This window comes from Pseudomonas sp. NUPR-002, from assembly GCF_056322725.1.
On record NZ_CM150476.1, the window covers coordinates 1,417,901 to 1,473,145 of the forward strand.

The window sequence follows — 55,245 nt, forward strand, 5'->3', positions numbered from 1 at the left end:
TTCCGACATCATGGCTGAAATGTTTGCCAACGGCGAACTGCAGACCCTGATCAAGGAAGCGGCTGCCAAGGCTGAAGCAGCCAAAGCCTGATAGTAGGAGCGGGCTTGCCCCGCGATTGCGATATCACTTATAGATCGCAATCGCGGGGCAAGCCCGCTCCTACATGCACACAAAAAAAGCACCCCTTGGGGTGCTTTTTTTGTGTAAGCGAAATTACTCGCCCATCTGCGACTGCAGGTAGTTTTCCAGACCGACTTTGTCGATCAGACTCAGCTGGGTTTCCAGCCAGTCGATGTGCTCTTCCTCGGACTCGAGGATGTCTTCCAGCAGCTCACGGCTACCGAAGTCGCCAACGGTTTCACAGTGGGCGATAGCAGCCTTGAGGTCGACCAGGCCTTTTTGCTCGATCTTCAGGTCGCATTCGAGCATTTCCTTGGTGTGCTCGCCGATCAGCAGCTTGCCCAGGTCCTGAACGTTAGGGATGCCTTCGAGAAACAGAATACGCTTGATCAGTTTGTCAGCGTGTTTCATCTCATCGATGGATTCCTTGTACTCGTGCTTGCCGAGCTTATCCAGGCCCCAGTCTTCGTACATGCGCGCATGCAGGAAGTATTGGTTGATTGCGACCAGCTCGTTTCCGAGGATCTTGTTGAGATGCTGGATGACGCTAACGTCGCCTTTCATGATGGGGTCCTGCCCTGTAAGTGTGCCTATACACCAGAGTTTGAGCCCGGTAACTTAGGCTGTCAAACCTAAGTTATTGAATAATAAGTAAAAATTAATCGGAATAAGAATGTTTGTGTTCCGCGTTTTAAGCCTAAGTTATTGAATTACCGGCATAAAAAAACCGGACACGAGGTCCGGTTCTTGGAATTGGCTGTTTTTACGCTGCAGTAAATTCTACAGGGTAGGGCAAGGCGGCCTGGCTTACCTGCAGTTCGGTCAGGGTTTCACGCACAACCTGTTTGGCCAGGCAGGCACATTTGCCACACTGGCTCGCCACATTGGTGGCGCTTCTGACTTCCTTGTAGCTGCAGCATCCTTCATAGATCGCATCGCGGATCTGTCCGTCGGTTACACCAACACAAAGACACACATACATAGGGCAGGCCATCGCTGGTAAAGGCTCAATGCGAAGAAGCTTAATGTTAATGAGAATGCTTGTCAAAGCACTTTCTCCCAAGCCTTGTGCCAGAGCGACCGGCGGCAGTTTTGCAAACATCCGACCCCTGAAATTCGGCGCGCAGCGTCAGGCGGTGTATCATGGCCGACCTTTGCACTGGCAGCTGGCTTATGCCAGCCTGCGCAGCGTGTTTCAAACCATCAGGAGATATCGAATGAGCGTACTCGTTGGCAAAACTGCCCCGGACTTCACCGTTCCAGCCGTACTGGGCAATGGCGAAATCGTCGACAGCTTCAACCTGGCCTCGGCCATCAAAGGCAAGTACGGCCTGGTGTTCTTCTACCCACTGGACTTCACCTTTGTCTGCCCGTCCGAGCTGATCGCTCTGGATCACCGCATGGCCGAATTCCGTGACCGCAACGTTGAAGTGATTGCTGTGTCGATCGACTCGCACTTCACCCACAACGCCTGGCGCAACACCCCGATCAATGCCGGTGGCATCGGTCAGGTGCAGTACATCATGGCTGCCGACATGAAGCACGAAATCGCCAAAGCCTACGACGTTGAGTCCGAAGGTGGCGTGGCTTTCCGTGGCGCGTTCCTGATCGACGACAAAGGTGTTGTACGTTCGCAGATCGTCAACGACCTGCCACTGGGCCGTAACATGGACGAGCTGCTGCGTCTGGTTGACGCCCTGCAATTCCACGAAGAGCACGGCGAAGTCTGCCCTGCCAACTGGAAAAAAGGCGACAAAGGCATGACCGCTTCGCCAGAAGGCGTTGCTGCATACCTGAGCGAGAACGCTGGCAAGCTGTAATAGCTGCAGGCATAAAAAAACCGGCCCATGTGGCCGGTTTTTTTATGCTCGCGGTGAAATGGCACCTGTAGGAGCGGGCTTGCCCCGCGATGCGATGTGGCAGATAAACCACTATCGCGGGGCAAGCCCGCTCCCACCGCAAGTCCCAGCTACAGTGCAGCTTCAGTCGTTGAAGTCTTGCCAGCCGCCCATCTCTTTCCAGCGGTTGACGATGCCGCAGAACAGCTCGGCGGTCTTCTCGGTGTCGTAGCGCGCGGAGTGCGCCTCGCGACCGTCGAAGTCGATGTCGGCGCTCTGGCAGGCACGCGCCAGGACGGTTTGCCCATAGGCAAGCCCGGCCAGGGTCGCAGTATCGAAGCTGGAGAACGGGTGGAACGGGTTACGCTTCATGTCGTGGCGCGCCACGGCGGCATTGAGGAAGCCCAGGTCGAAGCTGCTGTTGTGCCCGACCAGGATGGCTCGTTTGCAGCCATTGGCCTTCAACGCCTTGCGTACACCGCGGAAGATATCGGTCAGGGCCGACTCTTCACTGACCGCCATACGCAGCGGGTGATCCAGCTTGATCCCGGTGAACTCCAGTGCTGCCTGCTCGATGTTGGCGCCTTCGAACGGCTCGACGCGGAAGAAGTAAGTGTGTTCCGGGAACAGGAAGCCTTTTTCATCCATGCCGATGGTGACCGCTGCGATTTCCAGCAGGGCATCGGTGGCGCTGTTGAAGCCGCCGGTCTCGACATCGACTACAACCGGCAGGTAACCACGAAAACGCTCTGCCATCGGGTGGCGGGGGCCACCGCTTGGACCGTCCTGGTCGTCGTACAGATCTTCACTCACGCAGTTTCCTCCAGCAGGCGCCAGCGCAGTTGCTCACCGGCGCGCAGCGGGATAACGGTTTGCTCGCCGAACGGCAAGCTGCTTGGGGCGGTCCAGCTGTCGCGAACCAGGGTAATGGTGTCGGTGTTGCGCGCCAGGCCATAGAAGTCAGGGCCGTGTTTGCTGGCAAAGCCTTCAAGCTTGTCCAGGGCGTTGCGTTGTTCGAACGCTTCGGCGTACAGCTCGATCGCCGCGTAGGCGGTGTAGCACCCTGCACAGCCGCAGGCTGCTTCTTTGGCGTGACGGGCGTGCGGTGCCGAGTCGGTGCCGAGGAAGAACTTGCTGCTACCGCTGGTGGCGGCGTCAAGCAAGGCCACCTGGTGGGTGTTGCGCTTGAGGATCGGCAGGCAATAGAAATGCGGGCGGATACCGCCAACCAGCATGTGGTTGCGGTTGTACAGCAGGTGCTGGGCAGTGATGGTGGCGCCGACGTTGGCCGGAGCCTCATTGACGAACTGCACGGCATCGCTGGTGGTGATGTGTTCGAACACCACTTTCAGCGTTGGGAAGCGCTCGACGACACGGCGCAGATGCTCGTCGATAAACAGCTTCTCGCGGTCGAAGACGTCGATTTCGCTGCGGGTCACTTCACCGTGTACCAGCAGCGGCATGCCGACTTCGGCCATGGCTTCAAGTACTGGGAAAATGTTGTCGATGCTGGTCACGCCAGAGTCGGAGTTGGTGGTGGCGCCGGCTGGATAGAGCTTGGCGGCATGCACAAAACCGGTGGCCTTGGCCGCGTGGATTTCCTCGGGCTGAGTGCGGTCGGTGAGGTACAGCACCATCAGCGGTTCAAAGCGGCTGCCGGCCGGACGGGCGGCCAGGATGCGCTCCCGATAGGCGCCAGCTTCTTCGGCATTGCGCACGGGAGGTACCAGGTTAGGCATGATGATTGCGCGTGCAAAGGTGCGCGCAACGTCGCCAACGGTGTGGGGCAGCACAGCACCATCACGAAGGTGGATGTGCCAGTCATCGGGACGCAGGAGGGTCAGGCGGTCGGACATTGGGGATTCCAGGCGGGTCGAACTCAAGGTGAATGCTACCGGAAAAGCGGGTGCCGAGCACTCGCTATCAAGTTTTGCCGCGCCTGACCGATAGCCTGCGGGTATGCCGTAAAAATTTGTGGAGCCGCCCGTGCGCCAGCGTTATCTAGCCCTGCTCAGTGTGTTCGTTTGCCTGCCGGCGACAGCGCTCACCTTCCAGACCCGTCTGGAGAATGTTGAGTGGAAGGTCGAAGGCGATCAGTTCGAATGCCGCCTGGTCCAGCCGATTGCCGATTTTGGTACGGGTGAGTTCGTGCGTCGGGCCGGTGAGCAGGCCACCTTTCAATTGCGCTCGAGCACCAACGTGCTGGGCACCGGGGCAGCGGCGTTGCTGGCTGCGGCGGCGCCGTGGCAGCCTGGCCGTGCCGATATCAACCTGGGGTCGGTACGCATGGCGCGCAGCGGCGTACTGTTTACCAGTAGCCAAGGCCAGGCGAGTCGTCTGATCAATGGTCTGCTCGATGGCCGTAGCACCGTGGTGCGTAATTTCGCCGGTGAGGCCGGGCGTGCCATGGAAGTGCGCGTGTTGCCGGTGAAGTTCAGCCAAGCCTACGGTGACTATCAGCTGTGTGCCGCCAAGCTGCTGCCGATGAACTACGATCAGGTACGCCAGGCGCGGGTTGGCTTTCCGGGCGGTGGTATTGACCTGGACGCCAATGCCAAGGCACGCCTGGATGTGATCCTGGCGTTCCTCAAGGCCGACCCGACGGTCAACCACATCGAGGTCGATGGTCATTCCGATAACAGTGGCAATCGCCTGAGCAATCGTGACCTGTCTCGCCGGCGGGCGCTGGCGGTGATGGAGTACTTCAAAGCGCACGGTATCCCTGAAGAGCAGATCCAGGTGCGCTTCCACGGCGAGCGCTACCCACTGGCGGCCAACAACTCGGCGGCCAACCGCGCACGCAATCGTCGGGTGAACATTCAGCTCGACCGCGTGACGCCTGTGGAAACGGCGCAGGAGAAAGCACCGCAAACCCCGGCGGCGCCTGCGGCTCAGGCGGAGAATGGCAAGCCTTCAGTGAAGTCCTGACCTGCGACCGTCCGTCGCGCTATCGACAGTTCCTGTCGCTTTGTCGTCACAAGCTGTCGCCCCACTGTAATTTTTGCGGCAAGGCCGGTAGAATCGTCGGCTTTCCGTACAACCCCGTGGAGTGATGGCATGGCGGACGTAAAAAAGGTCGTACTGGCGTATTCCGGCGGCCTTGATACTTCGGTGATTCTCAAGTGGCTGCAGGATACCTACAACTGTGAAGTGGTGACGTTCACCGCTGATCTGGGGCAGGGTGAGGAAGTCGAACCGGCTCGCGCCAAGGCTCAGGCCATGGGCGTGAAAGAAATCTACATCGACGACCTGCGCGAAGAGTTCGTGCGCGACTTCGTATTCCCGATGTTCCGCGCCAACACCGTTTACGAAGGCGAGTACCTGCTGGGTACTTCCATCGCTCGTCCGCTGATCGCCAAGCGCCTGATCGAAATCGCCAATGAAACCGGCGCCGATGCCATTTCCCACGGTGCTACCGGCAAGGGCAATGACCAGGTACGTTTCGAGCTCGGCGCCTATGCGCTCAAGCCAGGCGTCAAGGTTATCGCGCCATGGCGTGAATGGGACCTGCTGTCCCGTGAAAAACTGATGGATTATGCCGAGAAGCACGGTATTCCGATCGAGCGTCACGGCAAGAAGAAGTCGCCTTATTCGATGGACGCCAACCTGCTGCACATCTCCTATGAAGGTGGCGTGCTGGAGGATACCTGGACCGAACACGAAGAAGACATGTGGAAGTGGACCAAGTCGCCAGAAGCCGCGCCAGACGTCCCGACCTACATCGAACTGACCTACCGCAATGGCGACATCGTCGCCATCGACGGCGTTGATATGACCCCGGCCACCGTGCTGGCTACCCTGAACCGCATTGGCGGTGAGAACGGTATCGGTCGTCTGGACATCGTTGAAAACCGCTATGTAGGCATGAAGTCCCGTGGCTGCTACGAAACCCCAGGCGGCACCATCATGCTGCGCGCCCACCGGGCGATCGAGTCGATCACCCTGGACCGTGAAGTCGCTCACCTGAAAGACGAGCTGATGGCCAAGTACGCCAGCCTGATCTACACCGGCTACTGGTGGAGCCCTGAGCGTCTGATGCTGCAACAGATGATCGACGCTTCCCAGGTCAACGTGAACGGTGTGGTTCGCCTGAAGCTGTACAAGGGCAACGTGATCGTCACTGGTCGCAAGTCTGACGATTCGTTGTTCGACGCCAACATCGCAACCTTCGAGGAAGATGGTGGTGCTTACAACCAGGCCGACGCGGCGGGCTTCATCAAGCTCAACGCCTTGCGTATGCGCATTGCTGCAAACAAGGGCCGTTCGCTGATCTGAACCGTGTCCTGAACAAAAAACCCCGGCTTGCCGGGGTTTTTTTTTACGGGTTTATCGACTCGGAGGCCAAGATGGTTCGCCTGCCTGTTTCCAGATTTTCAAGAATCAGTGTCTGACACAGAGGTTTGTCCTGATGCAATGCATGGATGGCAAAGTGTTCCAGTAGCTGGCTGGCGCTGTTTCCTTTAACCGAAATAATGACCGTTGCTTGTAAAGTTTGTAATGTTTTTGCACAAGATTGGTTAGGCAGTGTGTTGGGAATCACCGGTGTATTGATGACTTCTTTGTAAGTTTCTATTTGTTCGGGAAATTGAACTTCATTGTGTACAGTCTCTTCAGGCTCAATGGTGTGTGCCGGTGATGCAGGGTAGATGGCGGGGCCAGTGACGTCAGTAGCAGGCGGTGAATACAAAGATTTGTAATTAAAATTTAGCGTGAGAAAAAATAAGACTGTAAGAAAAAATGGAAAACCGACCAGGAACCACGTGTAGATATTTTGACTGTCTTCGCTTAGGAATGGTAACGAAGCCAAAGCGGAGGCTTCGATAATACCCGCGAAAATAGCAATGATGGTCAGCGGGCTTTTAGGCTCTGCATTGCTCATGGCTGTGTCCTCGCGTTTGCTGTCGCTTAGTACAGCGCAGTTAGCCAAGGAAGCAAGAACGCCTGACAGCGGGCGGGATTTCTGATTGGGGAATTTATTTCCCTGCATTACCACCCTTACGCCAGGACTGCAGGTAGATATTGAACGTAATTATAGGAAATTTCCTTCGCTCATTACCTCTTTACAAGCTGGGCATATAAAGCTGACTGGTGTTACTTTCGAATTAGAGGTTGGTTCTGGTTTGCTTGAGTTCGCCGCTAAAGTTTGGAACGGTGCGGGCTTGTGTTTTTTGTAGGAAATATCCTCTGTGTGTGTAGGTTTTATCTTTGTGTGCATTTGCTCGCGGGTACTGCAATACAATATGTCGTGTGACTAGGCTATTGTGCGGGCTCAATAAAAATCGAACAGCGAACAATTGGATCTGCCCATGAATAAAGTGCTGATCGTGGATGATCATCCGGTCATACGCCTGGCGGTACGGATGCTGATGGAGCGGCATGGCTATGAAGTCGTTGCGGAGACGGACAATGGCGTGGACGCATTACAACTGGCAAGAGAGCACATTCCGGACATTGTCATACTGGATATTGGCATTCCGAAGCTTGATGGCCTCGAGGTCATCGCCCGGCTCACGTCCACCTGTCCGGGCGCCAAGGTGCTGGTGCTGACCTCACAGGCGCCCGGGCATTTTTCGATGCGGTGCATGCAGGCAGGTGCTGCGGGGTACGTGTGTAAACAACAAGACCTTACGGAGCTGCTCAGTGCAATCAAGGCGGTGCTGTCCGGCTACAGCTACTTCCCCAACCAGGCACTGCATTCAGTGCGCACCCACATGGGCGGCGCCAGCGAGGCCGATATGGTCGAGCGCCTGTCGGGGCGAGAGATGATGGTCTTGCAGCAGCTGGCGCGAGGTAAGAGCAACAAGGAAATCGCCGACGGTATGTTTCTGAGCAACAAGACGGTCAGTACCTACAAAACCCGCCTTTTACTCAAGCTCAACGCACGCTCATTGGTTGATCTGATCGAGTTGGCGCAACGCAACGGCTTGGCCTGACCCATCAGAAACCACAAAGCCTCCGTAATGGAGGCTTTGGTCGTTGCCTTGTGCTGGCCTGTCAGAGGTCGAAGTCGTAATCGGCCAGTTGTTTTTGCAAGCGACGTTCTTCCAGCATGTTATCAATGGTGCGGCGTTTGCTCAGGTTGGTCTTCGCGGTTTCTACCGGCGGCTCCACGTCTTCTGAATCAACAGGAGAGAATTCTTCATCTACTTCCAGGTCTTCTTTAACGGTGCTCATATGTCACTCCCAGCCAAGAGGCCATTGGCGCACCTTATAGCGAGAATCCTTGAGCGGGTAAAAAAGATTTTTTCAATCGGCTGAGCCGAATATTTGCTATCGGCTCAATCGTCAGAGGTTTTCTGCTTGTATTCACACAGGTCTTCGATGCGGCAACTTCCACAACGGGGCTTGCGCGCCAGGCACACATAGCGCCCGTGCAGAATCAGCCAGTGGTGGGCATCGAGCAGGTAGGCCTTGGGCACGAACTTCATCAGTGCCTTTTCAACTTCAAGCACTGTCTTGCCAGGGGCAATCCCCGTGCGGTTGCTGACCCGGAAAATATGCGTGTCGACGGCCATTGCCAGTTGCCGGAATGCCGTGTTGAGGACAACGTTGGCGGTCTTGCGGCCCACGCCGGGCAAGGCTTCAAGTGCCTCGCGGGTTTCAGGTACCTGGCTGCCATGCTGTTCAATCAGCAAGCGGCAGGTTTCGATCACATTGCGTGCTTTGCTGTTGTACAGGCCAATGGTCTTGATGTAGTGCGACAAGCCTTCGACACCCAGGGCATAAATGGCTTCTGGGGTATTGGCAACCGGGTACAGCTTTGCTGTTGCCTTGTTGACGCTGACATCAGTGGCCTGAGCCGAGAGAATCACCGCAATCAGCAGTTCAAAAGGTGAGGAATAGGCCAGTTCAGTTTTTGGTTCGGGGTTGTCTTCGTGCAGCCTGCGAAAAATTTCCAGGCGTTTGGCAGCATTCATGGGGTCAGCGCTTTCCTTGACGACGTGAAGGGGCTCGCCGCAGGCAAACCCTGTTGTACAGGGCCAACAACAGGCCCAACAGAAAAAATGCTCCAGGCAGTAGCACCGCCAGGCGCAAGCCGGCCCATTCGCTCAGAAACTCGCGGCAAAAACCCAGGGCGATGCACAGCACGGCAAACCCGGACAGCAGACGCAGCGCCGCTGACCAGCGGCGTTGTTCGCCTTGAGCATGTTCGAATACCAGACATTGTACGGCGATCAATGCGGTATAGGGGGTTAATGCCTGATACAGCGGTAAAGCCCAGGCGCGCAGGCTCAGTTCCAGGCAGGTGGCTAGCGTCGCCGCCACCAGCACACTGGCCAGTGTTCTACCTCGCACGGTGAGCCTGGGGTACAGAGGGCCCATTGCCAGGTGATGCAGCGCAATCAATAACACGCTGAGAACGGCAATTGCGCCAGCGTTGAGTACGGTGTGGGTGGCGCCCAGCAGCGGGGCCAGGCTCAGCGCCGCTAGCCATTGCCTATTCATCGTTGGTTTCCCCGAGCAAGGCTTGGCGATGTTCATCGAAGTAGCGCAGCGCGTCGTGCACGGCGTGTATCACGGCGCGGGAAGTCACCGTGGCGTTAGCCAATTGATCAAACTGTCCGCCATCGCGCTTCAGGGCCCAGCCAGCGTCAGCGATGTTTGTGCGGCTCGTACCTGCGAAGCCCTGCAGCCAGGTGTTACCCGGCTCTACCAGCTTGCCGCCCAGGCCGGTTGTTTCCTGCTGGCGCAGGACTTTGCTGCCGATCATCCGACCTTGTGGGTCGATGGCAATCAGCAGCTCAAGTTGGCCCGCATAGCCTTGCGCCTGGCTGTGCAGCACTACTGCGCTGGGGCGGCCGCCAAGGGTGACGCGATAGCCCGCCAACAGTTGACTGTGGGCGAGGGCCGGATCGCTGAGTACCAGTGGGGACTGCAGTGGCTGATTGTCGTAGGCATTGGCGGGTAACACGCTGAGCCAGGTTTGTGCCTTGAGCGTTTGTTCCGCCAAGGCAATATTCCGGGCACTGAAGTGCTGCCAGGCGACGCTGCTGCCCACGCCCAGCAGGGCAACAAACAGCACGATAGCGCCGCTGCGCAGTGATACGCGATTCATGGGGTCACCGCCTGGCGCCGTTCGGCCCAGCGCTCCAAGGCAGGTACACAGAGATTCATCAGCAGCACCGCGAAAGCAGTGCCATCAGGGTAATTGCCCCAAGTGCGGATCAGGTAGATCAGCAGGCCTATGCCGATGCCGAACAGTAGGCGGGCCTGGGGCAACTTGGGGCCGGAAACCGGTTCGGTGGCGATGAAGAAGGCGGCCAGCATGGTCGAGCCGCTGAACAAATGCAGGAGTGGCGAGCCATTGGAGTCGGAGCCCGACCCGTTCCAGCACAGCAGGCTGATGACAAACAGGCTTGCCAATAAGCCAACGGGGGCATGCCAGCTGAACACTTTACGCTGCAACAGCAGCAAGCCGCCCAGCAGAAAAGCCAGGTTGACCCATTCGCTGCCTTTGCCACCAACATGACCAAAGGCCGGGTGGCTGCTGAACAGTTCTTCCACCGTCAGGCTGCGGTTGTTGCGCAGGGTGTCGAGGACGGTGGCCTGGGCCCAGGCATCAGGTTGCCCACCGCTGTTCAGGCCGAACACCTGCTGCAGGCTGGCGCCCAAATCCAGCAACTGCGCGCCGGGCCATTGCGTCATGTGCTGGGGGAAGCTCACCAACACGATGGCATAGCCGAGCATGGCCGGATTGAACGGGTTTTTGCCGACGCCACCGTACAGCTGTTTACCCAGTGCGATGGCGCTGACCGTGGCCGTTACCGCGACCCACCACGGGGCGTAGGCGGGCAGGGCTACCGCAAGTAGGGTGGCGCTGACCAAGGCGCTGCCATCGGTGAGCGAAGGCATGAGCGGACGTTGTTGTAGTTTGAGTAGCAGCGCTTCGCTTGCCAGTGCTGCGCTTGCGCAGAGCACCAGATTGAACAGCAGGCCCCAGCCATGCTGCCAGAGCAGCGTCAGTGCGCCTGGTAAACAGGCCAGCAGCACCAACATCATGGTGCTACGCAGGCGTTCGCTGGTCTCAATGGTTGGCATGTGCGGCAGCCGGTTGCAGGACCTGCAGGTGTGCTTGAGCCTGTTCGGCCTCTCGCTCCAGCTCGGCCAGCTGAGCGAGCTGCGCCTCGTTTGGCGTCTCTCCAAAGGCGCTTCTGGCTTTGTTCAACTGTGCTCGGCTCATGGCAGCAGCGATCTTGGCTTTTTTCAGGGCCGCGTCGGCAGCCGCAGCTTTCTGTGCCTTGACCCGCTCAATCGCAGCTTTGATGGGATCGTCACTGACCGCCGCCGGGTCCGCTGCGGTGTTGCTTAGGGTTGTACGCTGGTTGCGCGCCGCACGTTCAGCGTGTTTGCGTGCTTCTTCGCGCTGCAGGCGGCTGTTGCGTGCCTCAAAGCGTCGGCGGGCGTGATTGCGCTTGTTGCTGCGCGCTGCCAGCGCTGGGGCATCGGCAGCCATACCGCCGACGATCGGGATGATGTTGCTGGTCGCGTCCAGGGGTAACAGGTCGATACAGTCGACCGGGCAGGGGGCCACGCACAAGTCACAGCCTGTGCACTCGGCGCTGATCACCGTGTGCATCAGTTTTGCCGCACCGACAATGGCGTCCACCGGACAGGCCTGGATGCACTTGGTGCAGCCGATGCATTCAGCTTCACGGATAAACGCGACTTGCGCCGGTGCGCGGCCGCGCTCGGAGTCCAGAGCAATAACCGGTACGTTCAGCAGGCTCGCCAGCGCGGCGATGGTTTCGTTGCCCCCAGGTGGGCATTTGTTGATCGCTTCTCCCTTGGCCAGCCCCTCTGCATAGGGCTTGCAGCCAGGGTGGCCACACTTTCCGCATTGGGTCTGCGGTAGCAGGGCGTCGATGCGTTGAATCAGACTCATGATGTAAATAATCCGTTGAAGCCGAGAAACGCCAAAGCCATCACACCGGCGCCGATCAACGCGGCAGGCAGGCCGCGAAAGCTCTGGGGCATAGCCTCGTGGTCGCTACGTTGACGCAAGTCGGCGAACAGGCACAAGGCTAGCCAGAATCCCAATCCACCTCCCAGGCTCCAGGCCAGGCTCTGCAACACCCCATAGCCACCTTCAGACAGTTGTAGGCTCAAGCCTAGCAGCGCCACATTGCCCAGCAGCCAGGGCGTCAGCCCGGTGAAAGGCAGGCTAGGCACTGCGCGCGACAGCAGCCCAAGCAACGGCTCGGCCAGCAGGGCATACAGCGGTAAAAAGATGAACAGGCGCAGGTACGCAAGCTGCAGGGGTTGCAAGACGAAGAGGTACAGCCATTGTCCCAGCTGCGTGGCCACCACCAGCAGTGTTAGCGTGGCCAGCCCCAGTGCATGGAGTCGACGGCGGTCATGGTCCGCTGAGGCACGCAAGGCCGGGTCGATGGCCAGCCCTTGATGCAGGACCAGGTTGTTGACCAGCGCGGCGCTGATCAGGGCCAGGATGAATTCGCTCATGGGAGTGCACAATGCCAGGGCTGTTCGCCATTATCCGGCAATGACGCGAGGATGAGAACGCCCCGGACGCAATCGTCCGGGGCGTCGGGCCTTACTTGATGCGCTGACCTGGCTTGGCGCCGCTATCAGGGCTGAGCAGGTAGATTTCTTCACCGCCAGGGCCAGCAGCCATGACCATGCCTTCGGAGACACCGAAGCGCATTTTGCGAGGCTTGAGGTTGGCGATCATCATGGTCAAGCGACCTTCAAGCTTGGCCGGGTCCGGGTAGGCCGACTTGATGCCGGAGAACACATTGCGTTGCTCGTCACCGATGTCCAGGGTCAGGCGCAGCAGCTTATCGGCACCTTCCACGGCTTCGGCTTTGACAATCAGTGCGACGCGCAGGTCTACCGCGGCGAAGGTGTCGAACTCGATTTCAGGCGACAACGGATCTTTGCTCAGTTCGCCGTTGCCGGTCACTACCGAAGTCTGGCTGGCAGCCAGGTCTTCTTTGCTGGCGGCGGTCATGGCTTCGACTTTGGCCGGGTCGATACGGTTCATCAGGGCCTTGAACGGATTCAACTGGTGATTGCTCAGGCGGCTCTTGTGGTCGTCCCAGGTCAGCGGCGCGACGTTGAGGAACGCTTCGGCGTCGGCGGCCAGCAGCGGCAATACCGGCTTGAGGAAGATCACCAGTTGGCGGAACAGGTTGATGCCCTGGGCGCAGATGGCCTGGACTTCGTCCTGCTTGCCTTCCTGCTTGGCCAGAGACCACGGAGCTTTGTCGGCGATCCAGGCGTTGGCACGGTCAGCCAGGCCCATGGTTTCGCGCATGGCACGGGCGAAGTCGCGTGCTTCATAGGCTTCGGCAATGCTCGGGGCTGCGGCCAGGAAGGCTTCGGTCAGCTCAGGGGCTGCGTCGCCAGCGACCATGACGCCGTCGTTGCCTTTTTGAATGAAACCGGCGCAACGGCTGGCAATGTTGACCACCTTGCCGATCAGGTCGGAGTTGACCTTCTGCACGAAGTCTTCCAGGTTCAGGTCGAGGTCATCGACGCCGCGGCCGAGCTTGGAGGCGTAGTAGTAACGCAGGTATTCCGGTGCCAGGTGATCCAGGTAGGTGCGGGCCTTGATGAAGGTGCCGCGCGACTTGGACATTTTCGAACCGTTGACGGTCAGGTAGCCGTGCACGTTGATGCCGGTTGGCTTGCGATAGCCGGCGCCTTCGAGCATGGCAGGCCAGAACAGGGCGTGGAAGTTGACGATGTCCTTGCCGATGAAGTGGTACAGCTCGGCCTTGGAGTCCTTGTTCCAGTAGGCGTCGAAGTCCAGCTCCGGGCGACGGGCGCAGAGGTTCTTGAAGCTGGCCATGTAGCCGATCGGCGCGTCCAGCCAGACGTAGAAGTATTTGCCCGGCTCGTCGGGGATTTCGAAACCGAAGTACGGCGCATCACGGGAAATGTCCCATTCCTGCAGACCGGCATCGAGCCACTCGGCAATCTTGTTGGCCACGGCATCTTGCAGGGTACCGCTGCGGGTCCATTGCTGGAGCATGGCCTGGAAGTCTGGCAGCTTGAAGAAGAAGTGCTGGGAATCCTTGAGGACCGGAGTGGCACCGGAAATCGCCGACTTGGGGTTCTTCAGTTCGGTAGGCGCGTAGGTGGCGCCGCACTTTTCACAGTTGTCGCCGTACTGGTCTTCAGCGGCGCACTTGGGGCAGGTGCCCTTGATGAAACGGTCGGCCAGGAACATTTTTTTGTCCGGGTCGAAGTACTGAGTGATCGAACGGGTAGCAATGTGCCCGGCATCACGCAGCTTGAGGTAGATATGGTTCGACAGCTCGCGGTTTTCTTCGGCATGGGTCGAGTGGAAGTTGTCGAACTCCACCAGGAAGTCGGCGAAATCGCTGCAGTGCTCGGCCTGGACCCCGGCGATCAGTTGCTCAGGGGTAATGCCTTCCTTTTCTGCACGCAGCATGATGGCCGAACCATGGGCGTCGTCTGCGCAGACATAAACGCACTGGTTGCCGCGAAGTTTCTGGTAGCGCACCCACATGTCTGTCTGCACGTACTCAAGCATATGGCCAAGGTGGATCGAACCATTGGCATAGGGGAGGGCGCTGGTGACGAGAATCTGACGGGGCTCGGACATGAGGGGCTCGGCTACTTTTTTCGGCTACTAGAGATGAAACGGTGATCGGCCACTATAAAACGCCGGGAAATTTATTTCACCCCATGGACGTCTATGGATGTTTCGCGGGTTAGCATAGTGGTCTGTTTTACTCAGTCTTTATCACGGGAGTCTCCATGAGTGCCGTCACTCGCGCAGCCGTCGAAGCCGTTCTTCGCCAGTACACCGACCCTTACCTGAACCAGGACCCGGTCAGCGCAGGTTGTGTTCAGGCCATTGATATCCAGGGCGATCGAGTCAGTGTTCAGTTGCAGCTGGGATACGCTGCGGACCTGTTCAAAAAGGGGTGGGCCCAGGTACTGCAAACCGCCATTGAAGGCATCGACGGGGTGGCCGCGGCCAAGGTCGACATCCACTGCGTGATCGCCGCGCACAAGGCCCAGGCGCAAATTCCGGGTCTTGCCAACGTCAAGAACATCATCGCGGTGGCCTCGGGCAAAGGCGGCGTGGGCAAATCCACGACCGCCGCCAACCTGGCCCTGGCCCTGGCCCGCGAAGGTGCGCGGGTGGGTATTCTCGACGCTGATATCTACGGCCCAAGCCAGGGTGTGATGTTTGGCATCCCTGAACGCACCCGTCCGCAGATTCGCGATCAGAAGTGGTTCGTGCCGCTCAAGGCTCACGGTGTCGAGGTGATGTCGATGGCTTTCCTCACCGACGACAACACGCCGATGGTCTGGCGTGGTCCGATGGTTTCCGGGGCCTTGCTGCAATTGGTAACCCAGACGGCCTGGGATAACCTCGATTATCTGGTGATCGACATGCCGCCGGGCACCGGCGATATCCAGCTGACCTTGGCGCAGAAAGTCCCGGTGGCCGGTTCTGTGATCGTCACCACCCCACAAGACCTGGCGTTGATCGATGCCAAGAAAGGCGTGGAAATGTTCCGCAAGGTCAACATCCCGGTGCTGGGTGTGGTCGAGAACATGGCCGTGCATATCTGCTCGAATTGCGGACATGCCGAGCATCTGTTCGGTGAGGGCGGGGGCGAGAAGCTGGCCTCGCAGTATGGCGTTGAGCTGCTGGCGTCGCTGCCGTTGTCGATGCTGATTCGCGAACAGGCCGATACTGGCAAGCCGACCGCCATCGCTGAGCCTGAAAGTCAGATCGCCATGGTTTACCAGGAACTGGCCCGTCAGGTGGGCGCGCGGATCGTGTTGCAGGAAGCTGCGGCTCCGGCCATGCCGAACATCACCATCAGCGAAGACTGATACTCCACACCTGTAGGAGCGGGCTTGCCCCGCGATTGCGATCTATTAGTCACATCGTAATCGCGGGCCAAGCCCGCTCCCACAAGGCAAAAAAAAACCCGCCTGTTAAGGGCGGGTTTTTTTCAAGCTGTAAAGCGGAAGTTAGATAACTTCTACTTCTTCAGCCTGCATGCCTTTCTGACCGCGAGTAGCGATGAAAGAAACCTGTTGGCCTTCTTTCAGGCTCTTGAAGCCGTCAGCTTTGATAGCTTTGAAGTGTACGAACAGGTCGTCACCGGATTGTGGGGTGATGAAGCCGAAGCCTTTTTCATCGTTGAACCACTTAACGGTACCGGTTTGGCGATTGGACATGGTCTGTCTCCTTGGACAAAGTTAACTACGACTCAGGAAAAGCCCTGGCCGAGACTGAGTGCAAAGAGGCAGAAAATTCAGAGATGGGTTGATCGAAATCTTGCATCAGGTAGATATTCTCAGTGACACGTGCAGCACAGTGGCGTCACCATAACCGTTTTTCCAGAACGTGCCAATGGTCTTGTTCAGCTTTCGCGCAAATCATGACTGACGGTGCTACAAGGCACGCTGCGGGCCCCGGCGCACGGGGATTCGACGCCTGACGCTGCATGGAACTTTGAACCGGGCGCCGGGCCCGGTAAGATGCGCCTCAGAATTTCTTCACCTCGTTATTTCAGGACACCCGCCATGAGCATCAAATCGGACAAGTGGATTCGCCGCATGGCGCAGGAACACGGCATGATCGAGCCTTTCGTCGAGCGCCAGGTGCGCGGTGAGAGCGACAACCGTCTGATCTCCTTCGGCGTCTCCAGCTACGGCTACGATGTGCGCTGCGCCGATGAGTTCAAGGTGTTCACCAACATCAACTCGGCGACCGTCGATCCGAAAAACTTCGACGCTGGCAGCTTTGTCGACGTTAAAAGTGATGTCTGCATCATTCCGCCAAACTCTTTCGCCCTGGCCCGTACCGTCGAGTACTTCCGCATTCCGCGTAATGTGCTGACCATCTGCCTGGGTAAAAGCACCTACGCGCGCTGCGGCATCATCGTCAACGTCACTCCGCTGGAACCCGAGTGGGAAGGGCACGTGACCCTGGAGTTCTCCAACACCACCACGCTGCCGGCTAAAATCTACGCCAATGAAGGCGTGGCACAGATGCTCTTCCTTGAGTCTGACGAAGAGTGCGAAGTGTCTTACAAGGACCGTGGCGGCAAATACCAGGGCCAGCGCGGCGTCACCCTGCCACGCACCTGAGCCGACCAAGCGAGGGAATTCCTGGCGGTTTGTACACTCCAATGATGTGAACTTTCCCGCCAGGCACAGCGCCTGGCGGATGTCGTCAAGGAGCCGCTCATGAAACTCGACCCGAGCATCAGCGCCAAGCTGGCCGTGTTGCAGCCCAATCACGTTGGGGTGATGGCCTGGTCGCTGCTGGCTCATCCGCACCCCCACACCGCCCACGCGGGCGGTGTACCCGGTCAACCTGACCCAGACACTCCCGATCAGCCGCCACCCGGTGAAAGCCAGCCGATGGAGCCGGGAGAGCCTACCCTGCCCGACGAAGCCCCCCCTGCACCGGTCGCCTGAGCGCTATTGCGCCACGTGTGTGCTCAAGGCGAGAGCAGGTAACCGCTGCGATACGCCTGACGACCGGCGACATGGGCGATGACCATGCCGGCGGTAGCCATGCGTCGCAGCGAGCGTGCGTACAACAAGCCCGGCTGGGCGTTGCGTACCGGGGTGACGCGGTCAGTGAGTGGATCGATCACTTCGGCAATCAACTGGTCAGCTTCCAGGTACTGACCAGGTTTGGCGTGGAACACCAATAGTCCACCCAATGGCGTTGCCACAGGCTCTACCCCGGCAAGCGGGGTAGCCGGGTAGCTCAAGGGCGGCAGGGCACGGACTTCGCCCTCGATTGCACCGTGATGCGTGAGGTACGCCAGAATCGCTGCGCAATCCTGTTCTGCCAGGGGATGGCTGACATCGCCTTGCCCGCGCAACTCGACGGTGACCGAAAAGCTGCCTTGGGGAATCGGGAACTGTTTGCCAAAGCGCTGTTGCAACTGCCACCACACCAGGGTGAAACACTCATCGAAGGACTGCCCGCCGGAGTCGGTGGCCAGCAGGCTGGCCTGGGCGCCAAGGTAGCGCGACAACGGTTCAACCTGTGGCCAGGCCTCGGGGGTGGTGTAAAGGTGGGCGACGGCGTCGAAGTCGCAGTGCAGGTCCAACACCATTTCGGCGTCACAGGCCAGGCGTTGCAAGGTCAGGCGCTGCGACTGCAATGGCGTGTGTGCGGGGTGAGCGTCCAGGGCGCGGCGCAGGCAATCACGAATCAGAGCAACGTTGTGTACAGGGTCCTGGTTGAGCTGCGCTTCGATCTGGTCACCGATCGAATCGCTCAGGTCGACGAAATTGCGGTTGAAGTTCTCGCCGCTTTGCAGTTCAAAACGACCCAGCGGCACATCCAGCAGCACTTGTTCCAGGCCGACCGGGTTGGCAATCGGCACCAGGACGATTTCGCGGCGCAGCAGGCCTTGGGCTTCCAGTGCGCCCAGGCGTTGCTTGAGATGCCAGGCCACCAGCATTCCCGGCAGTTCATCGGCGTGCAGTGACGCCTGGATGTAGATTTTGCCGGCATCACGGGGGCCGAAGTGAAAGCTGTGGATCTGGCGGGCAATGCCTGGAACCGGTGCCAGAATGTCGTGGGTCAAGTGATGCATATCAGTCCTAGTGGGGCGATCCTGGAAGGAAGATATAAGCATAAACTGACTTGTTACGCAGGCCTGATCGCGTTTGTTGTAGGAGCGGGCTGGCCCCGCGATTGCAATGGGTCTGCTCCATCGCATCGCGGGGCAAGCCCGCTCCTACCATCGGTCAATAACGGGCATCCACCGGCCTGCCGCCGTTGGGCCAGTCTTTGACCTTGTCCGGGAAGTCCGGACGCGGCTGTTGCGAGAACCAAGCGGCAACATCCACCGCTTCCTGGTCACTCAGGCCACCCTGGCCCAGCGGGAAGCGTTCGTGAAAGCCGATTGGCATGTTGCGTTTGACGAACGCCGCAGCGGTGTAGGTGCGTGCCATGCCCGCGCCAATGTTGAAAGATTGCTCGCCCCACAGTGGTGGGAAGACCAAGCTACCATCCTCGCGGGCCAAACCTTCACCGTCGCTGCCGTGGCATACCGCGCATTGTTTGACGTAGATCTGCTGACCATTGGCAAGGTCGGGCTTGATCGAAGGATCGATCTTGCCAATCCCGCGGCCGGCCACTTTATCGCCGGGCTGAGTGTTGTTCTTCATCCACTCGAAGTAGGCAACCATGGCCTGCATATCGGCGGATTGCGGCGCCAGCGGCAGGCCGTTCATCGAGCGTCGGAAGCAGCCGTTGATGCGCTCTTCCAGGCTAATGATCTTGCCAGCGCGCGGTGCGTAGCCTGGGAAAAACGCAGATACACCGACAAACGGCGAGCCGTCGGCCACGGTGCCGGCGTTGAGGTGGCAACTGGTGCAGTTCAACGCATTGCCGACGTTGTTCGGCAACAACGCTTTGGTTTGCAGGTGAAGACGCATGCCACGGATGACCTGATCGGCATTCGGGGCGGCCAGCAGGTCAGCCAGGCGTGGGGTTTCAAAAGCAGTGGAATCGGTGGTCTGTGGGTTGAGCTGGGCACGCAGCTTCTTCACCTGGTCGGCGCTGACTGGCGAGCTGTCATTACCCCAGCGGCCGCGCACGAAGCTGAGGATTTCAGCGATTTCCTGATCAGAAAGGCGGGCGAAACCGGGCATGGTATAGACCCGCGAGTGCGTGGCGGTCTGCGCGGTTTCCCAGCCGGTCAGGGTGATGTGCATCAATGAGGTCGGGTCGCGGGAGGCAATGCTCGGGTTACCCGCCAACGGTGGGAACATCCCCGGCACGCCACCACCATCGGTCCGGTGGCAGTCACTGCAGAATTGGGTATAGCCCAGCCCGCCGCGGCTGCTGAACAAGTCGGCAGGTGGCGCGGCTGGGCTGACGGCAACGTTCGGCATCGGCAGGTCGTTTTCGCCCGGTGGCAAGGATTTGAGGTAACTGGCGATGGCGGTCAGGTCGGCGTCGCTGAAGTGCTGGGTACTGTGGTGAATCACTTCGGCCATGTTGCCGGACACCGTGGCAAATCGGTTCTGCCCGGTTTTCAGCAGTTCCACGGTGTCGGGGACGGTCCACAGGTTACGCAGGCTCAGGGCGCGCCAGTGTTCCACGGTTTCGCCAGCAAGGAAGTGTTTGCCCTCGCTGCCATCGTCGCTCATGGCCTTTTCCTGAAAGGCTATGCCCCGTGGCGTATGGCACGCGCCACAGTGGCCCAGGCCCTGCACCAGGTAGGCGCCACGGTTGATCAGCGGGTCGCGGTTCGGGTCGGGTTTGAACGGTTGGTCGTCGACAAAGGCCCAGTTCCACAGCGCCAGCCCCCAGCGCATGTTGAACGGCCAGCTCATATCGGCGGCCTGGTTGGACTGGCTGATCGGCGCGACCCCTTGCATCAGGTAGGCGTACAGCGCGCGCATGTCGTCCTCGTTCATTTTCGCGTAGGACGGGTAGGGCATGGCCGGGTAAAGGTGGGTGCCGTCGGCACTTACCCCTTCGCGCATGGCCTTGTCGAATTGCTCGAAGCTGTAGTTGCCAATGCCAGTTTGCGGGTCAGGGGTGATGTTGCTGGAGTAGATCGTGCCCATCGGCGTTTGCAGTTCCAACCCACCGGCCATCAGCGCGCCTTGCGGGGCGGTGTGGCAGGCAATGCAGTCACCCAGTTGGGCGACGTAGCGACCTCGTTCGATCAGGGTTTGCTCGGCAGGTTCGCTCGCTGGCGTTTCAGGCTCGCTGGCGTGAACGGCGGGTATCAGCAAAAACGCCGTGGCACACAGGGCCAGGCGGGAAAAAACAGAAGCCATTGCATATTCCTTTAGTCACCTGGCCTGGGTGGTCCCTTGGGCCCAGGTGTGCAATCGTTTTTTATGGTTTATCAGGCAGCACTGAGGACGAAACTCGCCTCAGTTTCGTTGTAGAGCAATTGTTGGCGGGGGCTGTTGATTTGGATCAGCGCAGCCGGCATTGCACCGGCTGCGCGCAGAGGCAGGGGGTTATTTGCCTGGGGTCAGGGTCAGGCGTTTGTTGCCGTAGCCACGATCAAAGTTCTGTGGCTGCAGCGGCAAGCTCATGTAACGACCTTTGAACCAGGCATCCAGGCCATCGGCAAAGTGAGGGCTGGCGGGGTTGCCGGACTGACCGCTGCTGCTCTGCAGTTGCAGCGGTTCGGTCTGGCCGAAGTCCACGACCATGCGCAGTGACGGTGCCAGTTGCGCGTTGAAGTCTTTACCCCAGGCGTAAGGCGTCAGGTTGAGCGTGCTGTGGTCACCGCCGCTGGCTTGTGGGCTGCGGTTGATGCTGTCGCCCAGGCCATGGAAAGTCGGCGCTGGCCAGCGCAACTGATGCAGTTTGCCCCACTGCCAGGCACGTCGGTCGCTGCCCAGTTGTGCTTCGCCGGCACTGATGGCGGCGGCCAGGCTGCGGGCGAGAATCGCAGGTTTGTCTTCTTTCTGTGCGCTGCGCTGGTCATCCCAGAACGGGCTGTCTTCACGGCCGAGCAAATGGTCGGCTTGTGCCGAATACGACAGCCGCGCGTTGTTGACGAACGCTTGCCAGGTCGCTGATGACTCCGGGCCCAGTTCATCGAGGAAGGTCTGCTTGGCACTTTCCTGCAGGAACAGCTCGTACAGGGCGGCGTCTGCTGACGTAGTGCTCAGGCGGCCATCGAAGGCCATCAGGCGCGTGTAGGCTTCGCGGGCCTTGCTGCGCTGATCGGCGGGCAGGGCGTCGATTGCCTGCTTCAGCGGTTGGGCCATGCCAGGGGCTTCGAACATCTGCTTGAGCTTGGCGGCAAACAGTGTGGTCTGGTCGTTCTGCATGGTGATCAGGCTGCGGCTGTCGTGCTTGCCATTGGCGGCCAGTTGCCCGAGACGTTCCGCGCGCTCGGGGTAATACCAGCTATTGGACAGCTGCATGCCGTAACCTTTGGGCACGCTGCGCTGGTTGGCATTGCCCAGCCAGCCCTGCGGCGGGTCCTGGTCGTAAGGGTGGAGCATCGGGTCGGCATAACCGTCCCAGTCGTAGCGCCCGTCCCAGCCTGGCGAGGGCAGCAAACCCTGGCCTTCACGGCGGTTGGGGAAGCGCCCACTGACCTGCCAGCCGATATTGCTGGCATCGGCAAACACGAAATTCAGCGCCGCTGCGCCAATTTCACGGGTGTTGTCGAAGGCGCGCTCGACATTCTGTGCCCGGGACAGGTTGAAGAAGGCATCCAGGCTTTGGTCGCCCTTGAGCTGCGGCACTTGCAAAGCCAGGCCCAGGCTGGCGTTCTGTACCTGTCCGAGCAGGGTACCGTGGCGGGTGTCGTAGAGGGTTTCGCGCTGTGGACGCTGGCCTTTGATGAAAAAGGTCTCGTTGCGTGCCAGGGCCGGTAACCATTTGCCGTCAGCCTGATACATCAAGCGACCGCCTTCACGTTTGAGCCGTTCCACAAACAGATCCTGGTTGTCAGCCATGACCGCACTGGCACTCCAGGCCAACTTGCCGTTGTAGCCCGACAGCAACAACGGCAGGCCGGCAATCGAGACGCCAGCGGCATGGTATTTCGGCGCGCGGATCTGCACCGGGCTCATGGCCCAGGCCCCCAGGGTGTCGCTGGCCAGCAGGCTCTTGCCGCTGCGGCTGCGTTGCGGGGCAATCGCCCAGTTGCTGGAACCGGCAGTGCCCAGCAGGTTGAGCGCGGCCAGTTGCTCGCTGGCGGCGCTCAGTGGCGCCAGCCCGGCCAGCGCACTGCCCAGATTCAGGCCCTTGAGTTTGTCGGCTTCGGCCAGTGGCAGGGGTTCGTCGGGGTAGCTGGGCAGCAGCCAGGGCAGTTTGTCGCTGCCGACTTTCTGCGCCAGGGTCAGCGCGGCGAGTTCTTCCTGCAGGTTCACCGACTGGCTGAAGTTGTACAGGCTGAAGATCAGCGCCGAATCTTCAGGCTTCCAGTATTCCGGGCGATAGCCGGTTTGTGCCAGTGGTGCCGGCAAGCGGTCGCGATAACGGAACAGGTAGGCGTTGACGCCACGGGCATAGACTTCGAAGAAGCGCTTGAGTCGTGGCGAAGCGTCGGCATAGAGCTGGTTGGAGGTTTTTTTCAGGTTGGCGCCGCGCATCAGGCGGTCGACTTCCAGCACCTCGGGCCCGGCTATTTCGGCCAGACGGCCTTGAGCCAACAAGCGCATGGCAACCATCTGCCCGATGCGGTCGCCGGCATGCACGTAACCCAGCGCGAACAGGGCGTCATGGAAGTTGTTGCTTTCGATCAACGGCATGCCCATGGCATTGCGTCGTACCGAAACGTTCTGCGCCAGGCCTTTGAGCGGCTGCACACCGCTGGTCGGTGGCACGCTGTCGCGATAGCCGCCCATCTGGCAGCCCGTCAACGACAATAAGCCCAACATCGCTGCGGCTACGCCGAACCGGGGGAGAAAGGGGGGGAGGGCTGGCGCGGCCATGATCGGGCTCCTGCAGGGCGTGGCGTCTAAAAGGCGCTACGTTAGTGAGCCCGACCACGCCATGCAAGCGGGGCACAGCCTTTATTTTCAGGGCTGTTCAAAGGCCACTATCAGGCCCCGTGGCACTTCTTGAACTTCTTGCTGCTGCCGCACGGGCACGGATCGTTGCGGCCGACATCTTTCAGGGCATTACGCACCGGCTCCTGGTGGCCGTGGTTGCAGTGCGGGCCATGCACATGGCCGTGATCGTGGTCGTGGTGATCGTGACCGTGGTTGCAGTCAGGGCCGTGAACATGAGGTTGTTGGGTCATTGCGGGTTACTCCGGTAAAAGATCGCCGGGAATTATCTCACCACTGCGCGACAAGTGCAGGTCGCGGGCGAAGATTAATCCGCTGTTGAGTTCGCCGTCGAGGCGATAGCGCAACGGACCCTCGGTGTTTTTCAGCATTTTTGCCAAGGGTTTGACCTGTTGCCAGAGGTTGGTGCGGATCGGAATCTTGAAGGTGCGCTGGGCGTGCCCGCCAACGCTGCGCCACAAGCTGGTCTCGCCCTTGGCCAGCAGCAGGTCGTTCAGGTGCACGGCGTAGCTGAGGTAGCGGATGAATAAACGGCTGTCGTTGGGGTTGTCGACGCGTACATGCAGGACGAATTCCTGTTCGAGCAGGCGCATCTTCACCGCCTCGACCTTGACCAGGCGCACCTCCGGGTCGCGGTAGTCACTGTCAAACCAACTTGCGCAACCCGTCAGTTGCATTATCAGGAAGCTGAACAGCAACAGGCGGGTCATAGAGGTCAGCTCCCTAGGTAACTGGCGCAGCACTTCTTGAATTTTTGTCCACTGGCACAGGGACAGGCGTCGTTGCGTCCTGCTTTGAGGCCTACGGTCGGGTCGATGAAATACCAGCGACCGGCATTCTGCACAAAGGCCGAGCGCTCACGGTGGCTGTGCTCACCGTCAAGGTCGTGCCAGCGTGCAGTAAAAGTGACGAATGCGTGTTCCGGCTGGCCGCCGAACACTTCGGCGCTTTCCACTTCCAGGCCCAGCCAGGTGCTTTGCGAGCTCCAGGCGGCAATAGCAGCGCGGTCAAGGCCGGCCTGTTGCGCGGGCAGGGTGGTGTCCACCAGGTAGTCGATCAGCCCCAGCACGTAAGCGCTGTAACGCGAACGCATCAGGGTTTGTGCGTCGGGGGCCGGATGCCCGGCGTGATAATGCCCGCAACAGGCCGGGAGCAGGTTGCCGCTGCCGCAGGGACAAACCGAAACACTCATTGTTTCACCACCAGTACTTGCCAAAATTTTGCGGATTGGCCCAGAACTTGGCGTTCAGCCAGTCCGGGACCTGCTTGTATTCCCGTAGATCATAGGTGAACAGGCTCAACACCTGGTCGTCACGCTGAAACTTTTCGTTAGCCTGCAGGGCCAGGGCGAAAAAGTCGGTGTCTTGCCAGCCGCAGGCACTCAGGTCAGCCAACACTGCAACGCGGCTGGCATTGAGGTTGCGAATACCACCGAGTAACTCCAGGCCTTTGCGCTTGGGCAAATGCTCCAGGCAGTCAACCAGCAAGGCCAGGTCAAAGCGCTGAGCCGCCAATGGTTCGGGCAACGCGCCAGGTTCGGCCTGGGCAATTTCAACCTGCGGATGTGCCTGGGCAAAGGCTTCCAGCGCAGGAAAACGTGTACCTACTAATAGCAGACGTTGCGGTGCATGGCGCTCCAGCAGGGCCGCGAGGGCCTGTTGGGGCGTTCGTGGGGAAAATCCGTCAATCATCGGGAATCCTCGGTCAGATACGTCAAGACTAACGGTCTCGGGCCGTCAGGCATAGTGGCTGACAGCCGCATCATGGCTTATTGCTGGCGGAGTCGGTTTGCGCGGTCTTTACTCCCAGAGCATCGGTTTAGAACCGATTCCCCCTAGGAGATGCAACAAAATGAGCATAGTACGCACAGCAATACCTTTGGTTCTGCTAACCAGTGTGTTGACTGGTTGCGCAGGTTTGCAAAAAACCGACTGGCCGATGTGTGCTGCCGTCGGGGGTGTAGGCGGCGCAGCGTTGGGCGCGATTGAAAGTTCGAGTTGGGCCGGGTGGGGCGCGTTGCTGGGCGGTGGCCTGGCAGCAGGCTATTGCTGGGCCCATGGCGATGGCGACGAAGATGGTGACGGCGTACCGGACAGCCGTGACAAGTGCCCGGGTACCCCGCGTGGCGTTCAGGTAGATGCCAACGGCTGCCCACCGGAACCTGTGGTCGAAGAAGTGGTGGTGGTCAAGGAAGAGGTCATCGTCATCCGCGATGTGCACTTCGAATTTGACTCCGCCAGGCTGACGCCTGCCGACAAGGAGCGCCTGAACACCATCGCGACGCGCCTGAAAAATGAAGCACCTACCGCCAGGCTGAGTGTGACCGGGCATACCGACAGTGTCGGTCGCGATGCCTATAACCAGAAACTCTCGGAGCAACGTGCCCAGTCCGTTACCGATTACCTGGTTGAGAGTGGGGTACCGAGAGCCAGTTTCGTTTCGGTAGAGGGCGCCGGTGAGTCGCGGCCGGAGGCCGACAACGCGACGGCCGAAGGTCGGGCAATGAACCGTCGTGTGGAGATTCGTATCCAGCGTTGATGCGCTGCCGGCCTGCCGCTTGAGAAGTGCTGCAGGCCGGTCTTTACTCCTGTGTGACCGGTGGTTATGCCGGTGACACAGGAGCAATGCCCATGAGTGTTTTCTCCAAGGCCGCAGTGCCAGTGCTGGTGACTGCAAGCCTGCTCTCCGGTTGCGCCACCCACAGTGATGGCAGCGCACCACTCAATCAAAGGACCTGGCCAATTTGCAGCCTGCTCGGCGGTTTGGTCGGCGGCGGTTTGGGGGCGATTGAAAGTTCTGCCTGGGCTGCCGGTGCCGGTGCCGCCGGCGCCATTGCTGGCGGTTTGATCTGTTACGCCCAGGATGGTGACGAGGACGAAGATGGCGTTTTCGATCGCCGCGATCGTTGCCCGGACACCCCCGCCAACACACCGGTCACCGAGAAGGCCGCAGTTGAGCCAGAAGTCATTACGCTTAATGATCAGGGCTCGGTGATGTTCGCTTTTGACTCGGCCGAGCTGACCAGCAGCGCCCACAGCCAACTGCAAGCGTTGATGAGCAAGCTCAATGCGCCCAGTGTGGCCAGCGTCAAAGTGATCGGCTTTACCGACAGCCAGGGCACCGATGCCTATAACCAGACGCTTTCCGAGCGGCGCGCCAGTAGTGTTGCCGAGTACCTGATCAGCCAGGGCCTGGCGCCGTCGAAGGTGACCAGTCAGGGCCGTGGCGAGCGTGATCCGATTGCCGACAATGACACCGAGAGTGGGCGTGCACAGAACCGCAGGGTAGAGCTGCACCTCAATTGATCAGGGTGCTGGTGTACGATCGTGCCAACCGTTACTGTTGACGGCGATGCCGGCGTGATTGGGCATCGCCTACAACAATAACAGCAGGGGGGCGTATGAAGGGCTTACTGGGGCTGGGCAAAGCCTTGACCGTAGTGTTCTGGTGGGTGGTGCTGGTGAATCTGCTGATTCCCCAGGAATTTCCCTTCAATCGATTGATCAGCATTGCTGGCGCCACACTGCTGGGCTTGCACCTGCTTGAAGTGCTGTTTTTCAATGGCTGTTTGCGCGAGCGTAGCCATCGTTGGTTTGACCGCTTGCAAATCCTGCTGGTCGGTATCTTTCATGTGCTTTCGATTCCGGCGCCACGTCAGGAGGCTCGTCATGCGTAAGTTGGTCTTGTTGGCTGCATTGTTCAGCCCTTTGGCACTGGCTGAGTCGATCAGTGTTGCCCCTCACTCGGTGTTGCGCTTGCCGAACAAATCCAGCGTCGTGCACTTGCAGCGCCTGCAGGTTGCCGATGCCGCCACCTTGTTGTTGCCGGCCAGTCTGGTCGAGTTGAAGGTCGACGAGTTGCAGCTTGGTCAGGAAGCACGGATTGCCATCGCTCCGGCAGACGGCACGCTGCGTATCGAAGTAACGCGGGCGCAACTGGCTGAAGGTAGCCAGATCGCAGCGCGTGGTGCACCGGGGACCTATGAGCGCGCGGCTAAAGCCGGGCGCAACCTTGATGTGCAGGTGCATGCCCTGCAGGCGCCGCTGCTGGCCATCGATGCCCGGGGCGGAGCGGGGGCACCGGGGTACGTCGGGCTTGATGGTGGCAACGGCAAGGCCGGTGGTTGCACCTGGGGTCAGGCGAGTCGCGGCGCCAATGGTGACAATGGCGGTGACGGGCATGATGGTGCTGCGGGTGGGCGGGTGCGTCTGGCGCTGCCGGCCGGCTTCCCGGTTGAGCGGATCAAGGTCCAGCTTGATGGTGGCGCGCCAGGTGTTGCTGGTGCTGCTGGCAAGGCGGGTGCGGGCGGGGCGAGCAAAGGCTGCCTGGTCTACCGCACTGCTGCGGGGGCGCCCGGAAAGCCTGGGGTAGACGGGCAGCCAGGCTTGGCCGGGGCCACAGGCGAACTGATCCTGCAACGCCTCTAAACGCAGGTGACCTGTGGGAGCGGGCTTGCCCCGCGATTGCGGTGTATCTGTCACATCGCTTCGCGGGGCAAGCCCGCTCCTACCCGCGTCAGGTCAGCAGGCGGGTAGTTGCTACCAGCACCACGGCAATACCCAGCAGCAGGTTAATGCCCACCAGACGGCGAATCTTGCCCAGCACCGCAGCGCCTGTCGGCCAGTCTTGTGCTTCTACCGCCTTGCGCAATTCCGGCAGCAGCAATGACCGCACACGAATAAACAGCGCGATCATGGCAATACCACCGCCGATCATCACTTGCACATAGCGTGGCGCTGCGTCGAGGCCGCCAAAACGCAGGTGCAGCATGCCCACGCCGCTGATCGCCAGGACGGCGATGGCCACCCAGACCCACACAAAAAAACGCTGAAACACTTCTACCCACAGACGCAGGCGTTCAGGTCCGGCAAGCGCTGCAACCGCCGCAGGCCGCAGGATCAGCCAGGCGAAGAACATCCCGCCGACCCACACCAGGGCGGCCAGAACGTGCAGGCTATAAGGAAGGGCAAAGGCGGTCATCGGGATCTCCATTCGGCGCAAAGGGCAATAGCGGGGTATGATAGCGGCCCGATCGAAACACTGAAAATTTATCCAGCCCTCCGGGCGCCCCGACACCATGATCAGCAACGAACTCAAAACCACCATTCAGGGCGCCTATTCGCGTTTTCTCGAAGCCAAGAGCCTCAAGCCTCGCTATGGCCAGCGCCTGATGATCGCCGAAGTCGCCAAAGTACTCGGCGATATCGCCTGCGACGATGAAGGCCGCCGTGCCGGTGACCCTGCGGTGGTAGCGGTCGAGGCCGGTACCGGTACGGGTAAAACCGTTGCCTACAGCCTGGCCTCGATTCCAGCCGCCAAGGCTGCGGGCAAGCGCCTGGTGATCGCCACCGCCACGGTGGCCCTGCAGGAACAGATCGTCTTCAAAGACCTGCCCGACCTGATGCGCAACAGTGGCCTGAACTTCAGCTTCGCCCTGGCCAAGGGCCGTGGCCGTTATTTGTGCCTCTCCAAGCTCGACCTGCTGCTGCAGGAGGGCCATGCACAATCGGCCACTGCCCAGCTGTTCGAAGAAGAAGGCTTCAAGATCGAAGTCGATGAGGCCAGCCAGAAGCTTTACACCAGCATGATCGAAAAGCTCGCCGGTAACCGTTGGGACGGTGACCGCGACAGCTGGCCCCAAGCCCTGGAAGACCAGGACTGGGCGCGCCTGACCACCGATCATAGCCAGTGCACCGGCCGTCATTGCCCCAATTTTGGCCAGTGCACGTTCTATAAGGCCCGTGAGGGCATGGGCAAGGTCGATGTGATTGTCACCAACCACGACATGGTCCTGGCTGACCTGGCCCTGGGCGGTGGAGCGGTGCTGCCGGACCCTCGCGACACGATTTACGTGTTCGACGAAGGCCACCACCTGCCCGACAAGGCCATCGGCCATTTTGCGCATTACACCCGCCTGCGCTCCACCGCCGACTGGCTTGAGCAAACCGCCAAGAACCTGACCAAATTGCTGGCCCAGCACCCCTTGCCGGGTGACTTGGGCAAGCTGATCGAGCAGGTGCCGGAACTGGCGCGCGAAATCAAGGCGCAGCAGCAATTCATGTTCAGTGCCTGCGAACAGGTGGCAGATTTTCGCCCCGGCGAAGACATGGAAGGCCGCGAACGGCCGCGCCATCGCTTCGAGGGCGGCGTGGTACCTGAGCACATGCGCGAGATGGGCATCGAGCTGAAAAAAGGTTTCTCACGCCTGACCGACTTGTTCACTCGCCTGACTGACCTGCTCAAGGAAGGTATGGATGCCGAGGTGAACATCGGTATTGCCAGCCATCAGGCCGAAGAGTGGTACCCGCTGTTCGGTAGCCTGTTGATGCGTGCCCAGGGCAACTGGGAGCTGTGGACTGCGTTCACCACCGAAGACCCTGAAGACAGCCCGCCCATGGCCCGCTGGCTGACCCTGGCTGAAAGCGGTGCGCTGTTCGACATCGAGGTTAATGCCAGCCCGATCCTTGCGGCCGAAATGCTACGGCGCAACTTGTGGAATGTGGCCCACGGTGCGCTGGTCACCTCGGCAACCTTGACTGCCCTGGGTAAGTTCGATCGTTTCCGCATGCGTGCCGGCTTGCCCAAAGATGCTGTCACCGCTGTCGTGCCCAGCCCTTTCCATCATGTCGATGCCGGAGTGTTGCGGGTGCCGGATTTGCGTGCCGATCCCCGCGATGCGGTCGCGCACACGGCGGCCATCATTCGCGACCTGCCCGAGCTGGTGGAAGGTTCGCGTGGCTCGCTGGTGCTGTTCTCTTCGCGCAAGCAGATGCAGGACGTGTTCGACGGCCTGGATCGCGACTGGCGCAAGCAGGTGTTCATCCAGGGCAACCTGTCCAAGCAGGAAACCCTCAACAAGCACAAGGCCCGCGTCGATGGTGGCGATTCCAGCGTCTTGTTCGGCCTGGCCAGCTTTGCCGAAGGAGTCGACTTGCCAGGGGCCTACTGTGAGCATGTGGTGATCGCCAAGATCCCCTTCGCCGTCCCCGATGACCCGGTCGAAGCGGCACTGGCCGAGTGGATCGAAGCCCGCGGCGGTAACCCGTTCATGGAAATCGCCGTGCCAGACGCCTCGTTACGCCTGATCCAGGCCTGCGGTCGCCTGCTGCGCACTGAAGAAGACCGCGGCACCATCACCTTGCTGGATCGACGTGTGGTCACCCAGCGCTATGGCAAAGCTATTCTCAATGCGCTGCCGCCGTTTCGCCGGGAAATTTCCTGAGCCCCGGGGATCTATGCGCCGGGGCGTTGTCTATGTCTGAGTTCAAGGCCCGCAAGGGCCCTCAAGGAGAGTTCCAGCCCTATGATTCGCCGTACCTTGCCTGCTGTCTTCGCACTGTTGTTCAGCACACCGCTGCTGGCCGGACAACAGACGCTGTTCAGCTTCGTGCGCCCGGCCGCCGTGGTCAACGTGGTAACCGAAGACGCCAGCCTGCCGCAATACAATGCAGAGCAGACGGCCGAGGGCGAAGTGTTGCGGCGTGTGGTGTTCAATCCGGTGCAGCGCCCCAGCCTGCGTTTGAGCCCACAAAGTGGTGCGTGGGACTGGTCGACAGCAACGGCCATGACGCTGCGTTTGCAAAGTGCGATGGATTGGCCGCTAACCGTGGACGTCACGGTAGTGAGCAGCGACGGCAAAACCCTCACCAGCCGTATCGACCTGCCCGCCGGGCCTGCGCAAACGGTGCTGGTGCCGCTGACCGCCAACTCGCCGCTGAGCCAGGGCATGCGTGCCGGCCCGCCGATGCCCTGGGTGCATGAGGGGCAGCGCTGGCTGCTGACCAGCAGCAGTGGTGCGGTGGATTTGAAGCAAGTGGTGTCGGTGACCTTGTCGATGAACAAGCCCAATGTCGCCCAGAGCCTGTTGATTGAACGTGTCGGCATCCAGGATGACGACCAGGTGCAAAAGGCCGTGTATACCGGCTTGATCGATGCCTATGGCCAATCCACGCGAGGCCGCTGGCCGGAGAAAATTGTCAGCGATGACCAGCTCAAGGCCGCCGCAAGCCGTGAGCAGCAGCAACTCAAGGGCTGGCTGGCCGAGCGCAGCCAATTGCCTCGCGATCGCTTTGGTGGTGTCACCAGCGGGCCGAGTTTCGAGGCCAAGGGCTTCTTCCGTACCGAGAAGCGCGACGGGCGCTGGTACCTGGTTACCCCTGAAGGCCATCCGTTCTACTCGTTGGGCGTCAACACGGTGGCTGTTGATGGTGGGCGCACCTACGTTGCCGGGCGTGAAGCCATGTTCACGGCGTTGCCGCAAGCAGGCGAGCCGTTGGCGCAGTTCTATGGCGAGGGTAACAACAACGACGGTAACGGCTCGTCCAGCGGGCGCAATTTCAATCAAGGCCGCTGGTTTGACTTCTACGCGGCCAACCTTGAGCGCAGCTATGGCAAACCCTGCACGCCGACTGCTGCAACCGGCACTGCGGCGGCAGTGGAATGCCCAGCCCCGGCGCTAGACCTGCAGCGTTGGCAAGGGCACACCCTCGATCGCCTGCAGGCCTGGGGTTTCAATACCCTGGGCAATTGGAGCGAACCTGCACTGGGGCAGGCTGACCGCATGCCTTACACCTTGCCACTGTCGATTGTTGGCGATTACACCAGCATCAGTACCGGGATGGACTGGTGGGGGCGGATGCCCGATCCGTTCGACCCGCGTTTTGCCATGGCCACCGAGCGGGCTGTGGCTATCGCAGCCCGTGACCACCGAGACGACCCGTGGCTGATTGGCTACTTCGCTGACAATGAGCTGGCCTGGGCCGCCCCGGGCGATGATCCCAAGGCGCGTTACGCCCTGGCCTACGGCACCCTGCGCCTGACCACCGACGTACCGGCTAAACGGGCCTTTCTCAAGCAATTGCGCGACAAATACCGTAACCAGGCAGGCCTGTCCAAGGCCTGGGGTATCGAGCTGAGCGCCTGGGAGCTGATGGAAGACCCAGGCTTTGAGCCGCCACTGCCGAGCGCGGAATACCCTGAAATCGAGGCCGACTTCAAGCACTTCCAGAAAGTCTTCGCCGACACTTATTTCAAAACCATTGCCGATTCGCTCAAGTGGCATGCACCCAATCACTTGCTGCTGGGTGGCCGTTACGCGGTCAGCACACCGGAAGCAGTGGCGGCCTGTGCCGAGTTCTGTGATGTCCTGAGTTTCAACTTCTACACCCCCAAACCCCAGGACGGCTACGACTTCGCTCAGCTCAATGCCTTGGACAAGCCAGTGCTGGTATCGGAATTCCAGTTCGGGTCGCGCGACCGCGGGCCGTTCTGGCCCGGGCCGATGGAAGTGGCCAAGGAAGAAGGGCGCGGTCCGGCCTATGCCGCTTTCGTCAAGGCGGCGCTGGCTGAACCGTCGATTGTCGGCGTGCACTGGTTCCAGTACCTCGACCAGCCTGCCAGCGGGCGTTTGCTCGATGGCGAGAACGGTCACTTCGGCTTGGTAGGCATCACTGATGTGCCGTTCCAGGGCTTTGTCGGCAGTGTGCGTAAAAGCAACCTGCAAGCGCAGGAGCAGATTGGCAAGGCCCCGGCCGCTGATCAGGTTGGCAAAGCCCGCTAACAATGGCCTGGCAGCCCGCGGTGCAGTAAGCGCGGCGGGCCGCTGAACCAGCCCCTGACTGATGTCTGTTCCCAAAAGCCTCGCAGGCTGAAACAATGCACGCCATTTTCGACAGCAGTGTGCGTGAGGAGCGGCCGGGTGCAGATTCAGGGTCATTACGAGCTTAAGTTCGAAGCCGTGCGTGAAGCCTTTGCAGCGTTGTTCGACGACCATCAGGAACGTGGTGCGGCGCTGTGCATTCAGGTGGGTGGCGAGACCGTCGTTGACCTCTGGTCCGGTACCGCCGACAAAGACGGCGCCGAAGCCTGGCACAGCGATACCATCGCCAACCTGTTCTCCTGCACCAAGATGTTCACCGCCGTGACGGCTTTGCAACTGGTAGGCGAGGGCAAGCTCGACCTCGATGTTCCGGTAGCGCGTTACTGGCCGGAGTTCGCCCAGGCGGATAAACAAGCCATTACCCTGCGCCAGTTGCTCAGTCATCGGGCGGGTGTACCTGCGCTGCGTGAGCAACTGCCACCGGCAGCCTTGTACGACTGGCAAACCATGGTGCAGGCCCTGGCCGCCGAGGCACCTTGGTGGACACCGGGCACCGCCCATGGCTATGCGGCGATCACCTACGGCTGGCTGATTGGCGAGCTGATCCGGCGTGCCGACGGCCGCAGCCCGGGCGAATCGATCGTTGCCCGTACAGCACGCCCGCTGGGCCTGGACTTCCACATCGGCCTGGCCGACGAGGACTTCCCGCGGGTTGCCCATGTCGCCCGTGGCAAGGGCAATATGGGTGATGCCGCCGCTCAGCGGCTGGTGCAGGTTACGATGCACGAACCGCAGGCGTTGTCTTCGCGCGCGTTCACCAACCCCCCAGGTATGCTCACCAGCACCAACAAACCTGAATGGCGGCGGATGCAGCAGCCCGCGGCCAACGGTCATGGCAATGCCCGTAGCCTGGCCGGGTTTTATGCCGGTCTGCTCGACGGCAGCCTGCTGGAGTCCGAACTGCTCGATGAGCTGACACGCGAGCACAGCCTGGGCGAAGACAAAACCCTATTGACCCAAACCCGCTTTGGCCTGGGCTGCATGCTGGATCAACCGAGCGTGGCCAATGCCACCTTTGGTCTGGGCGGCAAAGCCTTTGGTCACCCCGGCGCCGGAGGGTCTGTTGGTTTCGCCGATCCGGAGTACGATGTCGCCTTTGGTTTTGTCACCAATACCCTGGGCCCTTATGTGTTGATGGACCCGCGTGCGCAGAAACTGGTGAGGGTCTTGGCAAGTTGCCTTTGATCGGTTAACCGCCGTATAGCCTGAACCCTTTGGCTATCCTGAATTCCAAGCCTTGCGCTATTGGGCCGTTTTTCTTTCATTTTCATGGTGTATCTCAGATGTCTTCACACAAAACCTTAGCTATCGCCCTGTGCCTGGCCATGACCGGTTGCGCCCAGCACTCTCAGAAAGGCACGGCTGACAGCGGGATTGACTGGTGGCCTTTTGGTTCGGACCAAGTTGCCAGCCAGGAAGTGAAAGAGGTCGTTGTCGATAAAGTCGCCAAGGCCGATGCCAAATCCGAGAGCAACAGCCGCTGGTGGTGGCCGTTCGGTGACAGCGACAAGGCAAAGGTTGCCGCTGTACCGAAAATCGATCACAAAGCCACCCAGGCCTGGCTGGACAGCTACGAGCCGCGCTTGCGCGAAGCGATCAAAGACAGCAAGTTCGAGCTTGAGCGCCGTGAAGACGTGCTGGTCGTGACCGTGCCAGTCGACAGTTCCTACAACCCGGACCGTCCGGCCATGCTGCTGCCGGTCACTTTGGGGCCGATCACCCGTGTGGCCAAAGCTATTGAAACCGACAAGCAAACCGCTGTGCTGGTGCTGGGCCATGCCGACACCAGCGGCGCTGCTGCCGGTAACCAGAAGCTCAGCCAGGAGCGTGCCCAGTCGATCGCAGCGATCTTCCGCCTCAGCGGCCTGGAGCGTGATCGCCTGATGCTGCGTGGCATGGGCTCGGAAATGCCACGTGCAGCCAACGACAGCCTGCAGGGCCGTTCGCTCAATCGTCGGGTAGAGATGGTGCTGACCCCACAAAACACCATGGTCGCCTTGCTGGCCAAGTACAAGCAGCCTACGCCAAGCCCGGCCGAGCTGGTTGCGGTGCAAGATGCCAAGGCTCCGGTCAAGGCAGCGGTAGCTCCTGCAGCCAAGGCCCCGGCTAAAAAGGCCAGCGCCAGCAAAAAAGCCACCCCGGCCAAGGCCACCACCGCCAAAAAGAAAGCCCCTGCAGCCAAGCCCGCCGCTAAAAAGCCGGCGCCCGCTGCCAAGAAAGTGGCTGCCAACACTAGCCCTGCGAAGACCAACTAATCGTCAAGGAACGCAGCAATGACCCAAACCCTGGCCGATATGCGCCGCGACTACACCCGTGATGGCCTGGCCGAAGCCCAGGCCCCGGCGGAGCCTTTCGCGTTGTTTCGCCAATGGTTCGCTGACGCCGTGAAAACCGAGCAGCCGCCCGTCGAAGCCAATGCCATGACCGTGGCAACGGTAGATGCTGACGGCCGCCCACACTGCCGGATCCTGTTGCTCAAGGGGCTGGATGAACAAGGTTTTACCTTCTTCACCAACTACGACAGTGCCAAGGGCCAGCAACTGCAGGCCAACCCGTTCGCGGCGATGACGTTCTTCTGGCCTGCGCTGGAGCGTCAGGTGCGCATTGAGGGGCGTGTGGTCAAAGTGACGCCAGAGGAGTCGGATGAGTATTACCAGGTGCGGCCATTGGGCAGCCGCCTGGGCGCCTGGGCCTCGCCGCAGAGCCAGGTGATTGCTGATCGCGCCGAGCTCGAAGGTCTGGTCAAGGCGACCGAGCAACGCTTCAGCGACAGCCAGCCGCATTGCCCGGAACACTGGGGCGGCTACCGTTTGCTGCCAGAGCGTATCGAGTTCTGGCAAGGGCGTGCCAGCCGCTTGCACGACCGCCTCAACTACCGTCTGCAACAAGGCGCCTGGTTGCGCGAACGTCTGGCGCCTTAACCCGCCCGGTAACCGGCGGCCTCGCGTTCCAGCCAGGCCGCCAGCTCGGCACGTTTGACCTTTTGCGCCCTGGCGTTGTCCAGACATTTAAGCATGTAAGCCTTCTTGCCTTCGTCCGCACCGGCCATTGAAAGCGCCAGGTCGCGGTCCATCCAGCGGCGGATGCGTACGTACAACCACCAGTGAAAATACAAACCCGCCACAGTCGTAATGACGACGATGAAGTAATCCATGTCTATCCTTGCGCTAAACGTTTTCAGGCTGCATCGATGACACAGGCTGTATGGAAGCTGAATGGAATCAATTTTACTCCGCCTCAGCCGTGACAGGCGTCAATGTGCGGAGTCTAATAAACACCTGACTTTTGGAGATCATCCTATGCGTAAATCTGTTTTGCTGGTTGCCTGCTTTACCACCCTGTCGCTGCTGCTCACCGGCTGTGCGTCCAGCCTGACGGGTGACTCCTACTCGCGTGACGAAGCTCGCCGTGTACAAACCGTGCGCATGGGTACCATCGAAGCGCTGCGTCCGGTGAAAATCGAAGGTACCAAGACCCCTATCGGTGGTGGCGCTGGTGCTGTTGTCGGTGGTGTAGCCGGTAGTGCCATCGGTGGTGGTCGTGGCAGCATCGTTGCTGCGGTCATTGGTGCCGTGGCCGGTGGCCTGGCGGGTTCTGCCGCTGAAGAAGGTCTGACCCGTACCCAAGGCGTTGAAATCACCGTGCGTGAAGATGACGGCAGCATGCGTGCCTATGTTCAGGCAGTCCAGGAAAACGAGATTTTCCGTGTGGGCGAGCGTGTTCGTATCATGACCGTTGACGGTACCAGCCGCGTTTCTCACTGATACCTAAGTAACAATAAAAACCCCGACTCGGCAGTGCCGGTCGGGGTTTTTTTGTGTGGGAGCGGGCTTGCCCCGCGATTGCAGTGTCAGTACCGCCGCTATCGCGGGGCAAGCCCGCTCCTACAGGCGTCAGGCAACCGGGGCCTTGCGGCTGGCCAGTGCGGTCACGCTGTAACCGATCAGCGCAGCAAGAATGGAACCGGTGAGAATGCCCATGCGGTCCATGCCGGCGTACTCACTGCTGCCCGGAACAAAGGCCAGCGAACCGACGAACAGGCTCATGGTGAAGCCGATACCGCAGAGGATCGCCACACCCAATACCTGACCCCAGTTGGCGCCACTTGGCAGGGCCGCCATGCCAAGTTTGACCGCCAACCAGGTCAAGCCGAATACCCCCACGGTCTTGCCCAGCAGCAGGCCAACGGCAATGCCCATCGGCACGTAGTGGGTGAAGCTTTCCAGGGTTACGCCTGCCAGCGATACCCCGGCATTGGCAAACGCGAACAAGGGCAGAATGCCGTAGGCCACCCAGGGATGCAGGGCATGCTCAAGCGTGAGCAGTGGCGACGGCTCGGCATTGCGGGTGCGCAAGGGGATGCACAGGGCCAGGGTGACCCCGGCGAGGGTCGCGTGGACGCCGCTCTTGAGTACGCAAACCCAGAGGATCAGGCCAACCACCATGTAGGGGCCGAGTTTGACCACGCCGAGGCGGTTCATGGCGATCAGGGCCAACAGGCAGGCAGCAGCCAGCATCAGCGACAGGCTCGACAGTTCACCCGAGTAAAACAGCGCGATGACAATGATTGCGCCCAGGTCATCGATAATCGCCAGGGTCATCAAAAACAGTTTGAGCGACACCGGTACACGCTTGCCCAGCAGTGCCAGCACGCCCAGGGCAAAGGCGATGTCGGTGGCCATGGGAATGGCCCAGCCGGCAATCGCGGCAGGGTTGTCCTTGTTCAGGAACCAGTAGATCAGCGCCGGAACCACCATACCGCCAATCGCTGCAGCGCCTGGGAGGACGATCTGCGACGGCTTGGACAAATGGCCATCGATGATTTCGCGCTTGACCTCAAGGCCGATCAACAGAAAGAACAGGGCCATCAGGCCGTCGTTGATCCACAGCAGCAAGGGCTTGGCGATTTTCAGGGCGCCGATCTGGGCGACCACAGGCACATCCAGCAAGCCGTTGTACAAGTACGACAACGGCGAGTTGTTGATGATCAGGGCCAGGGCGGCTGCAGCAATCAGCAATAGACCGCTGGCAGCTTCCAACTGAAAGAAACGAGTGAAAGTGCTACGCAGCAAGGGCGCTCTCCATCCTGAGGGTTCTGATAGGGGCACACCCTACCCTGTGAGGATATGCTTTCAAACAAAAACTATATTCTTTTTTGTTATAAGCTGTGACTAACCCGTCGAGGGCAGCCTAGCAGTTGGCCGGAAACATTTTGCCTGGCTGTACCTGTTGATGATGTAGGGACTTTCTTAACATGATCACTTGTACATCGATCTTTTTCGGGACTGGACCATGAACGATCACCGTCAGTGGGCACGTGAAGCTATTCGCATCATCGAGGCCGACTTCCAACGCAGTGCCGATACGCACCTGATTCCGCTACCGTTGCCGGGCTTTCCTGAGGTCGAGCTGTATTTCAAGGATGAATCCAGCCACCCCACCGGAAGCTTGAAGCACCGCCTGGCCCGCTCGCTGTTCCTGTATGCCTTGTGTAATGGCTGGCTGCAGCCCGGCGCGCCAGTGATCGAGGCGTCCAGTGGCTCGACGGCAATCTCTGAAGCTTACTTCGCACGCTTGCTTGGCCTGCCGTTCATTGCTGTGGTGCCTGCCAGCACCTCACAGGAAAAGATCGCGCAGATTGCGTTCTATGGCGGCCAGAGTCACCTGGTGGACGATCCGACCCAGCTGTATGCGGAATCCGAGCGCCTGGCGCGTGAAACCGGCGGTCATTTCATGGACCAGTTCACCTACGCCGAGCGCGCAACCGACTGGCGAGCCAATAACAACATTGCCGAATCGATCTTTACCCAGATGCGTTTTGAGCGGCACCCGGAACCGGCCTGGTTGATTTCCAGCCCGGGTACAGGGGGGACCACTGCGACCCTCGGACGCTATGTGCGCTATCGCCAGCATGTAACGCGGGTGCTGTGTGCAGATGCCGAGCGCTCGGTGTTTTTCGACAGCTACACCAGTGGTGACCGCTCGTTGTCGCTGGACTGCGGGTCTGGAATCGAAGGCATTGGTCGACCGCGTGTTGAAGCGTCATTTCTGCCGCAGGTCATCGACGCCATGGTCAAAGTGCCCGATGCACTGTCGCTGGCGGCAATGCATTACCTGGCTGAGCGATTAGGACGGCGGGTGGGCGGTTCGAGTGGTACCAACCTGATTGGTGCGCTGATGGCTGCGCAACAGATGAAGGCAGCAGGAGAGGCCGGGTCGATTGTGGCCATTCTCTGCGATGGCGGCGATCGCTATGCGACCACGTATTACGATCAGGATTGGCTGGCGGGGCAGGGGTATGAGTTGGCAGCGTTGATTTCGGCGGTACGCGCCTGTGTGGAGCAGGGACAGGCGTTGCCAGAAGCGGTTTTGCGGGCGGGGATTTGAAGGCCATCGCGGGGCAAGCCCGCTCCCACCGGAAAGGTCTGGTGGGAGCGGGCTTGCCCCGCGAAAGCGATCAGGCTTAGATACCCAACATGCTGCGCGCCACTGCTTCGGCAATCCGAATGCCGTCAACGCCAGCCGAGAGGATACCACCGGCATAACCGGCACCTTCGCCCGCCGGGAACAGACCCTTGAGGTTCAGACTCTGCATGCTGGCATCACGGGTGATACGCAGCGGTGAGGATGTACGCGTCTCGATCCCGGTCAACACGGCGTCATGCAGGTTGTAGCCCTTGATCTGACGATCGAAGGCCGGCAAGGCCTCGCGAATCGCCTCGATGGCAAAGTCAGGCAGGCTCGGAGCCAGGTCGCCAAGGTTGACGCCCGGCTTGTACGACGGCTCGACACTGCCCAGCGCGGTGGACGGCCGACCGGCGACAAAGTCGCCCACCAACTGGGCTGGCGCCTGGTAGTTGCTGCCGCCCAGTACATAGGCGTGGGCTTCCAGTTGCTCCTGCAACTCGATACCGGCCAGCGGGCCGCCCGGGTAATCCTGCTCCGGAGTAATACCCACAACGATACCGGAGTTGGCATTACGCTCGTTCCGCGAATACTGGCTCATGCCGTTGGTGACGACCCGGCCTGGCTCGCTGGTGGCCGCAACGACAGTACCGCCTGGGCACATGCAGAAGCTGTACACCGAACGGCCGTTCTTGGCGTGGTGCACCAGTTTGTAGTCGGCCGCGCCCAGTTTAGGGTGGCCGGCGTATTTGCCCAGGCGGGCCTGGTCGATAAGCGACTGCGGGTGCTCGATCCGGAAACCGATCGAGAAGGGTTTGGCTTCCATGAACACGCCACGGGCGTGCAGCATGCGGAAGGTGTCACGGGCGCTGTGACCCAGTGCCAGTACCACATGGCGGGAAAGCAGCTGTTCGCCGCTGGCCAGTACCACGCCATTGAGTTGACCGTCTTCCATCAACAGGTCAGTCACTTTCTCTTCGAAGCGTACTTCGCCACCCAGCGCGTGGATCTCGTGGCGCATGTTTTCGACCATGCCGGTCAGGCGGAAGGTACCGATGTGCGGCTTGCTGACATACAGAATTTCTTCTGGCGCGCCTGCTTTGACGAACTCGTGCAGTACTTTGCGGCCATGATGGTGCGGGTCTTTGATCTGGCTGTAGAGTTTGCCGTCGGAGAAGGTCCCGGCACCGCCTTCACCGAACTGCACGTTCGACTCTGGGTTGAGCACGCTTTTGCGCCACAGGCCCCAGGTATCCTTGGTGCGTTGGCGTACTTCCTTGCCTCGCTCGAGGATGATTGGCTTGAAGCCCATTTGCGCCAGCAGCAGGCCGGCGAAAATCCCGCAGGGGCCGAAACCAACGACAATCGGACGCTCCTGCAGGTCGGCAGGCGCCTGGCCAACCACTTTGTAGCTGACATCCGGGGCGACGTTGACGTTGTGGTCGTCGGCGAACCTGCGCAACAGCTCGGCTTCGTTGCTGGCGTTCAGGTCGATGGTGTAGATGAACAGCATTTCGCTGTTCTTCTTGCGGGCATCATAGCTGCGCTTGAACAGGGTGAAGTCCAGCAACTGCTCGTCGCTGATCCCCAGGCGTTGCACGATGGCCTCGCGCAGGGCTTCATCAGGATGATCCAGCGGCAGCTTCAGTTCGGTGATTCGTAACATGGCAGGGTCCAGTATCCCGGCCATGAACGGCCGGCGGCTTTACACAAACCGCCAAGTATAAGCTGTTCACCGCCTTTGCAGGCAGGATAAACGCAGGCGCCGATGATCAGTCGCTGCGCGAGCCACCGTAATAGGCGCAACCGCGCATGGTTTTGCCATCAACGCGCAATTCGGCACTCAAGTGGCTGACCGCACCGCTCATGCTGTCGACACAGCGTTGTGGGGCAACCCAGAGGTCTACGCGCTGGCCATTGGCTTCAGTGCTGAGGTTGTAACGCCCGTCTGGCAATTGCTCTTCCAGGAACGGCACAGCCAGCTCTGGCACGCCCGGGCGGGTCAGGACCATGCCCTTGCCACTGGCTTTGAGGTCCCAGTCCGGCTCATTGCCGTGCGCGCGCAGGGTCAGGCGCTTGAAGTTGGGGTCGCTGCAGGCACTGTTGGAGTGCTCTACCCGATACAACCGCTGCACATTCAGCTGTCCATCGTTGCCGGCGTTCTGGCTGGTGGAAAGGTTGCCGCTGACATCGGCAAACAAGGTGCCGGGTTCACTGGCCAGTGCCGAGGCTTCCTGCAGCAGGCCGGTGTTGCCGCTATCGGCAATGGCAAAGTGGCGGCTTTCGCTGCAGGGTTTGAACAGCAGCTGGCCACCCTTGGCGCTCAGCTCACCTTGCATGCGGGTCATGCCGGCCGTGGGCGACTGCGGTTTTTCGGCCAGCATCTGGCAGCCGGCAAACAGCGGCAGCAGGGCGACAAGCAATAACGAAGGGGCGGCACGCATCGAGCAAACTCCAGGGTCTCTACCGAAAGGTGCCGCCACGTTACTCAGGCTGGGCGCCGATCACAAGGCCTCAGCCGACATGATAGGTTTGCCCGGTCTGCAGGCCCTCGACACTCTTGGCATAGGCCAGTGCCACCTCGGCCGCCGGTACCGGTTTGAAACCGCGAAAGTACGGGGCGTAGGCTGGCATTGCTTCGACCAGTACGTTCGGGCTGATCGAATTGACCCGCAGGCCGCGCGGCAGCTCGATGGCCGCCGCTTTGACGAAGGCGTCGATGGCACCGTTGACCAGGCTGGCCGAAGCACCGCTGCGAATAGGGTCATGGCTGGTGACACCGGTGGTGAAGGTGAACGAGCCACCGTCGTTAATGAACTCACGACCGATCAGCAGTAGGTTGACCTGGCCCATGAGTTTATCGTTCAGGCCCAAGGCAAAATGCGCTTCGGTCATCTCGTCCAATGGGGCAAAGGTGACATTCCCCGCTGCGCAAACCAGCGCATCGAAACGCCCGGTTTGCTCGAACAAGCGGCGAATCGAGGCGCTGTCGCTGATATCGACCTGATAATCGCCGCTGCTGCGACCAATGCGCAGCACTTCATGACGCTGCTCAAGTTCTTTGGCTACCGCCGAGCCGATAGTGCCGTTGGCGCCGATCAAGAGGATTTTCATTGAACCGTTCCTTGTAGGAGGTGAGGACAAGGCTCAAGTCTAGGGTGGATTTTTCTGCGGATAAGCGTGCTAATGGGCAACCTTTGGTTTTCATTTGGAAACAGTCCATGAGCGAGCTGGATGATCTGGCAGCCTTTGCCGTGTTGATGGATGCCGGTAGTTTCACCGTGGCTGCACAGCAACTGGGTTGGAGCAAGGGCCAGTTGTCCAAGCGTATTACTGCATTGGAAACCAGCCACTCGGTCAAACTGTTGCATCGCACCACCCGGCGCCTGAGCTTGACTGCGGCCGGCGCGATGTTGTTGCCCCAGGCCCAGGCCTTGGTGCGGCAAATGAATGGCGCCCGCCAAACCCTGGCCATGCTCAAGGATGAATTGGCCGGCCCAGTGCGTATGACCGTGCCGGTGTCTTTAGGGGAGACGTTTTTCGAAGGCTTGCTTCTGGAATTTACCCAGCGCTACCCCGACCTGCGGCTGGAGCTGGAGCTGAACAACGGGTACCGGGATTTGCTCGCTGATGGCTTTGACCTGGCGATCCGTACCGAGGTTGAGGACGATGCCCGACTGGTCGCTCGCCCGGTATTGGCCATGCAGGAACTGACCTGTGCCAGCCCGGCTTACCTTGAACGTCATGGGACGCCGGATACACCGATGCAGTTGAGTGGCCATCGATGCTTGCTCAACAGCCACTACAGCGGGCGCGAAGAATGGCTGTATCACCAGCAACATGAGCTGTTGCGGGTGCAGGTCAGTGGCAGCTTTGCCAGTAACCACTACAGCTTGCTGAAGAAAGCGGCATTGCTGGGAGCCGGGATTGCCCGCTTACCGTCCTACATGTTGCATGCGGAGTTGGCGGATGGGCGCTTGCAATGGTTGTTGCGTGATTATCAAACCCGCAGCGTGCCTTTATTTCTGGTTCACCCTTATCAGGGCAGGATGCCCAAGCGGGTGCAAGTGCTCGTCGACTACTTGATGCATTGGTTCAAGGGAAGCGGTCAGGTACTGCTGACCTTGTAGGAGCGGGCTTGCCCCGCGATTGCGGTGAGTCAGCAACATCGTATCGCGGGGCAAGCCCGCTCCTACCGGAGGTTGGGTTTAGTGGCAGCTAAAAATGAAAAAAGGCCCGAAGGCCTTTTTTCACGGGTTGCTGCAATCAGCCGCCCAGGTAGGCATCGCGAACCTTCGGATCGGTCAGCAGTGCTTCACCGGTGCCTTGCATCACCACCCGGCCGTTTTCCAGCACGTAGGCGCGGTCGGCGACTTTCAGCGCCTGGTTGGCGTTCTGCTCGACCAGGAACACCGTTACACCATCACGACGCAGCTGTTCGATGATGTCGAAGATCTGCTGGATGATGATCGGTGCCAGACCCAACGACGGCTCGTCGAGCAGCAACAGCTTGGGTTTGCTCATCAAGGCCCGGCCAATGGCGAGCATTTGCTGTTCGCCACCGGACATGGTGCCGCCACGCTGGTTGAAGCGCTCTTTCAGACGAGGGAACAGTTGCAGGACTTTATCCATCTGCTCCTGGTAGTCGCCCTTGTCGGTAAAGAAGCCGCCCATGGCCAGGTTTTCTTCCACGGTCAGACGAGCGAACACCCGACGACCTTCCGGCACCACGGCAATGCTTTTGCGCATGATGTGCGAGGAAGACTGGCCGACCAATTCTTCACCCAGGTACTTGATGCTACCGCTATGGGCCTGGGGCGATCCGCAGAGGGTCATCAGCAGGGTCGACTTGCCAGCACCGTTGGCACCGATCAGGGTCACGATCTCACCCTGATTGATCTCGACGTTGACGCTGTGCAGGGCCTGGATCTTGCCGTAGAACGTGGAAACGTTTTCAAACTGCAGCATTTACGCTTCCCCCAGGTAGGCTTTGATCACATCAGGGTTGTCGCGGATCTGCTCCGGCGTGCCATCGGCCAGCGGCGTACCCTGGTTGATAACGACGATATGGTCGGAGATGCTCATGACCAACTTCATGTCGTGCTCGATCAGTAGCACGGTGACGTTGTGCTCCTGGCGCAGGTAGGAGATCAGCGCCTTGAGGTCTTCGGTTTCCTTCGGGTTCAGACCTGCAGCGGGTTCGTCGAGCATGATGATCCGCGGACGGGTCATCATGCAGCGGGCGATTTCCAGGCGGCGTTGCTGACCGTAAGCCAAGGTCCCGGCGGGACGGTTGGCAAACTCCACCAGGTTGACCTTCTCCAGCCAGTACTGCGCGTACTCCTTCGCTTCGTGCTCGCTGCGACGAAAGCTCGGGGTTTTCAGTAGGCCGGCCAGGAAGTTGGTGTTCAGGTGGCGGTGCTGGGCGATCAGCAGGTTTTCCAGGGCGGTCATCTCTTTGAACAGACGCACGTTCTGGAACGTCCGCACCACGCCTTTGCGGGCAATCTCGTGACCGGCCAGGCCTTGAATCGGCTGGCCGTCGAGCAGGATGGTGCCGGCGCTGGGTTTGTAGAAACCGGTCAGGCAGTTGAACACTGTGGTTTTACCGGCACCGTTAGGGCCGATCAACGCCACCACCTGTTTTTCCTTGACGGTCAGGGCCACGCCGTTGACCGCCAACAAGCCGCCGAAGCGCATGCTCAGGCCGCTGACTTGCAGAATTTCGCGGCTCATCGACGCAGCTCCATATGAGGACGTTGCATAGGCAGCAGGCCTTGCGGACGCCAGATCATCATCAACACCATCAGCGCACCGAACATCAACATGCGGTATTCGCTGAATTCACGCATCAGTTCAGGCAGCAGGATCATCACGATGGCCGCAAGAATCACGCCCAGTTGCGAACCCATACCGCCCAATACCACGATGGCAAGGATGATGGCCGACTCGATGAAGGTGAACGACTCCGGTGTCACCAGGCCCTGACGGGCGGCGAAGAAGCTACCGGCGAAACCTGCAAAGCAAGCGCCCAGGGTGAACGCCGACAGCTTGATCACCGTTGGGTTCAGGCCCAGGGCACGGCAGGCGATCTCGTCTTCACGCAGCGCTTCCCAGGCGCGGCCGATCGGCATGCGCAGCAAGCGGTTGATCACGAACAGTGCCAGCAGGGCCAGCAGCAGGGCGACCAGATAGAGGAAGATCACTTTGTTGATCGAGTTGTACTGCAGGCCAAAGAACTCATGGAAGGTCTGCATGCCTTCGGCGGCCTTGCGTTCAAAGGTCAGGCCGAAGAAGGTGGGTTTCTCGATGTTACTGATCCCGTTTGGACCGCCGGTCAGCCCGGTGAGGTTACGCAGGAACAGGCGGATGATCTCACCAAAGCCCAGGGTCACGATCGCCAGGTAGTCACCACGCAAGCGCAATACCGGGAAGCCGAGCAGGAAGCCAAAGGTCGCCGCCATCAGGCCAGCGATCGGCAGGCAGATCCAGAAGCTCAGACCGTAGTAGTGCGAGAGCAGGGCGTAGCTGTAGGCGCCGACGGCGTAGAAACCGACATAACCCAGGTCGAGCAGGCCCGCCAGGCCGACCACGATGTTCAGGCCAAGCCCGAGCAGTACGTAGATCAGGATCAGGGTGGCAATGTCGACCGCGCCGCGTGAGCCGAAGAACGGCCACACCAGGGCTACCACGATCAAGCCCATGATCACCCAGCGCTGGGTTTTGGGCAGGGTCAGGAAGTTGCTCATGGCCGGCGAAATCAGCTTGCGGTCCGAACGGCTGCGCGTCACTGCGCTCCATTGCTTGTCGAACAGCACGCGCAGGAACATCAGCACCGAGCACACGGCGATGACCGTGATAGTGAAGGGGCCCTGGCTATGAACGATCAGGTTGATGCCGTCGATGCTGAGCTTCAGGCCCAGCACTGGGAAGGCCACGGCCCAGACCAGCAAGGCGCTGAAGAACGCTTGTTTGAGATTTCTGTTCATACTTTTTCAACCTCCGGACGGCCGAGAATGCCGGTCGGACGGAACAACAGCACCAGAACCAAAAGACCAAAGGCCACCACGTCCTTGTACTGGTCGCCGAAGATGTCGGCGCCAAAGGCTTCAGCCACCCCCAGTACCAGCCCGCCGAGCATCGCGCCCGGGATACTGCCGATACCGCCCAGCACCGCCGCGGTAAAGGCTTTCAAGCCCACCAGGAAGCCGGCGTTGGGGTTGATCACGCCGTACTGCATGCTCAGCAGTACCGCCGCCACGGCTGCCAGGGCAGCACCGATGACGAAGGTCAGGGCGATGATGTTGTTGGTGTTGATGCCCAACAGGTTGGCCATCTTGATGTCTTCGGCACAGGCGCGGCAGGCGCGGCCCAGGCGAGAGCGGGAGATGAACAGGGTCAGGCCGGTCATCGCCACCAGGGTGACAACGAATACCAGGATCTGCATGTAGGAGATCAGCACTTCCTCTGCGCCGCCCGGGCCGAAGGAGATACTCCCAGGGATCAGGTTGGGGATGGACTTGTCCTTGGAGTCCTGGGATAGCAATACGGTGTTTTGCAGGAAAATCGACATACCGATGGCAGAGATCAGCGGGATCAACCGGTTGCTGTTACGCAAGGGGCGGTAGGCGACCCGTTCGATACTGTAGCCATAGGCACTGGTTACACAGATCGTGGCGACGAAGGCGACGGTCATCAATATCGGCAGTGAGTGAATCCCCATCATGGCCAGCCCGGCAAGGGCAATGAAGGCCACGTAGGAGCCAATCATGTAAACCTCGCCATGGGCGAAGTTGATCATTCCAATGATGCCGTAAACCATTGTGTAGCCAATGGCTATCAAGGCATAGGTGCTGCCAATGGTCAGACCATTAACCAGCTGTTGGAAGAAGTGATAGATCTCAGGCATTACAGCGCTCCTAAAAACCCGATACGCATTTCACTGGTGGGGCAACCCGGCCCGGTCTTGTGGTCTTCAGCCACTTCGACCCAGGCACTGCCAGAGAACCGCTGGTGACGGTTTTAAGATTTTCAGGTGAACCTGCCCCCGGATCGCGGGAATCAGGCCCATGAACCTCGTAAAACAAAGCCCACTGCTCGCACAGTGGGCTTCTAGTCATTTAGTCAAACGGGATTACTGTGGGGAAACTTCGGTTTTAGGTTTGCCGAAATGCCATTCGTAGACCACGAATTTGAAGTCTTTCAGGTCGCCCTTGGCGTCGTACGACAGGTCGCCAGTCGGAGTCTTGAAGGTACCGGCGTGGATGGCTGCAGCCACTTTGTCGGTGTCTTCGGACTTGGCCGCCTTGATGCCCTGGGCGATCAGCTCGACTGCAGAGTAGGCCGGGAACACGAACGGACCGCTTGGGTCTTTGCCGTCAGCCTTGATTGCATCGGCGATGGCTTTGTTCGCAGGATCGGCGTCAAACGACTTCGGCAGGGTAACCAGCAAGCCTTCGGAAGCGCCTTGAGCGATCTGCGAGATGGAGTCGTTGCCGACACCTTCTGGGCCCATGAACTTGGCTTTCAGGCCTTTTTCCTGTGCTTGACGCAGGATCAGGCCCAGCTCTGGGTGGTAGCCGCCGTAGTAGACGAAGTCGACGTTGGCTTGCTTGAGCTTCTGGATGATCGAGGAGAAGTCTTTGTCGCCGGCGTTCAGGCCTTCGAACACGGCAACCTTGGTGCCTTTGCCTTCCAGGGTTTGTTTGACCGCGGTGGCGATACCTTCACCGTATTGCTGCTTGTCGTGCAGTACGGCAACCACTTTCGGTTTGACGTGGTCGGCGATGTAGTTACCTGCAGCCGGGCCTTGGGCGCTGTCCAGGCCGATAGTACGGAAGACCAGCTTGTAACCACGGGCGGTGATTTCCGGGCTGGTGGCCGCCGGGGTGATCATGATCACGCCTTCGTCTTCGTAGATATCCGAAGCAGGCTGGGTGGAGCTGGAGCACAGGTGGCCGATCACGTATTTGACGCCATCGTTGACCACTTTGTTGGCAACCGCTACGGCCTGTTTAGGGTCGCACGCGTCGTCGTATTCCTTGGCTTCAAGCATCTTGCCGTCAACGCCGCCTGCAGCGTTGATGTCTTTGATGGCTTGTTTTGCACCGATGAACTGCATATCGCCGTACTGCGTTACCGGGCCGGTTTTCGGGCCAGCAATGCCGATCATGATGGTATCGGCGGCAAACGAATGGCTGGCAACCCCGGCCAGAACCATTGCGGCAAACAGCTTGGAAATCTGCTTAGTAGCCTTACTCATAGTGCTCCACTCATTCTGTTGTAATTTTTATAGTCCTGCGGCCAGAGCGTGAGGACCGGATTGCACCGAATTCGCCCTGGCAACTGTACCGGTACAGTGTAGAGCGCTGCTTTGTCGCTTGAAAAGCAGCCCAGCTGAGGCAAATTCGGCGCGTGTCGCTTAATTGACAGAAACTTACAAGAAAGCGGCTTGGTCTTGCCCTGATTCCCGGGGCCATCCTTTGCTTTCAAGTCCTTTTCGATCAATTACTTATTTGAAACCGGGTTTTTCTGCAAAAATACCGACTTCTTACAGTAGTCGAATTATTTCTGGCAGGAACCCATGACTGATCAACCAAGCACCCTCTATGCCAAACTGCTCGGCGAGACCGCAGTAATCGAGTGGAAAGCCCTGGAACGTTTTTGGGCCAAGGGTGACCTGATTTGGGTCGACGCGAGTCTGGACCTGATCGAAGTTGCGCAGGCAATGGCCGAGAACCGCAGTGAAACCTTCGCTGCATGGCGCAATGCTGGCACTGTAGGCCAGGTGACTGCCGAGCAGGCGCTAGACCTCCAGAGCCGCGATCCAGAGATCTGGGCGGTGGTGGTTTCGCCGTTCATTGTGATTCAGGAAAAGAAAAGCGCCTGACCGCGCCCCAGATTGGTGCGCGAAAACAAGCAGCAGGGAGATTTTGGTGCGCAGGACTGTTCAGCGAAGGTGGCTGTTGGTAACAGTTGAGTGTGCTTAACGTTAACGGTAACAGGTCGCGGGGCAAGCCCGCTCCTACACGTCATGTGTAGGAGCGGGCTTGCCCCGCGATGCTTCTAACTCAGTAATCCACCTTACCTGTGTGACTATTCAGCGAAATCACGCGGGTCTTGCCAATGCGGTGACGGAAGATTTCACGCAGGTATTTCACCGCTTTCTTCACGCATTCGCGCGACAGACGAATGTCATTGATCGACACGAACTTGCTCTTGTCGTTGATCAGCTCGCGGTACTTCTTCTCGTACATCGGCTTGATCGCATACCAGTTGGTATCGAGGATCTTCGCCGGGTTCTCGAATTCGTTGAGCAGATCATCGATGCGGTCTTCATCGAAGCTGTCGCTGGTGATGAACTCCAGGATCGCATTGTCCAGGGTGTCATCGAAGCGATACGGGTTACGCGCAAAGCAGCGCTTGATGAAGGCCACGATCAAGGTCAGGAAGTCGTCTGACAGGCACGGGCTCTTGGCGATCAGGGTGGTCAACGACAGGTTGGCCGACGCACCGATCACCAGGGCATAGCGTTTTAGGGTGGTGTTGGGGAACAGGCTGTTGAGGTGAGTCTTGAGCCGGTTCAGGTCCATGTACGAGAGTTTGTAGTCCTTGGGCAGCGAGACGATCGACACCACCGACGAGCAGTTTTTGAAAAAGTGCAGGTCGTGCAGGGCGGCTGCGTCATAGCCGGAGGCTTTGTACTGCTCCAGCGCCGCGCGATAACGTTTGGACTCGATCGGCAGCAGACTGATGCCCTCGATTGCCTGGGTCACCTTGTTGAAGTGCGGCAGGTCGATGGAGCGGAAGAACAGGTCGTCGATGTTCAGGCGCGGCTGATCTTTCTCGAACACTTTGAACTTGTCCGAGTTTGGTGACGGCTGTTCCGGTACCACGGACTCTGCATAGGCAATGGCCACAGGGCCGGCCAGGCTCATGAACAGGTCGTTGGCGTCCAGGCGGATGGTTTCGCCGATGTCGATGCCGGCACGGCGGAAGTAGTTCTGGTCGTAGTCGGTGGTGACCGCCTGGGCAGTGAGAATGTTGAAGATCTGCTGGGAGATGTACTGGTTGGCGTGCTTCTCCATGGCATTGACGTCAATGTTCTGGATGTTGCCGTCATCATTCTCTTCGGCGTAGCGCATGATGTCGTTGGAAATCAGCATCATCGCGTTCCATGGGCGAATGCGCCCCATGACGCTGGCTTCGCTGCTGTCTTCATTATCGAAGTTATAGGAGAAGTCCCATTCTTCAGACAGGTATTTGCACAGCAAACGTCCGGCGTTGATGTGCAGGGCTTCAGACATTTCGCTGCGGTGGTCGGAAATGTTCGGCAGCACACAGATGCCGCTGGTGAAGATCGGCTCGAAGACAAACGAGTGCCCGCTCTTGCCGTCGTTCTCGTCGGCAGGCTTGGTGTCGAAGGTCTTGTTCATGTACGAGTACTGCTGGGCCAGGCCGAACTCCGAAGCCATGCCTGAACCGGTACCGCCACCGGCGCTGAAGATGTAGAAGTACAGGCGTGACTGGTTGGCCTTGATCCCGCAGGAGTCGATCAGGTACGAGTGAATCAGCTTCCAGTCAGCGCTGGAAAACCGATGGGTTTCTTTGTTGAGGATGATCTTGGCCAGGTACTGGCCAAGGATCGGGGCGTTACCGGCACCGCCAGCATGGACTTCCGAGAGGTCCATGATCTTCATTTTGCTGTAGTCGCGGATGAAGCCGCTTTTTTCGCCCTTGCGCGAGAAACGGATGCGCCCGGCAATGTCTTTGTCCAGGTCGCCGAGCATGACCAGGGGTTCAACCAGAAAGACGGGCTTGCTGTGCTTGTTCTGCACCAGGCGCAGGTTGTTACGAATCCAGCGTGCCGGGCTGTAGTTCGGCTCGTTGCCGGCACGGTCTTCGTTGTTGAATTCGTTGAGGTAGAAGGTGCGGGCGTTGTATACAAGCTCGGCGACATCCAAGGCGATGTTCGAGCCGCAACGCCCCAGGCCGATCAGGCAGACCGACGGAAACTGTTGATCCAGACGGAGCTGGCTATCGTCCTCGACGTGGATGCTGGGCGGGAACACCAGGTCACGCAAGCCGTCGAGGTTGTCGAGGATGCGCTGGATATCGGTCTCGGTGAAGTACAGGTACTGCTGCGGGTTAAGCGCTCGCGGGCTGTAGAATTCTTTCGAGCCCGAAGCGCTGTACGCGGGAGTGGGTAAGGTCAGCTCGGAAACCGCGTTGGCAGAAGTAGTCTTGGAGGTCATTTTGCGCCATTTGCCTGGGGGTGGGTGGCTGTTCTGGTAAATGTCATAAAGCCATCACTGGATAAGTTTCGCGACTGTATCAGTGCGCATTTGGCGTGAGCGATAGGGGTTTACCCTAACCGTGTAGGAGTTTTCCTTGTCACGCCTGCAAACTGAATCGTCCAATCGTTCAACTTCTTTAATCTGCCTGGAGCTGTACATGAGCACTGCACGTCCTTCACTGGGGTTTGCCGGAATTGGTCTGATGGGGTTGCCGATGTGTCGGCGCTTGCTGGCAGCGGGGTACCCGTTGACGGTCTGGAACCGTTCGCCGGACAAATGCGCGGCGTTGGCCGACGCCGGTGCCCAGGTGGTGTCGACGCCTGCCGAGCTTTGCCAGGCGGCCGATGTGGTGCTTTTGTGTCTGGCCGATACGGCGGTGGTGCGAGAGGTGGTGTTCGGTGCCGAAGGCATTGCCAAGGGCGCCAGGGCCGGGCAGTTGCTGGTGGATTTCTCCAGCCTGGAGCCCACCGCTACCCGCGAAATGGCGGCGGAGCTGGCGGCACTCAGTGGTATGAGCTGGCTCGATGCACCGGTTTCCGGTGGTACGCCTGGCGCAGAGGCTGGCACGCTGGCGATCATGGTCGGTGGCGCTGCGGCAGACCTTGAGCGCGTGCGCCCGGTGCTGTTGACCCTGGGCCAACGGGTCACGCATATGGGCGCGGTGGGAGCAGGGCAGGTGACCAAGGCCTGTAATCAGATGATTGTGGCCTGTAACGCCCTGGTGATTGCCGAGGTGGTGGCACTTGCCGAGCAATCCGGGGTGGACGCCAGCCTGATCGCCGAAGCGCTGGCCGGTGGTTTTGCCGACTCCAAGCCACTGCAGATTCTCGCCCCGCAAATGGCCGAAAGTCGTTTCGAGCCGGTCAAGTGGCACGTGCGCACGTTGCTCAAAGACCTCGATACCGCGGTGAAATTCTCACGCGAGCAGGGCTCGGCGACGCCTCTCAGCGGCCTGGCCGCACAGTTGATGCGCTTACATGGTAGTCAGGGGTATCTGCAAAAAGATCCGGCGACATTGATTGATTTGTACCGAGGTAAGGACTGAAACGGGCGAGTGAAGGCGCGCTGCGTTGATCGAGCTGATCAAGAATTGAACGCAGATCGCCCAGGGGCACGGGGCGGCTGAGCAGGTAGCCTTGCACGAAATCGCACCCCTGTTGGGCGAGAAATTGATACTGCTCGATGAACTCCACACCTTCGGCGATCACCTGCAGGTGCAGGGTGTGGGCCATGACGATGATGGCCTGCACGATTTCCATGTCTTGTGGGCAATGCGGTACATCCTGAATGAACGAGCGATCGATCTTCAGGGTGTCCAGGGGCAGGCGCTTGAGGTAGGCCAGCGACGAGTAGCCGGTGCCAAAGTCATCGATCGACAGTGAAACACCAAGGGCGCGAATCTCCTTGAGCATGGCAATGGTGTTGTGAATATTGCCCATCAATGCATTTTCGGTCACTTCCAGTTCCAGCTTGCAGGCTGAAAGCCCGGCGTTTTGCAAGGCGCTGGCGACCTCGTGGGGCAGGGCTTCGTGGCCCAGGGTCAATGCCGAGCAATTGACGGTGACTTTCAGGCCGCTGTAGCCATGACGGTCGAGTTGCGCCAGGTCTTGGCAGGCGCGGCGCATTACCCACAGGTCAAGGTCGGTGATCAGGCCATTGGCTTCGGCGATGCCGATGAAACGATCCGGGCTGAGCAAGCCATGTTGTGGATGCTGCCAGCGCACCAAGGCTTCAAGCTTGGCGACTTGCCCGGTATGCAGGTCGAAAATCGGCTGGTAGTGAATGCGCAAGCCGTGTTCTTCGAACAACGCACTGCGCAGTTCTTCTTCCAGTTGCAGCTCAAGGGTGGCGCGTGTCTTCAGGCTGCTGTTGAAGAAGTTCAGGCTGTTGCGTCCGCAACCCTTGGACTGATAAAGGGCAAGGTCGGCATTTTTCAGCAACTCCTCAGCGCTTACGCCGTCGTCGGGGAAAATGCTGATGCCAATACTGGTGGTCATGACCATGCGCCGCCCGGCCAGGTCGATCGGTTCTTTCATTTTCTGCATGATGCGCTGGGCAAGATTGCGTGCTTCTTCGCGGTTGCTCAGCGAAGTGAGAATGCAGAACTCATCCCCGCCGAAGCGTGCAACCACGTCCTGGCTGCGGGTGGCGGCCTTGATGTAGCCGGCAATGACCTTGAGCAGCTCATCGCCAGCATCGTGGCCGAGGCTGTCGTTGATGCGCTTGAAATGGTCGATGTCGAGGAACATCACCGCCAGCATGCCTTCGTTGGTGGCCTGCTCGATCAGCCGTTCGGCAAACACCTGGTTGAAGCCACGACGATTGATCAGGTTGGTCAGGGCATCGTAATGAGCCGCTTGCTGCAGCGAGACCCGTGCCTGATCCAGCTGGCTGAGCAGGACATTGACGCGGCGCAGGTCATGCTCCTTGCTTTGCAGCTTCTGGTCGGACAGCGCGGCACTGATACTGCTGGCGCTGATCAGCAAGGTGATGAAGGCGATGGTCAGGCTCAGTTGCAGGTTATTGTCAGCGCTTGGCAACACCACGGTGGCATCGGCAGGAATGACCAGGGTCATGCCCCACATGCCCGTGAAGTGAGTGGCGAAAATGCCGGCGGCCATCAACATACTGGCCGCGTACTTGAGCAGTTGATAGAGCGTGCCACTGCCATAGCGGAAATAACGGGCCAGAAAGACCGCCAACAGGCTGGTGCCGATGGCAATGGCAATCGAGGCGACAAACATGTCGGCGCGGTAAAACTGTTCGGCGTTCGAGCGCATCGCGCTCATGCCGATGTAATGCATCGCGGCGATGCCTACGCCGGTGTAGCTGGCGGCCTGAAAGTAATGGCGGCTGTGAAGATCGCGACGGCTGAGGGTGTTCATGGCCAGCCAGCCGGCGAGCAGCATGACCATCAAGGAAAGGCCGGTGAGCGAAAAGTCGTACTGCACCTCAATGGGTGCCTGGAATGCCAGCATGCTGATGAAGTGCAGTGCCCAGACCCCACCGGCCAGGCAGCAGGCACCGAGCAATCGCCATTGGCGCTGGGCTGCAGGTTGCTCTACGTGGCTCAGGCGTTCAGCCATGCTCAGGGTGGCAAAGCTGCCAGCACCGGCAACCAGCAACGCCAAGGCAACCAGGTAAGGGTTGTATTTGCAGTCCAGAATGATCTGTCCGGTAGCCGGAAGATCGGCGAGCATTTGTAGTCCCACCCACTCCATAGCCTGCCTCTTTGTCGAGTTTTCACTCGTCCCCCAAAGACCGTCTGGAGACTGTTGGACAGGAGTATAGAAACAGAGCATTAACCCATCCGGATTAATGGCACTTTGATTGCTACGATTTGGACATTGGCTTAATAGCGGTGGGTTCTAAAGCATCGCGGGGCAAGTCGGGTCGCCGCACCGCCGCTCCCACAGATTACCTGTAGGAGCGGCG

55 protein-coding genes and 1 pseudogene (1 of these 56 running past the window's edge) are annotated in these 55,245 nt (G+C 59.7%); 22 read left to right on the forward strand and 34 right to left on the reverse strand.

Annotation, left to right across the window (positions count from 1 at the left end; all coding sequences use genetic code 11):
* Positions 1–91, forward strand: the 3' portion of a protein-coding gene (grxD, locus tag ACVWSC_RS06575; protein WP_028943477.1) for a Grx4 family monothiol glutaredoxin. The gene continues 245 nt to the left of window position 1, outside the view; 91 of the gene's 336 nt are visible here — the last part of the coding sequence; the start codon falls outside the window, past its left edge; the stop codon is at positions 89–91.
* Positions 92–214: 123 nt separating this feature from the next.
* Here the strand turns inward: grxD and bfr are convergent, their stop codons facing one another.
* Positions 215–685 carry a bacterioferritin gene (gene bfr, locus ACVWSC_RS06580; RefSeq protein WP_400171961.1) on the reverse strand — a complete coding sequence of 157 codons (471 nt, stop codon included), beginning with the start codon at positions 683–685 and terminating at the stop codon, positions 215–217.
* Between the two features lie 199 nt (positions 686–884).
* The gene (locus ACVWSC_RS06585) at positions 885–1,103 is read right to left on the reverse strand and encodes a bacterioferritin-associated ferredoxin (protein ID WP_010221037.1); all 219 of its coding nucleotides are present in this window, start codon (positions 1,101–1,103) and stop codon (positions 885–887) included.
* 235 nt (positions 1,104–1,338) lie between these two features.
* Between ACVWSC_RS06585 and ACVWSC_RS06590 the strand changes: the two genes are divergently transcribed.
* A complete protein-coding gene (locus ACVWSC_RS06590; protein ID WP_038607775.1) occupies positions 1,339–1,941 on the forward strand; it encodes a peroxiredoxin in 603 nt (200 codons plus the stop codon).
* A 162-nt stretch (positions 1,942–2,103) separates the two neighbouring features.
* Here ACVWSC_RS06590 and rnt read toward each other — a convergent pair whose 3' ends face one another.
* Together rnt and pyrC are read right to left on the reverse strand one after the other, a co-directional pair.
* The gene (gene rnt, locus ACVWSC_RS06595) at positions 2,104–2,772 is read right to left on the reverse strand and encodes a ribonuclease T (protein WP_274295447.1); all 669 of its coding nucleotides are present in this window, start codon (positions 2,770–2,772) and stop codon (positions 2,104–2,106) included.
* Entirely contained in the window at positions 2,769–3,815 is a 1,047-nt protein-coding gene (gene pyrC, locus ACVWSC_RS06600) for a dihydroorotase (RefSeq protein WP_442112519.1), read from the reverse strand. Before pyrC ends, rnt begins: the two co-directional genes overlap by 4 nt.
* Before the next feature lie 130 nt (positions 3,816–3,945).
* Here pyrC and ACVWSC_RS06605 point away from each other — a divergent pair, with 130 nt between their 5' ends.
* Both ACVWSC_RS06605 and ACVWSC_RS06610 read left to right on the forward strand, forming a co-directional pair.
* Positions 3,946–4,887 (forward strand): flagellar protein MotY, encoded by a 942-nt coding sequence (locus ACVWSC_RS06605; RefSeq protein WP_442112521.1) that lies wholly within the window; start codon positions 3,946–3,948, stop codon positions 4,885–4,887.
* A 129-nt stretch (positions 4,888–5,016) separates the two neighbouring features.
* Entirely contained in the window at positions 5,017–6,234 is a 1,218-nt protein-coding gene (locus ACVWSC_RS06610) for an argininosuccinate synthase (protein WP_442112523.1), read from the forward strand.
* Positions 6,235–6,277: 43 nt separating this feature from the next.
* Here ACVWSC_RS06610 and ACVWSC_RS06615 read toward each other — a convergent pair whose 3' ends face one another.
* The gene (locus ACVWSC_RS06615; RefSeq protein ID WP_442112525.1) at positions 6,278–6,838 is read right to left on the reverse strand and encodes a hypothetical protein; all 561 of its coding nucleotides are present in this window, start codon (positions 6,836–6,838) and stop codon (positions 6,278–6,280) included.
* A 427-nt stretch (positions 6,839–7,265) separates the two neighbouring features.
* Here ACVWSC_RS06615 and ACVWSC_RS06620 point away from each other — a divergent pair, with 427 nt between their 5' ends.
* Entirely contained in the window at positions 7,266–7,892 is a 627-nt protein-coding gene (locus tag ACVWSC_RS06620; protein ID WP_442112527.1) for a response regulator, read from the forward strand.
* 61 nt (positions 7,893–7,953) lie between these two features.
* Here ACVWSC_RS06620 and ACVWSC_RS06625 read toward each other — a convergent pair whose 3' ends face one another.
* The 8 genes and pseudogenes from ACVWSC_RS06625 to metG all read right to left on the reverse strand — a co-directional run bounded on the left by ACVWSC_RS06625 (position 7,954) and on the right by metG (position 14,551).
* The gene (locus ACVWSC_RS06625; RefSeq protein WP_442112529.1) at positions 7,954–8,133 is read right to left on the reverse strand and encodes a PA3496 family putative envelope integrity protein; all 180 of its coding nucleotides are present in this window, start codon (positions 8,131–8,133) and stop codon (positions 7,954–7,956) included.
* 104 nt (positions 8,134–8,237) lie between these two features.
* Complete coding sequence (gene nth / locus ACVWSC_RS06630; protein ID WP_442112531.1) at positions 8,238–8,876, reverse strand: endonuclease III; 639 nt, start codon at positions 8,874–8,876, stop codon at positions 8,238–8,240.
* Positions 8,877–8,880: 4 nt separating this feature from the next.
* Complete coding sequence (locus ACVWSC_RS06635) at positions 8,881–9,405, reverse strand: Rnf-Nqr domain containing protein (protein WP_442112533.1); 525 nt, start codon at positions 9,403–9,405, stop codon at positions 8,881–8,883.
* Entirely contained in the window at positions 9,398–10,015 is a 618-nt protein-coding gene (locus ACVWSC_RS06640) for an RnfABCDGE type electron transport complex subunit G (protein ID WP_442112535.1), read from the reverse strand. The genes ACVWSC_RS06635 and ACVWSC_RS06640 overlap by 8 nt, the downstream gene beginning before the upstream one ends.
* Positions 10,012–10,998 (reverse strand): RnfABCDGE type electron transport complex subunit D, encoded by a 987-nt coding sequence (locus ACVWSC_RS06645; RefSeq protein ID WP_442112537.1) that lies wholly within the window; start codon positions 10,996–10,998, stop codon positions 10,012–10,014. The genes ACVWSC_RS06640 and ACVWSC_RS06645 overlap by 4 nt, the downstream gene beginning before the upstream one ends.
* A 4-nt stretch (positions 10,999–11,002) precedes the next feature.
* Positions 11,003–11,842: pseudogene (rsxB, locus tag ACVWSC_RS06650) on the reverse strand (electron transport complex subunit RsxB); the annotation flags it as partial.
* A complete protein-coding gene (locus tag ACVWSC_RS06655; RefSeq protein ID WP_442112539.1) occupies positions 11,839–12,420 on the reverse strand; it encodes an Rnf-Nqr domain containing protein in 582 nt (193 codons plus the stop codon). The pseudogene rsxB and the gene ACVWSC_RS06655, both read right to left, overlap by 4 nt.
* Positions 12,421–12,511: 91 nt before the next feature.
* Positions 12,512–14,551: a methionine--tRNA ligase gene (gene metG / locus ACVWSC_RS06660; RefSeq protein ID WP_442112541.1), complete on the reverse strand. Its 2,040-nt coding sequence runs from the start codon at positions 14,549–14,551 to the stop codon at positions 12,512–12,514.
* 155 nt (positions 14,552–14,706) lie between these two features.
* Here metG and apbC point away from each other — a divergent pair, with 155 nt between their 5' ends.
* On the forward strand, positions 14,707–15,801 hold the full coding sequence (gene apbC, locus ACVWSC_RS06665; protein WP_442112543.1) for an iron-sulfur cluster carrier protein ApbC: 1,095 nt from the start codon (positions 14,707–14,709) through the stop codon (positions 15,799–15,801).
* A 141-nt stretch (positions 15,802–15,942) separates the two neighbouring features.
* Here the strand turns inward: apbC and ACVWSC_RS06670 are convergent, their stop codons facing one another.
* On the reverse strand, positions 15,943–16,152 hold the full coding sequence (locus ACVWSC_RS06670; RefSeq protein WP_028943495.1) for a cold-shock protein: 210 nt from the start codon (positions 16,150–16,152) through the stop codon (positions 15,943–15,945).
* A 348-nt stretch (positions 16,153–16,500) separates the two neighbouring features.
* On the opposite strand from ACVWSC_RS06670, the gene dcd reads away from it, so the two are divergent.
* On the forward strand, positions 16,501–17,067 hold the full coding sequence (dcd, locus tag ACVWSC_RS06675) for a dCTP deaminase (protein WP_028943496.1): 567 nt from the start codon (positions 16,501–16,503) through the stop codon (positions 17,065–17,067).
* Between the two features lie 99 nt (positions 17,068–17,166).
* Positions 17,167–17,400, forward strand: coding sequence for a hypothetical protein (locus tag ACVWSC_RS06680; protein WP_442112546.1), 234 nt, complete (start codon positions 17,167–17,169; stop codon positions 17,398–17,400).
* 23 nt (positions 17,401–17,423) lie between these two features.
* Here the strand turns inward: ACVWSC_RS06680 and ACVWSC_RS06685 are convergent, their stop codons facing one another.
* The 7 genes from ACVWSC_RS06685 to ACVWSC_RS06715 form a co-directional block, all read right to left on the reverse strand.
* Positions 17,424–18,539 (reverse strand): succinylglutamate desuccinylase/aspartoacylase family protein, encoded by a 1,116-nt coding sequence (locus tag ACVWSC_RS06685; protein ID WP_442112548.1) that lies wholly within the window; start codon positions 18,537–18,539, stop codon positions 17,424–17,426.
* Between the two features lie 154 nt (positions 18,540–18,693).
* Entirely contained in the window at positions 18,694–20,742 is a 2,049-nt protein-coding gene (locus tag ACVWSC_RS06690; protein ID WP_442112550.1) for a c-type cytochrome, read from the reverse strand.
* A gap of 189 nt (positions 20,743–20,931) precedes the next feature.
* A complete protein-coding gene (locus ACVWSC_RS06695; protein WP_442112553.1) occupies positions 20,932–23,373 on the reverse strand; it encodes a penicillin acylase family protein in 2,442 nt (813 codons plus the stop codon).
* A 110-nt stretch (positions 23,374–23,483) separates the two neighbouring features.
* Entirely contained in the window at positions 23,484–23,684 is a 201-nt protein-coding gene (locus tag ACVWSC_RS06700; RefSeq protein ID WP_133214388.1) for an SEC-C metal-binding domain-containing protein, read from the reverse strand.
* 6 nt (positions 23,685–23,690) lie between these two features.
* Entirely contained in the window at positions 23,691–24,161 is a 471-nt protein-coding gene (locus tag ACVWSC_RS06705; RefSeq protein ID WP_442112555.1) for an LEA/WHy family protein, read from the reverse strand.
* A gap of 5 nt (positions 24,162–24,166) precedes the next feature.
* Positions 24,167–24,643 carry a YchJ family protein gene (locus ACVWSC_RS06710; protein WP_442112557.1) on the reverse strand — a complete coding sequence of 159 codons (477 nt, stop codon included), beginning with the start codon at positions 24,641–24,643 and terminating at the stop codon, positions 24,167–24,169.
* 4 nt (positions 24,644–24,647) lie between these two features.
* Positions 24,648–25,142, reverse strand: coding sequence for a DUF6231 family protein (locus ACVWSC_RS06715; protein WP_442112559.1), 495 nt, complete (start codon positions 25,140–25,142; stop codon positions 24,648–24,650).
* Positions 25,143–25,302: 160 nt separating this feature from the next.
* Here ACVWSC_RS06715 and ACVWSC_RS06720 point away from each other — a divergent pair, with 160 nt between their 5' ends.
* The 4 genes from ACVWSC_RS06720 (at position 25,303) to ACVWSC_RS06735 (ending at position 27,878) form a co-directional block, all read left to right on the forward strand.
* Complete coding sequence (locus ACVWSC_RS06720; protein ID WP_442112561.1) at positions 25,303–25,989, forward strand: PA1041 family peptidoglycan-binding anchor lipoprotein; 687 nt, start codon at positions 25,303–25,305, stop codon at positions 25,987–25,989.
* 92 nt (positions 25,990–26,081) lie between these two features.
* Positions 26,082–26,756 (forward strand): PA1041 family peptidoglycan-binding anchor lipoprotein, encoded by a 675-nt coding sequence (locus tag ACVWSC_RS06725; RefSeq protein ID WP_442112563.1) that lies wholly within the window; start codon positions 26,082–26,084, stop codon positions 26,754–26,756.
* Between the two features lie 95 nt (positions 26,757–26,851).
* A complete protein-coding gene (locus tag ACVWSC_RS06730; RefSeq protein ID WP_442112565.1) occupies positions 26,852–27,127 on the forward strand; it encodes a DUF1145 domain-containing protein in 276 nt (91 codons plus the stop codon).
* Positions 27,120–27,878 (forward strand): collagen-like protein, encoded by a 759-nt coding sequence (locus ACVWSC_RS06735; protein ID WP_442112567.1) that lies wholly within the window; start codon positions 27,120–27,122, stop codon positions 27,876–27,878. The genes ACVWSC_RS06730 and ACVWSC_RS06735 overlap by 8 nt, the downstream gene beginning before the upstream one ends.
* An 88-nt stretch (positions 27,879–27,966) precedes the next feature.
* On the opposite strand, the gene ACVWSC_RS06740 is transcribed toward ACVWSC_RS06735, so the two are convergent.
* Positions 27,967–28,431 carry a CopD family protein gene (locus ACVWSC_RS06740; protein WP_442112569.1) on the reverse strand — a complete coding sequence of 155 codons (465 nt, stop codon included), beginning with the start codon at positions 28,429–28,431 and terminating at the stop codon, positions 27,967–27,969.
* A 97-nt stretch (positions 28,432–28,528) separates the two neighbouring features.
* Between ACVWSC_RS06740 and dinG the strand changes: the two genes are divergently transcribed.
* The 5 genes from dinG to pdxH all read left to right on the forward strand — a co-directional run bounded on the left by dinG (position 28,529) and on the right by pdxH (position 36,030).
* Complete coding sequence (gene dinG / locus ACVWSC_RS06745) at positions 28,529–30,673, forward strand: ATP-dependent DNA helicase DinG (RefSeq protein WP_442112571.1); 2,145 nt, start codon at positions 28,529–28,531, stop codon at positions 30,671–30,673.
* A gap of 81 nt (positions 30,674–30,754) precedes the next feature.
* Entirely contained in the window at positions 30,755–33,010 is a 2,256-nt protein-coding gene (locus ACVWSC_RS06750) for a beta-galactosidase (protein ID WP_442112573.1), read from the forward strand.
* A gap of 138 nt (positions 33,011–33,148) precedes the next feature.
* Positions 33,149–34,294: a serine hydrolase domain-containing protein gene (locus tag ACVWSC_RS06755; protein ID WP_442112575.1), complete on the forward strand. Its 1,146-nt coding sequence runs from the start codon at positions 33,149–33,151 to the stop codon at positions 34,292–34,294.
* Positions 34,295–34,392: 98 nt separating this feature from the next.
* Positions 34,393–35,364, forward strand: coding sequence for an OmpA family protein (locus tag ACVWSC_RS06760; RefSeq protein ID WP_442112577.1), 972 nt, complete (start codon positions 34,393–34,395; stop codon positions 35,362–35,364).
* A gap of 18 nt (positions 35,365–35,382) precedes the next feature.
* A complete protein-coding gene (gene pdxH / locus ACVWSC_RS06765; RefSeq protein ID WP_442112579.1) occupies positions 35,383–36,030 on the forward strand; it encodes a pyridoxamine 5'-phosphate oxidase in 648 nt (215 codons plus the stop codon).
* Here the strand turns inward: pdxH and ACVWSC_RS06770 are convergent.
* Complete coding sequence (locus ACVWSC_RS06770) at positions 36,027–36,263, reverse strand: hypothetical protein (protein ID WP_442112581.1); 237 nt, start codon at positions 36,261–36,263, stop codon at positions 36,027–36,029. The two genes, pdxH and ACVWSC_RS06770, sit on opposite strands and share 4 nt — an antisense overlap.
* Positions 36,264–36,408: 145 nt before the next feature.
* Here ACVWSC_RS06770 and ACVWSC_RS06775 point away from each other — a divergent pair, with 145 nt between their 5' ends.
* The gene (locus tag ACVWSC_RS06775; protein ID WP_442112583.1) at positions 36,409–36,873 is read left to right on the forward strand and encodes an outer membrane lipoprotein; all 465 of its coding nucleotides are present in this window, start codon (positions 36,409–36,411) and stop codon (positions 36,871–36,873) included.
* 129 nt (positions 36,874–37,002) lie between these two features.
* Here ACVWSC_RS06775 and nhaA read toward each other — a convergent pair whose 3' ends face one another.
* Positions 37,003–38,181, reverse strand: coding sequence for a Na+/H+ antiporter NhaA (nhaA, locus tag ACVWSC_RS06780; RefSeq protein ID WP_442112585.1), 1,179 nt, complete (start codon positions 38,179–38,181; stop codon positions 37,003–37,005).
* Between the two features lie 220 nt (positions 38,182–38,401).
* Here nhaA and ACVWSC_RS06785 point away from each other — a divergent pair, with 220 nt between their 5' ends.
* The gene (locus ACVWSC_RS06785; protein WP_442112587.1) at positions 38,402–39,496 is read left to right on the forward strand and encodes a PLP-dependent cysteine synthase family protein; all 1,095 of its coding nucleotides are present in this window, start codon (positions 38,402–38,404) and stop codon (positions 39,494–39,496) included.
* A gap of 76 nt (positions 39,497–39,572) precedes the next feature.
* Here ACVWSC_RS06785 and ACVWSC_RS06790 read toward each other — a convergent pair whose 3' ends face one another.
* From ACVWSC_RS06790 to ACVWSC_RS06800, 3 genes are all read right to left on the reverse strand, one after another.
* Positions 39,573–41,180 carry an NAD(P)/FAD-dependent oxidoreductase gene (locus ACVWSC_RS06790; protein WP_442112589.1) on the reverse strand — a complete coding sequence of 536 codons (1,608 nt, stop codon included), beginning with the start codon at positions 41,178–41,180 and terminating at the stop codon, positions 39,573–39,575.
* A gap of 106 nt (positions 41,181–41,286) precedes the next feature.
* Positions 41,287–41,958, reverse strand: coding sequence for a COG3650 family protein (locus ACVWSC_RS06795; protein WP_442112591.1), 672 nt, complete (start codon positions 41,956–41,958; stop codon positions 41,287–41,289).
* A gap of 70 nt (positions 41,959–42,028) precedes the next feature.
* Positions 42,029–42,628 carry a short chain dehydrogenase gene (locus tag ACVWSC_RS06800; RefSeq protein ID WP_442112593.1) on the reverse strand — a complete coding sequence of 200 codons (600 nt, stop codon included), beginning with the start codon at positions 42,626–42,628 and terminating at the stop codon, positions 42,029–42,031.
* Positions 42,629–42,735: 107 nt separating this feature from the next.
* Here ACVWSC_RS06800 and ACVWSC_RS06805 point away from each other — a divergent pair, with 107 nt between their 5' ends.
* A complete protein-coding gene (locus tag ACVWSC_RS06805; protein WP_442112595.1) occupies positions 42,736–43,644 on the forward strand; it encodes a LysR family transcriptional regulator in 909 nt (302 codons plus the stop codon).
* 136 nt (positions 43,645–43,780) lie between these two features.
* On the opposite strand, the gene ACVWSC_RS06810 is transcribed toward ACVWSC_RS06805, so the two are convergent.
* The 5 genes from ACVWSC_RS06810 to ACVWSC_RS06830 all read right to left on the reverse strand — a co-directional run bounded on the left by ACVWSC_RS06810 (position 43,781) and on the right by ACVWSC_RS06830 (position 48,776).
* The gene (locus ACVWSC_RS06810; protein WP_442112597.1) at positions 43,781–44,482 is read right to left on the reverse strand and encodes an ABC transporter ATP-binding protein; all 702 of its coding nucleotides are present in this window, start codon (positions 44,480–44,482) and stop codon (positions 43,781–43,783) included.
* A complete protein-coding gene (gene livG, locus ACVWSC_RS06815) occupies positions 44,483–45,250 on the reverse strand; it encodes a high-affinity branched-chain amino acid ABC transporter ATP-binding protein LivG (protein ID WP_442112599.1) in 768 nt (255 codons plus the stop codon). It lies immediately after the preceding gene.
* The gene (locus ACVWSC_RS06820; protein ID WP_442112601.1) at positions 45,247–46,503 is read right to left on the reverse strand and encodes a high-affinity branched-chain amino acid ABC transporter permease LivM; all 1,257 of its coding nucleotides are present in this window, start codon (positions 46,501–46,503) and stop codon (positions 45,247–45,249) included. Before ACVWSC_RS06820 ends, livG begins: the two co-directional genes overlap by 4 nt.
* A complete protein-coding gene (gene livH, locus ACVWSC_RS06825) occupies positions 46,500–47,423 on the reverse strand; it encodes a high-affinity branched-chain amino acid ABC transporter permease LivH (protein ID WP_442112603.1) in 924 nt (307 codons plus the stop codon). The genes ACVWSC_RS06820 and livH overlap by 4 nt, the downstream gene beginning before the upstream one ends.
* Positions 47,424–47,648: 225 nt before the next feature.
* Positions 47,649–48,776, reverse strand: coding sequence for a branched-chain amino acid ABC transporter substrate-binding protein (locus ACVWSC_RS06830; protein WP_442112605.1), 1,128 nt, complete (start codon positions 48,774–48,776; stop codon positions 47,649–47,651).
* 321 nt (positions 48,777–49,097) lie between these two features.
* Here ACVWSC_RS06830 and ACVWSC_RS06835 point away from each other — a divergent pair, with 321 nt between their 5' ends.
* Positions 49,098–49,403: a DUF2288 domain-containing protein gene (locus ACVWSC_RS06835; RefSeq protein ID WP_442112607.1), complete on the forward strand. Its 306-nt coding sequence runs from the start codon at positions 49,098–49,100 to the stop codon at positions 49,401–49,403.
* Positions 49,404–49,584: 181 nt separating this feature from the next.
* Here ACVWSC_RS06835 and ACVWSC_RS06840 read toward each other — a convergent pair whose 3' ends face one another.
* Positions 49,585–51,768 carry a hypothetical protein gene (locus ACVWSC_RS06840; RefSeq protein ID WP_442112609.1) on the reverse strand — a complete coding sequence of 728 codons (2,184 nt, stop codon included), beginning with the start codon at positions 51,766–51,768 and terminating at the stop codon, positions 49,585–49,587.
* A 199-nt stretch (positions 51,769–51,967) separates the two neighbouring features.
* Between ACVWSC_RS06840 and ACVWSC_RS06845 the strand changes: the two genes are divergently transcribed.
* Positions 51,968–52,855, forward strand: coding sequence for an NAD(P)-dependent oxidoreductase (locus ACVWSC_RS06845; protein ID WP_442112611.1), 888 nt, complete (start codon positions 51,968–51,970; stop codon positions 52,853–52,855).
* Here the strand turns inward: ACVWSC_RS06845 and ACVWSC_RS06850 are convergent.
* Positions 52,755–55,031 (reverse strand): putative bifunctional diguanylate cyclase/phosphodiesterase, encoded by a 2,277-nt coding sequence (locus ACVWSC_RS06850; RefSeq protein ID WP_442112613.1) that lies wholly within the window; start codon positions 55,029–55,031, stop codon positions 52,755–52,757. The two genes, ACVWSC_RS06845 and ACVWSC_RS06850, sit on opposite strands and share 101 nt — an antisense overlap.
* Positions 55,032–55,245: the final 214 nt, after the last annotated feature.

Bases quoted from the DNA above. Each gene is read 5' to 3' on its own strand.
- ACVWSC_RS06820 (WP_442112601.1), bottom strand. From the start codon at position 46,503: ATGAACAGAAATCTCAAACAAGCGTTCTTCAGCGCCTTGCTGGTCTGG.
- ACVWSC_RS06710 (WP_442112557.1), bottom strand. From the start codon at position 24,643: ATGAGTGTTTCGGTTTGTCCCTGCGGCAGCGGCAACCTGCTCCCGGCC.
- ACVWSC_RS06655 (WP_442112539.1), bottom strand. From the start codon at position 12,420: ATGAGCGAATTCATCCTGGCCCTGATCAGCGCCGCGCTGGTCAACAAC.
- ACVWSC_RS06695 (WP_442112553.1), bottom strand. From the start codon at position 23,373: ATGGCCGCGCCAGCCCTCCCCCCCTTTCTCCCCCGGTTCGGCGTAGCC.
- ACVWSC_RS06640 (WP_442112535.1), bottom strand. From the start codon at position 10,015: ATGAATCGCGTATCACTGCGCAGCGGCGCTATCGTGCTGTTTGTTGCC.
- ACVWSC_RS06795 (WP_442112591.1), bottom strand. From the start codon at position 41,958: ATGCGTGCCGCCCCTTCGTTATTGCTTGTCGCCCTGCTGCCGCTGTTT.
- ACVWSC_RS06760 (WP_442112577.1), top strand. From the start codon at position 34,393: ATGTCTTCACACAAAACCTTAGCTATCGCCCTGTGCCTGGCCATGACC.
- ACVWSC_RS06590 (WP_038607775.1), top strand. From the start codon at position 1,339: ATGAGCGTACTCGTTGGCAAAACTGCCCCGGACTTCACCGTTCCAGCC.
- ACVWSC_RS06805 (WP_442112595.1), top strand. From the start codon at position 42,736: ATGAGCGAGCTGGATGATCTGGCAGCCTTTGCCGTGTTGATGGATGCC.
- ACVWSC_RS06835 (WP_442112607.1), top strand. From the start codon at position 49,098: ATGACTGATCAACCAAGCACCCTCTATGCCAAACTGCTCGGCGAGACC.
- ACVWSC_RS06725 (WP_442112563.1), top strand. From the start codon at position 26,082: ATGAGTGTTTTCTCCAAGGCCGCAGTGCCAGTGCTGGTGACTGCAAGC.
- ACVWSC_RS06785 (WP_442112587.1), top strand. From the start codon at position 38,402: ATGAACGATCACCGTCAGTGGGCACGTGAAGCTATTCGCATCATCGAG.
- ACVWSC_RS06790 (WP_442112589.1), bottom strand. From the start codon at position 41,180: ATGTTACGAATCACCGAACTGAAGCTGCCGCTGGATCATCCTGATGAA.
- ACVWSC_RS06585 (WP_010221037.1), bottom strand. From the start codon at position 1,103: ATGTATGTGTGTCTTTGTGTTGGTGTAACCGACGGACAGATCCGCGAT.
- ACVWSC_RS06620 (WP_442112527.1), top strand. From the start codon at position 7,266: ATGAATAAAGTGCTGATCGTGGATGATCATCCGGTCATACGCCTGGCG.
- ACVWSC_RS06770 (WP_442112581.1), bottom strand. From the start codon at position 36,263: ATGGATTACTTCATCGTCGTCATTACGACTGTGGCGGGTTTGTATTTT.
- ACVWSC_RS06645 (WP_442112537.1), bottom strand. From the start codon at position 10,998: ATGCCAACCATTGAGACCAGCGAACGCCTGCGTAGCACCATGATGTTG.
- ACVWSC_RS06845 (WP_442112611.1), top strand. From the start codon at position 51,968: ATGAGCACTGCACGTCCTTCACTGGGGTTTGCCGGAATTGGTCTGATG.
- ACVWSC_RS06635 (WP_442112533.1), bottom strand. From the start codon at position 9,405: ATGAATAGGCAATGGCTAGCGGCGCTGAGCCTGGCCCCGCTGCTGGGC.
- livH (WP_442112603.1), bottom strand. From the start codon at position 47,423: ATGCCTGAGATCTATCACTTCTTCCAACAGCTGGTTAATGGTCTGACC.
- dinG (WP_442112571.1), top strand. From the start codon at position 28,529: ATGATCAGCAACGAACTCAAAACCACCATTCAGGGCGCCTATTCGCGT.
- ACVWSC_RS06700 (WP_133214388.1), bottom strand. From the start codon at position 23,684: ATGACCCAACAACCTCATGTTCACGGCCCTGACTGCAACCACGGTCAC.
- ACVWSC_RS06830 (WP_442112605.1), bottom strand. From the start codon at position 48,776: ATGAGTAAGGCTACTAAGCAGATTTCCAAGCTGTTTGCCGCAATGGTT.
- ACVWSC_RS06735 (WP_442112567.1), top strand. From the start codon at position 27,120: ATGCGTAAGTTGGTCTTGTTGGCTGCATTGTTCAGCCCTTTGGCACTG.
- ACVWSC_RS06775 (WP_442112583.1), top strand. From the start codon at position 36,409: ATGCGTAAATCTGTTTTGCTGGTTGCCTGCTTTACCACCCTGTCGCTG.
- bfr (WP_400171961.1), bottom strand. From the start codon at position 685: ATGAAAGGCGACGTTAGCGTCATCCAGCATCTCAACAAGATCCTCGGA.
- ACVWSC_RS06810 (WP_442112597.1), bottom strand. From the start codon at position 44,482: ATGCTGCAGTTTGAAAACGTTTCCACGTTCTACGGCAAGATCCAGGCC.
- pyrC (WP_442112519.1), bottom strand. From the start codon at position 3,815: ATGTCCGACCGCCTGACCCTCCTGCGTCCCGATGACTGGCACATCCAC.
- ACVWSC_RS06720 (WP_442112561.1), top strand. From the start codon at position 25,303: ATGAGCATAGTACGCACAGCAATACCTTTGGTTCTGCTAACCAGTGTG.
- ACVWSC_RS06685 (WP_442112548.1), bottom strand. From the start codon at position 18,539: ATGCATCACTTGACCCACGACATTCTGGCACCGGTTCCAGGCATTGCC.
- ACVWSC_RS06670 (WP_028943495.1), bottom strand. From the start codon at position 16,152: ATGTCCAATCGCCAAACCGGTACCGTTAAGTGGTTCAACGATGAAAAA.
- metG (WP_442112541.1), bottom strand. From the start codon at position 14,551: ATGTCCGAGCCCCGTCAGATTCTCGTCACCAGCGCCCTCCCCTATGCC.
- pdxH (WP_442112579.1), top strand. From the start codon at position 35,383: ATGACCCAAACCCTGGCCGATATGCGCCGCGACTACACCCGTGATGGC.
- ACVWSC_RS06690 (WP_442112550.1), bottom strand. From the start codon at position 20,742: ATGGCTTCTGTTTTTTCCCGCCTGGCCCTGTGTGCCACGGCGTTTTTG.
- ACVWSC_RS06680 (WP_442112546.1), top strand. From the start codon at position 17,167: ATGAAACTCGACCCGAGCATCAGCGCCAAGCTGGCCGTGTTGCAGCCC.
- ACVWSC_RS06840 (WP_442112609.1), bottom strand. From the start codon at position 51,768: ATGACCTCCAAGACTACTTCTGCCAACGCGGTTTCCGAGCTGACCTTA.
- ACVWSC_RS06615 (WP_442112525.1), bottom strand. From the start codon at position 6,838: ATGAGCAATGCAGAGCCTAAAAGCCCGCTGACCATCATTGCTATTTTC.
- nth (WP_442112531.1), bottom strand. From the start codon at position 8,876: ATGAATGCTGCCAAACGCCTGGAAATTTTTCGCAGGCTGCACGAAGAC.
- ACVWSC_RS06625 (WP_442112529.1), bottom strand. From the start codon at position 8,133: ATGAGCACCGTTAAAGAAGACCTGGAAGTAGATGAAGAATTCTCTCCT.
- ACVWSC_RS06715 (WP_442112559.1), bottom strand. From the start codon at position 25,142: ATGATTGACGGATTTTCCCCACGAACGCCCCAACAGGCCCTCGCGGCC.
- apbC (WP_442112543.1), top strand. From the start codon at position 14,707: ATGAGTGCCGTCACTCGCGCAGCCGTCGAAGCCGTTCTTCGCCAGTAC.
- ACVWSC_RS06800 (WP_442112593.1), bottom strand. From the start codon at position 42,628: ATGAAAATCCTCTTGATCGGCGCCAACGGCACTATCGGCTCGGCGGTA.
- dcd (WP_028943496.1), top strand. From the start codon at position 16,501: ATGAGCATCAAATCGGACAAGTGGATTCGCCGCATGGCGCAGGAACAC.
- livG (WP_442112599.1), bottom strand. From the start codon at position 45,250: ATGAGCCGCGAAATTCTGCAAGTCAGCGGCCTGAGCATGCGCTTCGGC.
- ACVWSC_RS06730 (WP_442112565.1), top strand. From the start codon at position 26,852: ATGAAGGGCTTACTGGGGCTGGGCAAAGCCTTGACCGTAGTGTTCTGG.
- ACVWSC_RS06610 (WP_442112523.1), top strand. From the start codon at position 5,017: ATGGCGGACGTAAAAAAGGTCGTACTGGCGTATTCCGGCGGCCTTGAT.
- ACVWSC_RS06705 (WP_442112555.1), bottom strand. From the start codon at position 24,161: ATGACCCGCCTGTTGCTGTTCAGCTTCCTGATAATGCAACTGACGGGT.
- ACVWSC_RS06750 (WP_442112573.1), top strand. From the start codon at position 30,755: ATGATTCGCCGTACCTTGCCTGCTGTCTTCGCACTGTTGTTCAGCACA.
- ACVWSC_RS06740 (WP_442112569.1), bottom strand. From the start codon at position 28,431: ATGACCGCCTTTGCCCTTCCTTATAGCCTGCACGTTCTGGCCGCCCTG.
- ACVWSC_RS06850 (WP_442112613.1), bottom strand. From the start codon at position 55,031: ATGGAGTGGGTGGGACTACAAATGCTCGCCGATCTTCCGGCTACCGGA.